Below are 57671 nucleotides of genomic sequence, written 5' to 3'. Positions count from 1 at the left end.
ACTGAAGTAAAGTATAAAAATAAGGATCAAGAAAATCACTGCTGAAGAGATTTTTACTCTTTACATTCCAGCCGGAAAATTCCTTTAGATCATCTTCTCTTCCATCCCAGTTTCCGAATTCTTCATACAATGGCTGAATATATTTTTTATAAAATTCAATCCTGTCAAAAGTTTCAAAATCCTGATGGTTTGAAAGATGGTTTATCCCTTCGTTAAGAATCTGATTGGCCTTTTGAACATTATAATTTTTAAAATAGGCATCGTCGTTGATGTATTTTTTAATTCCTGTAAAGGCGTGGCTGGCTTCTTCGGAAATATTCAGGGAACCGGGGGTATCAAAACCTGTCACTCCAAGGGTGTAAATTCTTATCAGCTCAATTCGTAAAGGCAATGTTTTGTTATTACCACGGCTCAAACCATTCTTTACCGCACTCAGGTAAAAACTTGAATAAGAATTGTACAGAAAGTCTGTAATGGTTTTTATTTTTTCTTTTTCGTCCGCAGCTTCATCTGAAAATATCAGTTCGTCTAGAACCTGAAGCCCTTCCGGTGGCAATGTATAGGCTGAAGTACCTGCAGCTTCGATATGAAACAAAGGAGCCGCATTAAGGTGTGTTTTTGTAAATTCAGGATAGTGATAAGCGATGTAAAATTCAATTTCTTTAAATGAATTCCTGGTACTGCTTAAGGATTTTCTGAGTTCTTCAATAGTAATCTGATCTTCTGAGAACTGATATACGTCTGATTTCAGCTGGTTAAGCCTGTTTTTAAAATCGGACAGTCCTTTATTGACAAAGGTATTTTCATTTTCTCTACCCTTGTCTACCGGGTTAAAAGACATGACAGCAAAACCTATCAATACAATCACAGCTAGCAGCGGAGATAATCTCATTAATTTTTAGCGGCAAAAGTACCGTTCTCATGTTATGTTAAGTTTAAGAACAGATTAAAAAATGTTTATATTTTACAGCAAACATGAAATATTCAAATTATTTTAAACTAAAATACATCAATATTAAAGTAAAATTTAATAAAACAACATCAACAAGAAAAAAAAAACGATGCCTGATGCTGCTTTTAACTTCTCTAAATTCCAGTCTCCATCTTCGAGCTTGTATCGATAAAAATTAGAAATATTTTTATTAATTTTAAACCCCGAAATTAAATTCATTATACTTTAGGACGGCTGACTTCTTCATGCCGGTTTAAAAAATGATGACGAAAGATATTGGGAGAGGATTTTTTTTAACATCAATTTCAACAGATTAAAACAAAATATTATGATGAAAACAAAAGTTTTATTTGCTTTTGCGGCAGGTTTTCTTTCCATCTTTACCTATTCACAGAAAAAAGAAATGGCTGTATATGCGGAAAAGAAGGGTAATGATTATTATCTTATCCGCCTTGAACAGGATAAACCGATCCCCAATGTTTACGTCTATTCCAATGGAGTTACAAAACCCTATAAAAAATATACGGATCTGAAAGACGTTGTGATGGACTTTCCGGGCATGATGGATTCCAACAATTCTACTAAAGAAGAAATGGTTTCGGTCCTTAAAAAAGGAGACAAGTTCTATGAAATTACCACCCAGAGGAAAGATCCTAAAAACTTTGAAAAGACCATTATCACAGTCTATGAAATATTTCAGGGACAAAAAAGAATTGTAGAGGAATACGATACCATCTATGAATTGGCCGGGTCGCCTTATAAGGACGCTATTTTTATTAATTAAACAACAAAAAATATAAGTTATGCTAAATAAGCTTGCTGCCTCAGAACTGGTTCTGAATGATGACGGAAGTGTCTACCACTTAAATCTTCTACCTGAAGATATTGCTGATAAGATCATCCTTGTGGGAGATCCGGACAGAGTGGCAAAAGTTTCACAATATTTTGATAAAGTAGAGATCAAAAAAAACAAAAGAGAATTCTATACCCATACCGGAACCTTGCGTGGAGAAAGAATTACCGTAATGTCTACAGGGATCGGAACCGAAAACATCGATATTGTGATGAACGAGCTTGATGCTTTGGTCAATATCGATCTTAAAAATAAAGAATTTAAAACAGAACATAAGGCACTTGAATTGTTCCGTATGGGAACCTGTGGAAGTGTTAACCCTGACGTTCAGGTTGATAATATGCTGGTCACCCAGAATGTTGTGGGTCTTGACGGACTGATGCATTTCTATCAGGACTATAGCTTTGAAAACGAATTTTCAAAAAACTTCATGGAGAAATTCCCTTACGCGAAGATCAAGCCGATGCTTTACTTCTCAGACTGGGCGGAAGAAATGGGAGAATACTATAAAGATGCCAAATACCACGGAAATACAGCTACTTTCCCTGGATTCTATGCTCCTCAGGGAAGAGAACTTCGTCTAAAAGCATTTGATGATAAGTTTCTGGAGACCCTGAACGATCTTGGAGTCACCAACTTTGAGATGGAAACCTCAGCCATTTACGCCCTTTCAAAACTATTAGGCCACAAAGCAATCACGGTAAACAATGTTATTGCCAACAGAAGACGAGGAGAATTCTCCGCAGACCATCACGCTTCTGAGAAAAACCTGATCGATTGGGTATTGGACAGAATCATTAAATAAAAAATATTTCAAAGACAAAACTTGAATTCTAAACCTTGTAGACTTCACTACCTACAAGGTTTAGTTTAAAAATACATTTTGCAAAAAAAGCAGGACCAATATCTTGGCCATCTACCGAGTCCATGAGAATTTATTATTTTAATGAAATGCTTTCGGATCCGGATATTTAAAGACAAAGTCTAATTCTGAAACTAATTTTGAGGGAAGTATTATTTTCCCCTCACCTACTGACTGATCCGGAGACGGCAGATTTTTCTGGGCGTTGATCACCTCGGCTTTTGACGGATGTTGTGGAGCGGTCACGTTATAAAGTTTTCCTTTTGATCCTATTTTGATCATTTTTTCAATGATGCCCGAAATATCTTCATAATGAATATGGTTCACCGGGGCCTGCAGATTTGAAACGTTGTAATTTTTAAGAAGCCTGTTATCTCCCATAAGTCCGGATAATCTCAAAATATTAACCTGCGGATATCTGTTTCTGACCATTCTCTCTCCCTGAACCTCATCAGAAGAAAGACTTTCTTCGCTATATTCTCCGGCAATATCCGGATATACACCGGTGGAACTCATCACAAACATTTGTCCATCAAAATCACCGATAAAAGACAGCAAATGCTGCACCCTATTGTACAACGAACTTGCGCAACACCTTTTCCCGGAAAGCGGAATAGTAATAATAAGAACATCTATATCCTTAATCTCGTTCCATTGTGCGATTTTTTCTTCCAGCTGAAAATCAGGAAAACTTGCCAGGGAGGCATGGAATCCTTTTAAAGAAAGATCCTCCACTTTATCTTTTGTAGTGGCAGTAGTATATATTTGATATGGTCCGGACATTGAAGCAGCGAGCCTGGATCCCAGCCAGCCGAAACCTATAATTCCTATTTTCTTCATAAATTTCAAGTATATGTTCTAATTTTATTTCTACTATTGATCTCGAGAACCAAAGTGAATTGTTAACAAAATTAAATCAATTTATACCGCCAGCAATGTTTTTGTTTTTCTGACATCGATTTTTTATTGAATGAAGCTCAGTGGAAATTAAGGGCTCAAAAGTTTTATGATAGTGTACAACTTCTTAAACCGGAAGTAAGCTTTACAAAAAACGCTACCATAGGATCGATAATCAGATCAGACTGTTTTTGTTATTCCAAAAACCTTTCTCCTCTTGCATACATGATCCCATCCCATCTGTTACTTCCATTAAAGTTTAAACTATAGTGGGATTTTCCTGTATCTGCAAAGAAGATGGAATACCCCATTCTTTTTGTCTCATTTTGAAACTAACAAGTGTTAGTAGTAGAAGTACGACAAAAAGTAAAATAGTCTTTCAATTTTTTTTGATTAGGATCGTACCTTCTTATATTTGTTTCACATCGATGTGATTTTAATATCTACAATACTACCCTGTAATTCAGAATATTAAATTCATCTAAACAAAATGTTAATGATATTATAAAATTTAAAAAAGAACGGGCTTTGCCTATGTATTACGTGAAAAAAGAACGGTAAATTCCTCACAAAAGAATGTCTTCTGCTGACATCGACCAGACAGTATTTCATCTGTAGTGAGTGATAAGAACAAGTATAATCGGGACCTGTAGATCAGGCCGGTGTTGACCCTACACTAATCAGAAAAAAAATATGTTATGTTTCAGGACAATCAATCATCAAAGAACCAGATTTCAAAATCCAAAAAAAATCTGGAAAGTATAGCCCAGACCAATGAGGCCAAAGAAACTGTAAAAAAAGCTGATTCCATAAAAAAAGCAGCACAGACTGCGGGACAGGCCATTTCCTATACTGATAATTTCATGAATAAAGTTGCCCAACCCAATACAGCACTGGTTTCGGAAAATAAAATCTGGGCGACACAGCCTACCTCCAAAATACACAATGCAAGCTCTATTCCCACCAGTGAACTTTTAGGCATTAACCGCGTCGTCAAAATTGAAATCATTATTGAAGGTAAAATTATCAAGCATTTCAAGCATTTTAAACTGACTCAAAGCGCTGTTAAACATCATGAATTCAATTTAACGCTTGCCCATGACACTTTAGGAGATGCAGAAAATCACAATCTGGAGCAGGCACAAAATTTTTTGGGAAAAAGAATTACGATAGTCTTTAAATATAAGGATGTAGAAGAAAGTCCGGAAAGGAACTTTGTAGGTGTCATTACAGAAGTAGGATTCAGTCAGGAAAAAGGCAGTCTGGGAAATATTGTCCTTACCGGAAACAGCCCTACCGTACTACTTGATGCAGCCCCTCATATCCAAAGTTTTGGAGGCACACAGGAAATCAGCCTGAACAGTATTGCAGACTGGGTTATCAAGGAAGGTCTTGGCTCCAATAAATTCGACTTCAGAGTAGATTCGCAGCATGGTAATGTTTCCTACAGCTCCCAGTATGAAGAAACTCATTACAATTATCTGGCAAGAATAGCAGAAGCCTATGGTGAACAGTTTTACTATGATGGAGAAGTTCTTCATTTCGGAAAACTGCCGCCACAGGAAAAACCAGTCCAGCTGGTTTATGGAAGCAGTGTCCACGACATCAAAATCAAAATGAAAGCCCAGCATGTAAATCCCAGTTTTTACGGCTACAACAGCAGCAAAAATGAAAAACTCACAACTGGAAGTTCAACAATCAACCACCAATCAGATATTGCGAAACGGGCTTACGAAATATCTCAAAAGACATTTACCACACCTTCTTTACGAATAGCCCCAATCAAAGCATCAACCTTTATGGATATCGATGCCTCTCAGAAAGGTACAGCAGGAAGTAAGGCTGTCAATGTTTTTATCACTTCAGGAACGACCAGTGTCCCGTTTTTATACCCTGGATGTACGGCAGATGTAGAAATGAGGAAATCAGAAACCAATCAGACGGCTTACTTCACTAAACTTATGATCACAGCGGTGAGCCACGAAGTAGATGGAAGAGGTTATTATACCGGAGATTTTGAGGCCATTGCCGCTGATACGGGATTTATGCCACGTCCCGAATTTGAGATGCCAAAGGCAGATCCTCAGTTCGCAAAAGTTATTTCAAATACCGATCCTTTAAATCAGGGTCGTGTACAGGTTCAGTTTGACTGGCAAAGCGGACAGGATAAGACAGAATTCATCCGTGTCATGACTCCTGATGCAGGAGGGAGTGATAAAGTAAGTAAAAACCGTGGTTTTATGGCTATTCCTGAAGTTGGAGACCAGGTGGTAGTCAATTTCGTACACCAGCATCCGGACCGTCCCTTTATAATGGGAGGAATGTTTCATGGTGGAGTTGGCGTTGGCGGCGGGCAAAACAATAACGTTAAAAGTTTAAGCAGTCGAAGCGGTAATAAACTGGAGTTAGATGACGGCGCAGGATCTGTATTCCTCACCGATCAGGGGGGAGCAAATATGAAGTTTGACGGAGCTGGAAATGCAACCACTAATGCCAATAATAATAAAACAGTAACAGTAGGCAATAATAATACAGTCAATGCAGGCAGTATGAGTGCTATTAATGTGGGTGGAAAAGAAGGCGGCGGAGCTAATTCCATGCTTACAATGGATAGTTCCGGAAAAATTACTCTGGAATGTGACACCACCATCACCATTAAAACAGGAAGCAGCTCTATTATCATGACTACAGGAGGAGATATTACTATAGAAGGACTCAATGTAAAAGTTATAGGGAAAACAACGACCGAACTTGGAAAAGCCTCTGCAAATCCTGGAATTAAGATCGATAGTGATATTAATGTCAATGCGGCCAAAATTAATACATCATCTTCCGGACCTACCAATATCAAAGGCGCAGATGTAGAAATCAATAAAGGATAATGATGCAGATTAATAACGAAAACAGAGGTGAACATCGAAAATATACTTTTCTCAGAGAAGAAAGGTATCAGTTTCAGGGCCTCAGAAATGAGAACTATATTGAAGCTGAGATCAGGGTTACCTTGACTTCTATTGAAAATGAAAAGCCCGTTTTTACGGTTGAAATGCCATTTTATAAACAATCCAATAAAGAGGGAATGTACAAATGGATCGGAGATCTGCATCAGCTGAGAGAAAAGATTGTCTGCACTCTCGACGAAAGCGGAAAACTGGGAAAAATTATCAACCTGGATGAGGTTCAGAACAAATGGAGAGAGATCAAGCCTAAAATAATTCTAAAACATAGAAATGAACAGTACCGTGAAGTTTTTATCAGAGGCGTAGAAGAACTTTTGGAAGATGGTGACCGTCTGGCACAAGCTCTGCGCTTCGCAATGCCCTATCAATTACTGTTTCCTGGCATTCATTTCAAAGAATTCAAAAAAAATCAGGTTATCAACGGATATCGCGAGCTGCCCAATTTTATTGCGGCTAAAAGTGTTCCGATCATTACGGAAGAGAGCATTTCTGAATTAGAAGACGGCAGATACCAGATCGACGTGAAAGGAAACATTGATGAAAGTAATTTCGCACAAGATAAAGTGACCGCTATGATCCGCATTTTAAAGAATCGTCCCAGGGTTCCGACACTTTTGCAGCTGAATTACATGGAACGTTATCTGCTGGAAGAATGGCCCTGGTCTGAACAGAGCATGTGTATGAGTCTGGCACAAATTCCAGGTACATTGTATCGGGAAGAAAAGAACATTTTAAAAGCGATAGCTCATGACCATCCCATTGCTTGATATTGTATTCCAGAACGACCGGTATTATCTTCTTTTTGATGATGAGAGGATTCTGGAGACTTCGGTTTCCAAAGAATGGTACCTGTATGCGGACGGAGACTACGTATGCTCTATCGAGAATTGTAAAGTTTCGGAACTATTGAAAGTTCCGGGTAAGATTTTTCTGGAAACCCGGGAAAACCTTAATCAACTGGAAAATAGTTTCAGAAGATTGAAAAATGTAATGCTAAGCTCAGATAAAATTAACCTCTAAACCATCGCATTATGGCAAAAAAATACGTACCCGAAGGTGCTTTTTTAGCTTGCGACAAAGGAACAAGCCCCTCTACCCTGCGGGTAAGCAACAATAAAAACACCACCATATACAGTGTTCCTATGGCATCGGAACTGGATTTCCTTCCTTTTTTCAATATTAAACCTATGGGACTTTGCACCAACCCTTTGAAATGGGCAACAGGCGCTTCCTGCTTACCCACCATTGTTACAGGATGGCAGGAACCAAAAGATGGGGTAAAGATCAATGGCAGCCGCATGCTGTTGGAAGATTCTTTTTGTAATTGTATATTTGGTGGAAAGATCAATATCTTTTTTGACAGAGCTGCTGCTGTATCCTATGGCGTTGGAGAAGGAAAAATGCCTTCCGACTATATCAAGGAAGGATTTGACTGGATTGCCGAGCAAAACAAAAAAGACCGCGACATGCGTGATCAGATGCTTCCGGACTGGATGAAACCGGTAACAGGTGTAGGAGATTGGTTCAATGACCTGGGGGCTGGGCTGGTAGAAGGAGCTGTAAACGGTGTCGTGGGGCTAGGCGAAACACTTTATCAGGTGGGTCAGGACCCCGTGGGTACTGCTGAAGCATTGGGTGGAATGGTAAGTGATGGATGGAATGCAGCTACCGAAGGTGTTGGAAATGCCTGGGACTGGGCCAGCAAGGGAGACAACTGGAGCAATGCGGCAGAAGGAGCCTGGAACTGGGCCAGTGACGGACAAAACTGGGCAGATGCCGGAAGCGCCGCCTGGGAAGGAACCAAAGATGCTGCAAGCTGGGTTGCTGAAAACCCCAGAACCATAGGTACTACTGTTGGGGAATTTATTCCTGATGCCGCTGCTGCTGTTTATACCGGGGGAACCTCATTGGCTGCTACAGCCGGAAAGACCGTTTTAAAAGAAGGAGCTGAGGCAGTGGTAGAAAAAACAGTTAAAGAAACTGTAGGGGAAGCTGTAGAACAAGGTGTGAAAAAAGGTGCAGATGATGTGGCAGAAGCAGGAGCCAAAAGAGGGATTGCAGAGACCATGGAACAGCTCGCCAAAAAAGAGGGGGGAAATATTGCTAAGGTTACAGATGGAAGTATAGATGAAATAGCTGAACAAGTAGTAAAAAAACCTACATATAGAATTGGAGAAAGTGATGGTGGTCCTGGAACGTGGGAAAATAGACACTCCCCTCAAAAGGGAGCAGACTATCAGAAAAAAACTACTGGAGCACCAGATAATACAGAATATGTAGTCAAAACCGACAAAATGAAAAGTGGAGAGAAAAAATTTGACGGATATGATCCTGAAACAAATACTCTTCAGGATTCTAAAGATTGGGATAAATGGCCACCTAAAGGAGATAGCGACTGGGCCAGAAGGAGAAGACAGCAAATGTTAGATTCTGCCAGAAAAGATGCTGAAATTGCTCAAGAAGCAGGCTCAAAACTTGAATGGCATGTTCCTACCCAAGCAAAAGCAGATGAACTAGCAGACTTATTTGACGATGCTAATATAGATATTGATGTTATTGTTGTACCAAAATAAATTAAATATGGAAAAAATCAAAGTAATTACCCGTTTGACCAATAGAGAAATGTCTGCCCATGACTTTATCAATTATTGCAAAAACATTGTTGTCAACCTAAAAAACATATTCAGTGATCTGAAAATGGTTTCAATATGGGATGACAGCACCAATTCCAAATTTTATTTTGAAAATAACCTCGCTAACTTCAGTGTCCAAAATCTTGATAAAATATTAATATATAACCCGGAAGAGGACGTTTTTCAGAATGATAATGAACAGGATAAAAATTTATATGAAAATTCAAAAAGTTGGATAGGATTTAACACGCTACTCTACCTGAGTAAAGATAAAAGTGAAGCCAGTGATCTTTCTATCAACATCACTCAAGGAGCATCTGAAAAAAATAAAACGGCATTAATTAATATTGAATTTTCTGATGAATTTCTTACAACGCTCACAAAAGATTTTTCTATAAAATTAATAGAATCTTTAGAAAAGTCTGGAGATTTAGTCTACGCGGTCGTTATTTCAAACGAACTCAGAAGAAAAGTTAAGACAAGCGGACAAAATTTATGGATTGGTTACCTGACCTATTTTCAACATAAAAATATAAAAATTAATCTTCCTGATAGCGTCAATAGTATTAATTATGATAAAGGAATATTAATAGATTTAGGGGAGAAAATTGAAATCTCAGACGAGGCCGTAAACAAAGCGGTGACCATAAGAAATATCCTGGGAGATGAAGCACTCAACTACTCTTCATAAAAAAATTTAAATAGGTCAGATTAAAAGCAGGTCCCATCTTTGACAAGATAGGACCTTAATTTTTTATACATTCATTGTTTTCACCTGTCAACTGTAGATATCACAACGTACCTTATTAATAAAATCTGTGGAAAAATTAAAACGCATCAATGAATCTCAAAAGAAAAATTCATCATGCACATTCACCCATTTCAATGGATTGTGTAAATCTCATATTTTTCTGCTAGAACTCATTAATCATCACATAAAAATGTCCCGAGTACAAGCTTTCGGTATTTCCAGAGATATTGGTAAGATTGATCGTCACACTTGAAGTAGATGTCATTCTTGGATTGGATATAGAAAACGAAGTATTCCCTGCAAAATCTCCTGCCGGAGAAACAACGATCGCAGCTCTTGCAGAACCTGGTTGCAGATTAGTAGGAATAGCAATCTCCAGGGTAACAGATTTTCCCGCAGCTAAGTTATTTACAGAAACCGACGGCCATGCTTCAAAGCTGATCTGGTTTTTTTGTACACTCCCCTTTTCACCCAGTTTATATTGTCCGTTGACATCTATTTTTGCTGAAGTATTGGGTGTTGCGGTTCCAATTCCCACGTTGGCATTATTATTCCCAATAACAATTGCATTAGCCTGTGAAGTGACTGCTCCATATCCTACTGCTGTCGAAAACTGGCCTAAAGCATTCGCTCCCGATCCTACTGCCGTTGAATTCTGGTTGTTTGTTACGGTATTATATCCTACGGCTGTTTCACTGTTTGTATTTGTCTTTGCATTATATCCTACAGCCGTGGACTGAAACCCTGACGCCGTAGAGTTTTTCCCTAAAGCTGTTGCATCATTAGTCGTTGTTTTGGCATTATACCCAAGCGCTATAGACTGAAATCCTGACGCATCAGCGTTATTTCCTACCGCAGTAGCTTCATTCACCGTTACTTTGGCATTATATCCTACGGCTGTAGACTGGTATCCTGAAATCTTGGAATTAGCACCCAATGCTACCGATTCATTAGCGGTAACGGAGGTATTCGTTCCAATAGCAATTCCCTGATAGGCACTGCTGGAATTTCCTAAAGCAATACCGTTTTGAGCTGCATTGGCAGCTGTTCCAAAGCTTATTGAGTTATTAACGCCTAGTCTTCCTACCGATGTAGAGTTGACTTTAAATACAAGGTCATCAGATGTATTGGTTCCCAAAGAGAGATTCGTATTCACTCCTCCGGAATTTCCACTATTGGTCGCAGAGCTATTCCAAACCGCCATTGGGCTTACCACTCCTCCATTTGTTCCGTTCCCACTGCTGGAAGCGGTTGTAGAAATCATATTCCATTGGGCTTTGCTCCAATAATACAATCCTTTTTCTGCTAAAGTACCTGTTCCGTTGTTCCATACAATAAGCCCGTCAGCCGGATTGGGAATGGTTGTCTGATCTGCAGAGGATGTCAAAGCAATACTTGGAAGAAGCATTCCTTTATTTTTTGAATTGATTTGTAACATCGCGGATGGATCAGGATTTGAAATACCAATCCCCACCTGTGCGTGAATTAAAATAGTAAATCCTAAAAGGAGAAGAATCAGTTGAACTTTAGTTTGTATTGGCCTCATGGTATTGTTAATAGTTTATTTTTCGAGAGTGCAAATATACGAATTTTCAATAAAATGCTATATTTTTTTATCATATTGACAAATAAACACACTTAACTGTGAGTAAACACCCCTTTAGTCACTATTAAATGAAACATTTTTCAAGATTAACTAAATGTTAAGTCCCTTTTGAAGCGGTATAGCGCGTATTTGAAATTCAAACTCCCCAGTTACAATTACACTATTTATAAAAAAAATCACTCAAAATTGAATAAAAAATAATCTATCACTACCTGATGAAATAGCTTTTTAGAAGACTTATTGACTATCATCCCGGGCTAAATAGTAACAGAAAATTCCTAAATCCGTAAAGTAGGTGCTATATTCTTTAAATCGTTTGGTAACATGTCACGAAGTGGATGTTCCACAGCGTTCAGGAAACAGAAATCAGAAGATCGTATCATGATATTATATCGATATTCCCCTGCTCTTTACTGGCCTTGGCTTCAGGCACATGAGATTCTTTTGAAGAATACTTTTAAAACAGGATTAATTCTTCTTTAGAAAATTATAACAAAATATTAAGAAAAATTTAACAATGACCTCTGATTTTAGGAATGGTTCTTGTTTATTTGATGATATACAACAATAAAATATTATTATTATGAACAATTCAGAATACAACAAAGCGGAAGATGCAGTAAACAACACAGAAAACTCTTTAAAAAATGCAGCAGACAATGCGAAATGGAAAATTGAGGATCTAGCTGGTAAAGCGAAAGATTATATCAATGAAAAGAGAGACAATGATCAGGAAGCTACTCAGGAAGACTGGTTTGAAAAAGTAAAAAATAATGCTTCTGATGCATGGGACGATATCAAAGATAAAGCCAATGATGCATGGGAAAAAACGAAAGATGCAGCAGAAGATGTAAAAGCAGAATGGAATAAGAAAACGAATTAAAATTTCAGTCAAATAAATATTTTCAAAAAAAAGGAGTCTTAAATCAATAAGGCTCCTTTTTTATTATGACGTAAACACAAATTATTGCTACATTTGTATTTAATAAACATTAAAAAATTATGTCATACGGTCTACTTAAAGGCAAAAAGGGAATTATTTTTGGAGCCCTTAATGAGCAATCTATCGCGTGGAAAGTTGCAGAAAGATGTCATGAAGAAGGTGCTGAATTTATCTTATCAAACGCTCCTATTGCATTGAGAATGGGAGAACTTAATGGTTTAGCAGAAAAAACAGGTTCTGAAGTGATAGGTGCAGATGCTACTTCTGTGGAAGATCTTGAAAAACTTTTTGATGCTGCTATTGCGAAATATGGTAAAATAGATTTTATCCTTCATTCAATAGGCATGTCCGTAAATGTAAGAAAAGGAAAGCATTATACAGAAATGAACTACGACTGGTTAGAAAAAGGTTGGGATATCTCCGCTGTTTCTTTCCATAAGGTAATGCGTGTGGCCTGGGAAAAGGACTGTATGAATGAGTGGGGAAGCATCCTTGCCCTTACTTATATTGCAGCGCAGAGAACGTTCCCGGATTACAATGATATGGCAGACAACAAAGCATATCTGGAGAGCATCACAAGATCTTTCGGAAATTATTGGGGAGCAAGAAAAGTAAGGGTCAACACCATCTCTCAATCTCCTACTCCTACTACAGCAGGAAGTGGCGTGAAAGGTTTCGGAGGTTTCTTAGGCTATGCAGACGATATGTCTCCGCTAGGAAATGCTACCGCTCTGGACTGTGCCAACTATTGCGTAAGCATGTTCTCTGATCTTACTCAAAAAGTAACGATGCAGAATCTTTTCCATGACGGAGGTTTCAGCAATACAGGGGTTTCTCAGAAAGTGGTAGACAAATATGACGCTGAAAGCAAATAATTAATCTGATTAATTGATATCAAAAATAAACCGGCGGCCTCTACGAGGCCGCCGGTTCTATAAAAAATAATCAATATGAAGCTATAAAATAACCGTCTGTATAGAATGGGCAGGTGCCGATAGCTTGGCAGACATTCCTTCAATCCACAGATTCGTTTCAATATCGTTTTCAGAATCATTCATAATGACCGTCACCAGCTGACCATTTTCATTCATGAAAGTAGTGGAGGTAAGAGCCGCTCTGTTGGAAGAACTTCCGATTCTCTGAGCATTGGGTTTAATATATTTTGAAACATGCCCTACATAATAATACTCATAGGTATAATGAACTTCTCCGGTTGAGGTATCGGCAATGATGGGGGCGAAACAGAAGTTTCCTACATGGTTAGGGCCTCCGGTTTGATCCAGAAGGACATTCCAGTCTGTCCATAAAGCAGTTCCTTTATTGAAATCATTAAGCATATTTCTTCCGTACAGTTCTCCCAGGCTTACGTCATAAATTTTTGACATATCAAACTGTTCTTTACATCCTTCTGTAAAAGCAAGAAATTTATCCGGGAAAGCCCTCTGGGTTTCTGCTAAATTATCGAAAAGCTGGGTTTTATTATTCCAGGTTTCATACCAGTGGTACCCGATTCCGTGGGCGTATTTCGAAGTTTCAGGATCGCTTAACGTAGTGGTTGCTCTTTGGTAAATTAAATCTCTGTTGTGATCCCATATCATTACTTTTTTGTCCTTGTATCCATTTTTCCAGAGAGTTGGCCCTAAATTGTTTTTCAGAAACTCTCCTTCTTCCTCCGCAGAATAAATACATGATTCCCAACTCTGTGTTGCCATAGGTTCATTTTGCACCGTTAGCCCCCAGATGTTGATGCCTCTTTTTTCGTATTCTTTGATGAATTTAATATAATAATCTGCCCAGGTCTGATAATACTGGTTCTCCAGTCTTCCTCCTTTATACAGACTTTTATTTGATTTCATCCATGCCGGTGGGCTCCACGGAGAGAAATAGAATGTAAAATCTTTTCCTATCGCTTTCTGCGCTTCTTTGATCATCGGGATCTTATACTTTTCATCATGGGCAATATTGAAAGTCTTTAAAGCCGTATCATCATCTTGCACATAGGTATAAGAATCGCTGGAAAAATCACAGGAGTTCATATTGGTACGAACCACCGTATATCCCAATCCGTTTTTCCCAAAGTAAGCATCCATAATTTCTTTCTGCTTGTTCTTTGGCATTTTATAAAAGGTTTCGGCAGATGCATCTGTGATGGCACCTCCTATTCCTATCAGTTTCTGATATTTGAAATCAGGATCTACAAAGATACAGGCATCGGTCTCTTTCGGCTGCCCGAATTTCTCAAACTTCACCGTTCCTTTATCCGCCATTTTTTCATTGGTCTTGGAACTCGTTAAAATGACTTTTGCCGTTTTACCTGTATTCTTCTTCCAGTAGTTCTGTGCATTCATATTCAATAATGCTCCCACTGTAAGACAGCTCACAATTAGTTTTTTCATAATCTTTTTCTTTCTGTTTTTGGACTCACCTGCCCTCGCTTCATTATTTATTTTGATAAACTCTTACATAATCTATATAATACTTCTGTGGAAAAATACGATCATCGATTCCTTCTTTTCCGCCCCAGAAACCACCTACCGCCAGATTTAAAATAAGAAAATACGGTTGATCGAAAGGCCATGCTTCATAGGTTTTTTCCTTATTTTCATAGGTAAAGAACTTCTGCCCGTCAATAAATACCTCTATTTTTTCCGGAGTCCAGTTTGCTTTATACACATGAAATTTTTCACTGGCATCCCTGATCATCAGAGTATCCGTTTTCTGTGTTCCCTGAATATGATTGTATTTTCTGGTATGCACCGAAGCATGAACATACCCTGGATGGAAACCCACATGTTCCATAATATCCAGTTCACCATCGTCCGGCCATTCTTTCATATTTTCGCTCATCATCCAGATGGCAGGCCATGTTCCGCGGCCTTTGGGAAGCTTTGCCCTCACTTCTACTGTTCCATATTGAAATGAGAATTTTCCTTTGGTTAAAAGCCTTGCGGAAGTATATGCATTCTTTCCCCAGTTTTCTTTTCTGGCTTCGATCACCAGGTTTCCGCCTTCCATTCTGGCATTCTCCGGCCTGTTTTTGGTATAAAACTGAACTTCATTGTTTCCATAGCCGTCTCCTCCTACATCATAGTTCCATTTTAATGAGTCGGGAAGCCCTTTTCCATTAAATTCATCGCTCCATATCAGTTTTCTCTGCGGATCTGTTTGGTTCGAAACACAACTGACAACAGAGACCGCGAATAGTCCTGTGGTACAAAGCTGAATGATATTTCTGAATTTGATTTTCATACATCAGGATTTGCTCACCTGTATTATTTTTAATGAATCTTACTAAAACTTTCCTATAGAATTTCTATTTCGTCCAGTTAATTCTTTTCGTTTGTCCATTTTGAGAACTGGTTCCTACCATAATATCAAATTCTCCACTTTCCCAGTCAAAATTCAGTTCGTCATCGAAAAATTTCAGATCTTCCGGAGTCAGCTTAAAATCTACTTTTCTGCTTTCTCCTTTTTTAATGAATATCTTCTGGAAACCTTTCAGTTCTTTCACGGGTCTTACTACTTTCCCAAAAAGATCTCTGATATACAGCTGTACCACTTCTTCCCCATCATATTTTCCGGTATTGGAAACCGTCACACTTACCGTCAATGTCTGATTTCCTTTAAGGCTTGCTGAACTTAAAACCATATCAGCATATTTAAAATCTGTATAACTTAATCCGTAACCGAAAGGAAACTTAGGGTCATTATCAAGATCGATATACGCTGAAACGTAATTTCTGTCAGTATTGTTTTTTGCAGGTCTTCCGGTATTGTAATGGTTGTAATAAACAGGAATCTGACCTTCTGCTCTCGGGAAGCTCATCGGAAGTTTTCCGCCCGGATTCACAGCTCCGAACAGAACATCAGCAATAGAATTCCCAGCTTCAGTTCCCAGCCACCAGTTATAAGTTATAGCAGGAATGTTATCTGCAGCCCAGTTGAAGATTAGTGGTCTTCCGGCATTGATCATTAAAACGATTGGTTTTCCGGTCTTCGCTATTTCTTTAAGCAAATCTTCCTGAACGCCAGTAAAACCAATGCTGCTTCTGCTTTTGGCTTCTCCGCTCATTGCATGTCCTTCTCCCAATGTCATGATCACTACCTCTGCCTTTTTTGCCGTTTCCACGGCTTCTGCAAACATAGATTTGTCCTGATCATCTACATTACAGCCTTTTGCATATAATAAGGTTGAGTTTTTATCAAGTTGGTTTTTAATACCGTCAAACTGCGAAACAATTCTTTGGTTGTCATCTTTAAATGCAACAGACCAAAAACCGTGATTCGCCACGGTTTCTTTTCCGAATGGCCCAATCAAGGCAACGGTTTTCACCGTTTTAGATAGCGGGAGAATATTCCCCTGATTTTTAAGAAGAACAATACTTTTGGAACCAAATTCTCTTCCAAATTTTCTATGTTCCTGATTATTGGTCTGCTCTTTCTGTCTCTTTTCATTGCTGAACCTGTACGGATCATCGAATAGCCCCATCTCGAATTTTTTAGCTAAAATTCTTCCTGCAGCATCATCTACAAATTTTATATCTACTTTTCCTTCTTTAACAAGTTTGGGAAGTTCCGTCATATAAACACGGCTTTCCATATCCATATCACTACCGCCAAGAATGGCTCTTTCAGCAGCTTCATGGGCATCTTTAGCATAACCGTGAGGAATCATTTCTCCGATGCTTCCCCAGTCTGAAACTACAAAACCTTTATAATTCCATTTCCCTTTTAACAGATCTCTCTGGATGTATGAGTTGGCTGTTGCCGGGATGCCGTTGATATCATTGAAAGAATTCATGAATGTTGCTACTCCGGCATTCGCTGCTGCTTTGAATGGTGGTAAATAGATTTCATGCAGTTGCCTTAAACTCATATCGACAGCGTTGTAATCTCTGCCGCCGACTGCCGCACCGTATGCCGCAAAATGTTTGGCACAAGCCATTACCGCATCAAGACTTCCTAAACCTCTACCCTGAAATCCTTTGATTCTTGCCAAACCAATCTGTGTTCCCAGATAAGTATCTTCCCCTGAACCTTCCATCACTCTTCCCCACCTAGGATCTCTGGCAATATCTACCATAGGCGCAAAAGTCCAGTGAATCCCATACGCCGCAGCTTCAGTCGCTGCAATTCTTTCTGATTTTTCTATCATCCCAAGATCCCAGCTTGCCGCCTGACCTAAATTGACAGGAAAAGTTGTACGATAACCGTGAATAACATCCTGTCCAAAAAGCAAAGGTATTTTTAACCTTGATTGCTGGGCTAATTTCTGAAAAGATCTTGTTTCATCTGCTCCTGCCACATTCAGCATTGAGCCTACCTTTCCTTTCTTTATTTCTTCCAAAACTACTGCGGAGTTAGACTGTTGAGGTCCGGTGGCATACTCAAATCCGCTGTACTGGACCATTTGCCCTACCTTTTCTTCCAGGGTCATTTTAGACAGCAGTTCCGCCACCTTCTGATCAACTGTTTTCTGCCCGTGAGCATTCATTCCCAACGCGGAAAATGCCAGTAAGAAATAAACTCTTTTCATGCTATTCAATTAAAAAACATAAGTGGCTGCCGAATTTCCTGAAAGGATAACCGGAGCCGTCTTTCCGTTATATTTGATATTAAAACTTTCATCGGTACTGTTTCCGTTCTGGATAATCAATACTGTTTTTCCGGCCGGAGTTTTAAATGCCGCCGTAGAAAGGGTTTCTGTCTGTGTGGAAGCAATACGCCTAGAACCTGCCGGAACAAACTTGGAAGCGTGTGCAATGATGTAATAGGAAACATTTCTGGTGAAATTTTCACTGTCAGAAACTGTTATGGCTCCTTTACATTCCGTACATCCACCGTCTGTGTGAGGTTGATACTGAGGATCATTCGCTACATTCCATTCCAAAGCGATACTGCTCCAGTTTCTCATTGAACCGATGACTACGTTTTTAACGTGCCAGTTCAGGTCTTCGGTAAAAGTCCCTTTCGATCCCGTCCACTGCTCGGTAAAATACAAATTTTTATCGGGAAACGCGTTGTGCACCGTGCTTAAAGCGGAAATATCACCTTCATATAAATGGAAGGCTGAACCGTCTATATACTGATAGGCTGCCGGATCTTTCAGAATATCAAGAGCATATTCCGGTTTATTGCAATTGTGATCGTAGACTACGATTTTTGTTTTGATATTCTTGGCTTTAAAAACAGGACCTAAATGACCTTTGATAAAATCTCTCTGCTGATCAGAGGGCATAAAAAGGCTGGGATTATTTCCAGGATGAAGCGGTTCGTTTTGAGGTGTTACAGCATCAATGGTAATGCCCTCTTTTTTCATTCCCAGAATATATTTTGCAAAATAGTCGGCATAAACTCTGTAAAAATCAGGTTTGAGGCTGCCTCCTTTTGATTTTCCGTTATCTTTCATCCAAACCGGAGGTGACCACGGTGCTGCAATGATTTTTATTTTGGGGTTAATGGCCAGAATCTCTTTCAGCATAGCGATCAGATCCTTGTCATTAGCCAGACTGAATTTTGAAAGTGAAGGATCTGTCTGTCCTTCCGGAAGATCGTCATAAGAGAAAACTCTTCCGTCCAGATCAGAAGCCCCGATACTTAATCGCAGATAACTGATAGAAATAGAGTTCTTATCATTTCCAAAAAGTTCGTGAAGCAAAGCTTTTCTTTTTGAAGGCGAAAGTCTGTTGATTACTTCTACACTTCCTCCCGTAAGGGTGTAACCAAAACCGTCAACATATTGAAACTTTTGAGTATCATCAATTTCAATATTCTGCCAGTTGTTGGCATTTTTCACAAATCTGACCGGAGTCTGCTGCTGTAATTTTATACTTTCATTGCCTCTGGTGAGCCATGACTGAACTTCACTTTCTTTACGTGATCCAACGGATGCACACGATAAAGGAAAAAGTACCACGCCGCAAAGCAGCGCGGTACCTTTAAAAAAGAAACTATATAAGTTGTGAAACTTCATATTTTAATAACCTGGATTTTGGGTTAAATTCTGATTGTTATCTCTCTGTCCTTGCGGAATAGGCCAAAGCAGCCTGTTTTGATTGATACTTGCAGCATACGGAAGTATATTTCCGTTTCCGTCTTTCTGCTGGGAAAGAATAGCAACCGCAGTTCCTGTTCTTTTCAGATCAAACCATCGCTGTCCTTCAAAAGCCAGCTCCAGTTTTCTTTCCGCCATTACTTTAGCAATCCCATCGGCTTCAGAGATTACCGCTACAGAAGACAAACCTGCTCTGGTTCTTACCTGATTAATGTATCCTGCTGCTCCTGTATAATCTGCCGTTCTTACAGCTGCTTCTGCCTTTAACAGAAGGATATCTGCATACCTCATAATGTAGAAATTCTGTGTCCCGTCCATCTTTCTCATTTTGTACATAAAAGGATAGCTGGTACTTGGCCAGTAATTATCTGACCATGCTACCGGTGAAAATTTCACTGAACTGTTGAGCCTCTGAGTATCTCCTGCATCGGAAAAAGTTTTGACAAGATCGTTGGAAGGAATATTGAATTTTTTCCAGTCGGTTCCCAGGAACATGGAAGATCCCCAGGCCCATACGCTTCCGGCATTACCATCTGCTTCAAAAATAGATTCTGCATTGCCTTCATGCAGTCCGTCAAAAAGCTGATCATATACCGGAAGTAAGTTTACTCCTGAAATATTGGATGCATACTGTTTTACTTTTGCCCAGTCTGGATTTGGCTTGGACGCATTAGCTTTTGCCAATAATCCATAAGCAAGATTTTTATTGGCTCTGTATTTCTGACTAACAGCCGGCGCATTTGCCACTGCTCCTTCCAGATCATTGATAATCAAATCATAAGCTTCCTGCGTAGTCTTCCTGGCTGGATAAACCTGACTGTATACCTCATCAAAGTTACCAGCATTAACCCCTATGACAGCCTTCGTCACAAGAGGAATATCTCCCCATAACTGTACGGCATGGAAGTAATATAATGCTCTTAAGATTGAGGCCTCAGATTTCATTTCTGCTTTTCTGGCTGTCGTTAATGATGGATCATTGATTTCATCTACATAATTAAGAATCATATTACAGTCGTTGATAAAACCGTACAGATATTTCCAATCCCTTTCCACATTGGAGTTGGTGGCAATGATCCGGTATTCATCCTGTTGAAAAGACTGAACGTTATCTGCTCCTGCATAAGAAATATCAGTTTGTGCATCACCATTCATCGCATAATCCAGCTGCCAGTACTCATTTCCAAAACCTGAATAAATAGTGTTCATCCTATTCTCTGCATCTGCAGCTGTTTTCAAAGGACTTTCAATAGAAATTGCCTGCTCTGTAATGGGTTCTGTGTCTAGAAAGTCATTACAGGAAACGGTCATCATAAGAGCTGATGCTCCCAATAGATAATATATTGCTTTATTGATTTTCATTGTAAATAATTTAGAAGTTAGCTTTTAGCCCAACGATGATTGTTCTTACCTGAGGGTATGTTCCATAATCTATCCCAAAAACGGCTCTTTCGGCACCTACAGTTCCGTTATTAGGACTGAATGCATTTACTTCAGGATCCATCCCTGAATAATCTGTGATGGTAAAGATATTTTGCCCTGTCACGTATAAATTAAGCTTATTGACACCTTTGAAAGGTTTCATAAAATTGTACCCTACTGTAACTGCTTTTAACTTCAGATAAGATCCGTTTTCTATAAACCGGTCTGAGATGATCTGTGCAGAAGCAGAATATGCTCTCGGCACATCAGTAACCTGGCCTGGCGTTGTCCAGCGGTCCAATACTGCTGTAGACTGATTTTTATAATCACTCATCATTTCGAGGTCAAACCTTGTAGCATTGAAAATGTCATTTCCTACCGATCCGGTGATCAGCGTATCCAGATACCAGTTTTTAAATTTAAAATTATTACTGAATCCAAAAGTAAAATCAGGATTAGGATTGCCAATATACCTTCTGTCTTCAGGTTTAAGATCGGTATAGGCTACAACATTTCCGCTGGCATTCACATACATCTGATCTCCATTTTCAGGATTGACTCCCGAAACTTTATACCCATAAAACATTCCGAGGGGCTGCCCTTCTTCAAATCTCACCAATCTTCCCATTCCTTCTACATTTGCAGCTTGAATTGTGTTCAGAAATGAACTGATATTGGTTATCTTATTTTTTGTAAATGAAATATTGAATGAAGTATTCCATGTGAAATTTTCATTCTTGATGTTCACTGTATTAAGGGCAAACTCTAATCCTTTATTTTCGAGAGAACCAATGTTTCTGTAGATCTGAAATTCATAGGTTCCCAATTTAATTGGAGATATTAAATTATCTGTTTTTCTCTGATAAGCGTCAACACTCAATCTGATCCTGTTATCAAGAATTCCAAGATCTAATCCTAAGTTGGTATCTGTTGTAGTTTCCCAGGTCAGATCTCCACTGTCAGATTGGGAATTAACAAAAACCGGAACTCCATTATTCCAGAACGGATTATAAAGATTGAAATGAGAATAGGCAGGAATCGCTGATGCATTAGCTGTTTTTCCCCATCCGGCTCTAAGCTTTAGTTCACTGATTAACTTACTGTCTGCAAGAAAGTTTTCCTTTGAAATTACCCACGAAGCCGAAACCCCTGGAAAGAATCCCCATTTATTTCCCGGAGCCAAAGCTGAATTTGCATTTTCTCTGAATACTCCCATCACTGTATACTTCCCGTTAAGTGTATAAAGTGCTCTTCCGAAAAACGAAACCTGTCTTAGGATCTCTTTACGGATATCATAGCTTTGATTTTTGGCAAGATCATAATTAAAGTTAAAGGTATCTGCCGGGAAATTATCTCCGCCAAAATAATTGCTTTGAAAATTTCTTTCATTGATTTGAACCCCTCCAAGTACAGATAAATCATGTACTCCTCTCTTGAAGGTATAGTTTAATGTATTTTCAAAGTTATATTCCTGGAACTGGCTGAATTCCTGAGAACCTATACCAAATTTAGACCGTCCGTAGCTTGTCTGAAATCCATCTACAAATTTAGTATTTCTTGAATCTATCATATCAAATGAGATCGATGGCTTCCATGTAAGATCTTTAAAAAGTCTTACCTCAAGTCCCAAATTGCTTAAAAACCGCTGGGAAAGAGTTTTATCTTTTCTGGATTGATAAGCAACAGGATTTTCCCATGATGACTGATAAGGGTTAGGTGCAAACTGCCCCGGTTTATACCCGTCCTTTATGGCTCCGGTTGCATCATATATTTCCCCATCTCCAGGACTCATATTGACCTGATTTCCATATACCGGCAGAAAAGTAGGTGTATTATAGGCACTTAAAACAACACCACCTCTTGCTGTACTGAGATTGTCGTTTGTATTGGTAAGGTTGGTTATAAAGTAATTCACCGATGAGTTTAGCTTCAGCCAGGGAAGAATCACCGCGTCCAAATTCAGCTTTGCTGAAGTCCTCTGAAACCTTGAAGGCTTTATTATTCCGTCAATATCCTGATATCCAAGTGCAGCATATGCTTTAATATTTTCATTGCCGAAAGAATAGTTTACATTGTAATTCTGATCAAAACCTGTCTGAAAAACCTCTTTTGTCCAATCGGTATTAATGCCTGCATACCGTGGGTTATTTGCAGTAGAAATATAATCTCCGCCTCCGTTCACCTTAATATCGCTTAATAACGATTTATATTGTTCCTGATTAAGGACGTCAATATTTTTCATTGCTTTAGAAAATCCCCAGTAGGCATTAAAATTCAGCTGAGGTTTCCCTATTTTTCCTCTTTTCGTTGTAATGATGACAACACCTGAAGAACCGCTGATCCCGTAGATGGCAGTAGATGATGCATCTTTTAGGATTGTCATATCTACAATATCATCTGTATTAATTCCGCTAACATCTGTGGTCTGGATACCGTCAACAACATACAGAGGACTCACCGATGACGCGAGGGAATTGTTTCCCCTGATTTTAATGTCAATATTCGCTCCCGGCTTTCCTGAAGCCTGTACAACACTTACCCCAGCAGCCTGGCCTTGCATTGCCTGGCCTACATTGTAAAGTGGTCTGTTTTCAAAAGCATCTGCCTTTACAACAGAAGCTGCACTTGTAAGGTTCTGTTTCTTTACTGATCCATACCCGACAAGAACAACTTCTTCTATTGCCTTCTCTTTCGGAACGGAATCTTTCACCTTGGTCTGTGCACTGAAATTGGCTGTAAAATACAGCACAGCAACCACCCCAAGGCTTCTTGATATTCTTAGATTCATATACAGTTAGTTTTTAATTCTCAAATTGAGACAATAAAAATATATTTTTTTTTAATTAATTAACATTGTATTCATAATTATTTTAATTTTTCGTTTATTTTTGGGAGTTCAAAGGCATACATCCGCTTCATAATTCATAAAATTATCCTAAAAAACGAATAAAAAAATCCCCAAAATGACAGCCAAGCTTTCCCGGATCTCTCTTCCTTTAAAACTGACCTTTCTTATTTTCTCTATGGTCCTGAACTGCATGGGCATTGTGATTCTTCAACTTTCGGAAGCAAAAATCACGTACGAAAAGTTAGGCTTTCTGGAATCATTCAAGGATCTTCCGATTGCATTTATTTCCCTTTTTGCAGTGAATTTTATTAGTAAAACCGGGACTAAAAGTGCCCTTATTTCGGCTCTTGTTATCGTTGGAATCTGCTCTTGTCTGCTTCCTTTTGTAGAAGATTTTTGGTTTTATAAGGTTTGGTTTGCGATTATCGGGACCTGTTTCGCCGTTGGAAAAATCTGTGTTTTCGGAATTATCCGGAATAATATCTCGGATGAAAAGTCTCTGGCTAAAATGATGAACAGTGTGGAAGCAACTTTTATGGCTGGAATTTTTGTAGTCAACACGGGTTTTGGCTGGCTGATTTCGAGTCGTTATTCTGAATTTTGGAAATTCGGATTCCTTTCTATAGCAGTGCTTTGTGCAGTGACGATATTTTTATTTTCAAAATTAACTATTTCAGAGGCTAAGAAAACAGAGAACAAGAGTCTTATTTCTGAACTTTCTGTATTTGCAAAACCTGCAACGATCGCATTTCTTGCCGTAATTTTCTTTATTGTGTTTGTAGAACAGGGGTTCAATTCATGGCTTCCCTCCTTTTATAAAAACCATCTGAAGGTGAATTCATTCTTTGCCTTGCAGGCCACTTCTTTCCTTGCTCTTTTTTCGTATGCAGGCAGAACAGTCACCGCTAATATTATTCAGAGATTTTCATTATCAAGATATTATGTTTTGTGTATTTCTTTCATTATGGCCGTGCTTCTGGCTATTTTAGGAATCCAGTATTTTGATTCTGTCAATTCAAGTATTATTTTGTTTTTGTTTCCTGTCATTGGTCTTTTTCTTTCCCCTCTTTACCCTGTGATCAATTCAAAAATGATTGCAAAAGTTGACAAGGAGAAAATCAACCTGTTTACTTCCCTGATTGTGATTTTTTCATCGCTGGGCAGCTCTGTCAGTTCTATTATTATGTCTGTCCTGTTCGGAAAACAGCTGCTAAACTATTATCCGCTGTATATATTACTTGCTGTCTCTGTGCTTTTTACGGTGAGTTTAATATATTTTAGGCTCGCAGGAAAGAAATTATAGAAAATAATTTTATTTTTACTCCCATGAAAATCAAAGACACAAAGAATAAAGAAACCCTTCAGGAACTTATTGATACAAAAGATTTTGTAGCACACGTATCTGTTGACTGCACGATATTTGGTTTTCACAATAATATTTTGAAGGTTTTGCTTTTAAAGTATCACGATCTGGATCTGTGGTCGCTTCCGGGAGGTTTTGTTTTCAATGATGAAGATCTTCGCGAAGCTGCTGCGAGAGTATTGTATGAAAGAACCCATCTTCAGGATCTTTTCTTAAAACAATTCCACACTTTTGGGAGAATAGACCGTACAGAGAATAACGTCCATCAGATTCTTCTCAATAATAAAGGAATTGAGGTTCCTAAAGACCATTGGATTTTCCAGCGATTCATTACGGTAGGCTACTGCAGCCTTATCGATTTCTCCATTGCCAATACTTTTCCGGATGCTTTTAACGAAAGTTGTGAATGGTTTGAGGTAGATAATCTCCCGAAAATGGCTTTTGATCATGACAGAGTCATAGAAACAGGGCTGGAATACCTTCGTATGAATATCAATACAGAGGTGGCAGCCAGCAATCTTCTTCCTGAGAAGTTTACTATGAAAGATCTTCAGTCTCTGTATGAAACTATTCTGGGGCAAAAATTCAGAAGAAATAATTTTCAGCGCAAGATATTAAGTTTAAATATACTGGACAGGTTAGAGAAATTGTACGATGGATCTGCCAACAAAGCTCCTTACCTCTATAAGTTCAAAAGCAAGGTACACAACGCTGCGAATCAGTATCCTATCTCCAATGATGAGGAATCTTAGGAAGCACTGTTTTCACTGAAATACTAATGATATCGTTTTATCTTATTGAAAATCAAAGACAATAAAGATTTTCAAAAAAATTTTTCAAACCACACGAAAAGTGTTACTTTTAGGCAAATCAAAAAATCATGTCATATTATCCTCTTACAAGCATTCCAGACTACTACGGAATTGATGCTTTACTTACTGAAGAACACAAACTGATCCGTCAATCGGTAAGAGATTGGGTGGAGAGTTTTGTAATGCCGCAAATAGACCAGGCCGCGCAAAATCATACTGATATTCCGGGCTTAATGAAAGAATTGGGGAAGATCGGGGCTTTAGGTCCATATATTCCTGTTGAGTATGGTGGTTCAGGGTTAGATCAGATTTCTTACGGTCTGATTATGCAGGAATTGGAAAGAGGTGATTCTGCAGTACGTTCTGCTGCTTCGGTACAAAGCTCACTGGTGATGTTCCCTATTAATGAATTTGGTTCTGAAGAGCAAAAGAAAAAATATCTTCCTCAGCTTGCTGCAGGAGAAATGATCGGTTCATTTGGATTAACGGAGCCTAACCACGGTTCTGATCCAAGTTCAATGGAAACGTATTTCAAAGATATGGGTGACCATTATCTTCTGAACGGTGCCAAAATGTGGATCACCAATTCTCCGGTATGCGACATCGCCGTAGTGTGGGCAAAAAATGAAGAAGGAAAAGTACAGGGACTGATCGTTGAAAGAGGAATGGAAGGTTTTACCACTCCTGAAACGCATAATAAATGGAGCTTAAGAGCATCGAAAACCGGAGAACTGGTATTCAATGATGTAAAAGTTCCTAAAGAAAACTTGCTTCCGGGAGTAACCGGATTGAAAGGACCTTTATCTTGTCTGAATTCAGCAAGATATGGAATCTCATGGGGCGTTATTGGTGCAGCGATTGACTGTTACTGTACAGCGGTTCAGTATTCTAAGGAAAGAAGACAGTTTGGAAAACCAATCGGTTCTTTCCAGCTTCAGCAGAAGAAACTGGCAGAATTCTTAACAGAGATCACAAAAGCACAGCTATTATGCCTTCAGTTAGGAAATCTTAAAAATGACCACAAAGCAAGTCCTGCACAAATTTCAATGGCTAAGCGTAACAACGTGAAAATGGCTATCGACATTGCAAGAGAGTCCAGACAAATCCTTGGCGGTATGGGAATCATGGGAGAATTCCCGATGATGAGACACGCAGCCAATCTTGAATCTGTGATCACTTACGAAGGAACACACGACGTACACTTATTGATTACCGGTTTAGATATTACAGGAATCAACGCTTTTTAATTAAAAGCTGACATATACAGAACAGGAGTCCGGCCGAATGGCCGGACTCCTTCTTTTACTCACTTTGCGGGGAACTTATATTCAATGAATAATTATTGATCCATTAATATTATTATAGTTTTATTAAAAACATCTACTTTAATATCACTAAAAAATATTGATATGAAAAAAATCTCGATGCTTTTACTTGGTTTAACAGCACCGTTCTTTTTAGCCCAACAGGCTGGAGATCTTGTTAACGTTGAACAAAAACTGGATTTGACCCCACAGGGCGTTGCTAATTTCATCGCTAACAGTCTCGGAGAACAGAACACTCCGGACTTCGTCAGCTATCTCAATGGTTTCAATGTAGGCCTTAAAGGGTACAAAATCACCTATTATACCAAGAATGAAAAAAATGTTTTGGTAAAAGCAACAGGACTCCTGATGTACCCGAACGTGAATTTTAAGCTCTCTACAGTCGTATCTGATCACGGAACTACAGACAGCAGAGATAATGTACCGTCTAACTTTAAAGGGGCTTTAACAGCCGGATTTGTTATTGAATTGTCTTATGTACTTAACGGATATATTTTAATGGCACCTGACTATGTAGGCATGGGAACCGGAGATGGAGTTCATCCGTATGTAGATTATGCTACAGAAGCGGGCGCAACAATAGATTTCGTTACAGCTGCCAATAAAGTTCTGGCTCAGCAAGGAATAAAACGTTATGATGAATACTTTCTGGCAGGGTATTCTCAGGGAGCGCACGCAGCAATGTCCACGTTAAAAATGCTGAACGTTTCCAATCCCGGGAATTTGAAATTCAAATATGCTTATATGGGAGACGGACCTTATGATTTTTCAGGGGTTACTTTAAACAAAGGCGTTTTGGAAAAAGATTTCTATCCGTTCACCTCTTTTCTTGCCAATGTACTCCATACCTGCAACAATACAGGATTTAAAACCTATAACACCAGTATTTCAGAGGTTATTTCGCCGGAATATCTGGATAAATATAATTACCATGTAGTTCAGGATAACGGAGGTCTGCTTTGGGGTCCGGTGATCTGGAGGAATCTTTTTACCCAGAGCTTCGTCAACGATGTCACCAATAATCCGAACAATAATCTCAGACGATGTATGAAACCTAAGGATGTCTATGACTGGTACAACAAAACCCCTATGACATTGGGACATTCTACAGTAGACTTAGCCATTCCACCTGAAAATACCTCTAAAACAATTGATGTACAGCGTGGATATTACGCCTGGTGGGATCTGAACAAATATAAACTGGATTCTTTCTACTGGGGACCTTTAGGCCATGTGGGAGGCATTATTCCCTTCACGCTGGCATCCAACGCAAAATTCAATACCCTCAGAAGCGGTGGCCTTTTGAATCAATGGGCTATACTGACTTCAAAACAACAGGGAACTCAACCAGCAGAAACAGTTTCACTCTATTCTTCCCAGCTAAAACCGGATCTTGGAAATGTGCAGCTCGTTGGCATTACAGATTTCAATCAGGAGAAAGCCGCTGGTCAATCAGGGACGGAAAGCAGTTTATCTTCATTAAAAGACGGTGTTTATCTTTTAAAAGTACAGGAAAACAATAATCAGAAATTAATTCCGTACGTTAAGGACACACCGATTGAAGTTCCTGAAAATGAGATCATACAGTCCGAAAATAATGGGATTTTAAAACTGAAAATCCCTCAGGATGAATTGCTTGCCATCAATATTTTTGATACCAATAAAAACTTATTAAAAACAGTTTCTCGGGAACAGTACGTTTCTGACGGAGGAATTAACACCAAAGACATTGACAGTCCAAACAATACCTTTGAAATCGTAACGCAATATTATAATCTGCAGTTCAAAAAAGTACAAGACGACCGAGCATTAGCCCATAAAAATGAGATATTCACTAAAAATCGGCAGATTGTAGCCAGAGCAGATCAAGGTATTAAAAACATCAGTATTTACAGTATTTCCGGAGCATTGATTCTTCAGCAGGAAGTCAATCAACCTGAATTTGAATCTAAAAGCCTGGAATCAGGAATGTATATCGTTCAGATGGTTGGTACTGATGGAAAAACAGTCAACAAAAAAGTAAAGCTATAATACAATAACACTAGTATATTCTTCATTTCAAATTGAGTGCATCCCAGCAATGGGGTGCATTTTTAATTGGAATAAGATTTAATATTCTCAATAAAGCTAAGATCAGGATTCAGAATTTCGAGGATAAGATTTTTTACAGACATCATTGCATCATCAATCGTTCCTTTATCAAACTGAAGCGAAACCACTCCCTTTTTAGCCTCTGCAAAACTCCAGATTCCTGTTTCAATGGGAAGTCCCCAGAACTCGGGAAGATTTTGTACTACATAATGATAAATACACAGCTGAAGCGCCTGCTTTCTTTCACTGTTATGAAAATAATCCGCTACGTTATTCTCATCAATTTTTACTGTAAGATTTTTAATTTTTGCCGTTTTATAATCTATAATTCTTAAAGTCCCGTTCAGGCGGTCTATCCTGTCAATAAACCCTAAGAACGAAATTTTGTCATTCGCATCGAGATAAAAGTCTACATTTTCAAATCTCTTTTCAATGTCTAAAATTTCAAGCGTATTGCCGTTTCTCACCAATTCAAGATCGTGACCCAATACGTTTTCAATTACTTTTTTAGCAATCGCTCTGTGGATGTAATTCATCCCTTTTTCATAGAACTCAGGCTGATGCTTTAGCTTTTCGATAGCCACATTGATATACTGATCTATATCTTTAATTGAATTCTGTAAATCCTTTTCTTTTAAAACTTTACCTTTAAGTATTTCATATACCTCTTGAAGTGAATAATGAACTAAATTTCCATAGTTTTTTACAGACAACTCTTCTTCAATTTCATCCGTTTCAGAGGTCTTTAATATTTTGGAAAGGTAAAAATCTATCGGATTATAAAGGTAGCTGGTAAGATGTGAAGCAGATACTTTCTCTTTCCATTTCTGAAGTCTTTCCATGACAATTTCTGTCTTCGGTATTTCTATCGGCATGGAAGCAATAGGCTCGGAAGAATTTTCAATAATGAGGTGTTCAATCGGATGAGAGCTCTCCATTTCGATCTGGGTAATGAAACGGCTCTTTTCTCCGGTATTCACTCCTGAGCTGAGTGCGTTGTACAGCAAATGAACATTCTGAGAATCCTGGATCAACCTGTAAAAGTGATAGGCATAAATACTGTCATTTTCCAGAAACGTATGAAGATCAAAATACCTTCTGATATCAAATGGAATATAGGTATTCTGTGAATTCCCCAAGGGCAGTTTCCCTTCATTCACAGACAGCATAATGACATTTTCAAAATTCAAAAGACGAGTTTCCAGAAGTCCCATGATCTGAAGTCCGCGGAGCGGCTCTCCCTGAAAATCGATGCTTTCAGAATTAACATGCTGATTGATCAGGATTTCCAGGGTTTCCATTTTAATTTCAAAGTGATAAGGACTCAGCTGGTTTTTAATAATCCTGAATGCATTCTCAAAGTGGGAAACATTTTCGTACTGGATATCGTCTATTGGAAGCCACTTGATATCCCGGCAGAAGTTAATCAGCATATCCAGATATACCCCGGTATGTTCAGCTTTTTTCAGAAGGTTATAATAGGAAAGCCCGCTCAAAAGTTCTTCTAAAAGCTTTCTTGAGATATAAACAATATTCCTCTCTTCTATTTTCGTCCTGAAATTACTGATAATCAATTCATCTTCAGCTGATTTCGGAAGCTCTTCAAGGATTGGGAAAATATCTCTGTAGTAATAAGAAGACTTGTTTTTCTCGAGCTGTTTCTGAAGATAGAAAAGCTGTTTTACGGCATTGGAAAAAGAAAGATTCTTCAGGGGAAAACCCATAGTAATATTCAGATTATCAACACCGTACATTACATCCAGACTGGCAGGAAGAAGATTCTCATCCAGTAAAACTACCGCTGTATTGGAATAGGTTTTATTTTCAATTTCCTTAAAAATTTCAGGCAGCACTTTAGTCTGCGTCACATTTCCGGAAACTTCGTATACTTTTATATTTTTTGGCTGATTAAAATCATCTTCGATCCAATGAAAAGCCCTTGTATCATCAAATTCCTTCCATGTTTTATGATTTCTGAGGAATTTTCCTGCTTCCTGTCTTTCGTCATCAAAATAATAGCGGTCGGCCTGAAAGAAGCACTGAGCCTTATTCCACTGAAGCAGGCTTCTAACCAGCTTTTCTTCCACAGGCGTAAAGGCATTGAAGCCACAAAAGACAAAATGTTCTGAAGTATTTTTGGCAAAATCTACAATCTTGGCTTTGGCCGTTTCATGAATCATTCCGGACGTTGCCCAGTTTTTCTCCTGCAATTTCTTCTTTAAAACGGGAAGAAAAATATTCATATTCTGCCAGAAGTTCAGGAATTTTTTCCGGGGAACATCATCATCTTCTCCCAGATCCTGAGCCCATTCCTTGATGCGTTCTTCATCAAACATATATTGCAGCACCGCTTCATCGCTATCGGAGAATTTCAGTATATCATCCCAGTCTTTCTGAAGGGTCGGAAACCACTTTAAAAATTCGGCAAAATCATCTTTAGGAATAAGACCAAGATTCCGGTAGACATCAAAGGCAAAAAGCCATAAAGAGATCCCCTGAACCGGCTGTTTATCTGCAATCCTGTCAACCAGTTCTTCTACGGTAAAAAAATTGGGAAGAAATCCTGAATAGTTATTTTCTTCAAGGATCTGCCTGATGAATACGATAGGACGCTTTCCGGGCAGAACAATATTAAAGTCCGAAAGGTCCGGATTTTGAGTGAGGAGCTCGTGGATGATCTTATTGAGGAATTTCAAGAGGTTTTGTAACTTTTTAAGTGATCTATTTCTTCAGTGATGAGGGCATTGTATTCTGCCTGTTTTTCTTTATTCATCCCATGCTCTGTAATTCTGTCATAGGACATCTGAAAATTTTTATAATCGTTTGTGATCGTACTGTAAATTGCTTTAAATTTTTTATCGTAATCACCGGAGGTTTTAATCTTCTCTTCTACTTCTTTCCTGAATTTTCTGGCAAATAACTCCGCAATATCAAAATGTTTCTGCTCATGAAGAAGAACATAATCGTTGATCCTTTTGGTATCTTTCCAGGATTGGTTTTCATTAAAAATAGTAGTGATTACAATTTTAACGGGAGATTTTGGATTACTGGATTTTACTACAGAATATTCCCAGCCGCAATGGGTATAGGCGACCACATCGGGATTGCTTTTCCGGTTGACCGGGCTTTTAAAATCATCCCAGACAAGCTTCCGGTCCTCCTGCCAGATGATCTTCTGTCCAAGTAAGACATTCACTGCAAGAAGACAGAAAAGTGAAATCAGTTTCATTATTAATTATTCAACTACAATTGTTTTGGTGATCCAGTTGTTGCCACCGTTCCAGAACTTAAAAGTATACGATCCTTTCTGGCGCGGGCTGAAATTGATCTGGCTTGTTCCCACATGGGCTTTCTGTACACATTGTCCTTCAATAGTGTATTTATAAGCGGTTACAGACCTTTCCAGACTACTGGTGGGAATATAATCATATCCGTAGAACCCTTCACATTGGGAGAGGTAGGTAGAATACGTTTTAATGCTCTGTATCGAATTGACGTCCATGGTATCCTGCATGATCTTCACACTGTCGATCCTGATTTTACCGATGGACTGTACGGTCTGGTAATCATCATCCTCACAGGAAACGAATACCAGTCCTGAAAACAATACAGACAATCCAATATTTAAAAGATTTTTCATAACCTCTAATTTACCGATTATTAACAAAAATTCAGTAAAAATTATCCTTAATTTACTTAAAATTAAGAATTAAAATTACCTTTTGATACATAAATCACTTTTTTAGTATCAAAAAATTCTTCATCAAAATAGTTTTTAAGGTTGAAAATTTCACATTTAATTCCGGCCAGTTCTTCAGCAAGATCACCGCCTTTTAAATATAAAACTCCGTTATGCTTGGCATTAATCTGTTCTTTTTCAAATTTTCCTTTCAGCCATCTGAGGAATTCCGGCATCTGCGTTACTGCACGGCTTACCACAAAATGGAACTTTTCTTTTACCTTTTCGGCTCTTCCATGGATCGCCGTTAAATTCGTCAGTCCTACTCCTTCTGCCACTGCATTGACTACGGTAATCTTCTTTCCAATAGAATCTACCAAAGTAAATTGCGTCTCCGGAAAAAGGATAGCCAGTGGAATTCCAGGGAAACCGCCGCCTGTTCCGATGTCCAGAACTTTTGTACCGGGTGCAAATTCCATTATTTTAGCGATTCCCAAAGAATGCAGAACGTGTTTTTCATACAGCGATTCCATATCTTTTCTGGAGATCACATTGATTTTTTCATTCCATTCATTGTACAGGTTCTCCAACTGGGTAAACTGCTCGATCTGCTTCTCTGTAAGATCCGGAAAGTATTTTAATAGTAACGATATTGCCATATGAATTATTATAATCTGCAAAAATAAGTTTTATTTCTATTGTATTCAAATCGAGTGTTCCGATAAGGCTTTATTTACCCCTTCACCAACTGCCGATCATTTGGCAATACCGGGAATAACGGCAACACTTAAATTCCCGCTCTTATCTACTGCCTGAACAGCAAAAATAGAGTTGTCCTTTGACAGCGGAATTTTAATAGAACGTTCTGTGGTAAATATCTTTTTCTGCCATACAGGACTATCGGTCTCCCGGGCGAGGATAAAATAGCCCATCGGTATTCCTGACTTGGATCTCTCCCATTGTAAAGTGGTGGAATTCGTAAGTTCTTTAACTTTCATTTCTACCCGTTCAGGTTTTGAGGGAGCTTTGGCAAGGCTGGCCAGTACGGCAATATTGGCGGCTACATTCTTTTTAAGATAGTTGTAATCTATAAACTCAGGAAGATCTCCGTACTGCTTATTATTTTCCTCTCTTATATCCTGATGCTGATGGTCATAATTTTCATAATATTCTGTAATTCTTACAGAAGGAAATCCCTGGTTGACAAAACTGGAATGATCTCCTCCACGAAGGAATCTGTCATTTCTGTAGATCATTTTTACGTCAAGTCCTTTCACATATTTCTCTGCAATTTCTTTAATATACCGCGCTAACTGTCTGGATTCACTGTCGTTTTCCAGGCCGAGATTTCTGATATTCATCGCTTTTTTATCTAGTTCGGCATAAGGCAGTCCTTCACTGAAAACGCGGAGCGTACGGGTATTGACTTCTCCTGTTTCTCCGGCTTTAGGATTTCCGATCATATCGTTGTTCAGAACGGCCTCTATCTGCCAGTTTTCTTTTTTAGCTTTATCGGCAAGAAGTTTAGACCCCAGCAGCGACTGTTCTTCACCTGAAAAAGCAACAAAAACGACCGATGCAGGAAAGGAAGACCTGCTTAAAATTCTTGCAGATTCCAGGACTGCGCTTACGCCACTGCCATCATCATTTGCACCCGGAGCGAATGAAATCCTGTTCATCACATCCGTTACCCGTGAATCCAAATGAGCAGAAATCAGGAAAATTCTTTGATCATTGGGATCTGTTCCCTTCAGAAATGCTACAGGATTTCCAAGGTTCACAGCTTTATCTATTCTTTTTCCATCCGGCAGAATATCTTCCTGCTGCATGAACACCTCCATTCTTCCTCCTGCATTTTTTGCATAGTCTTTAAATTTTCCGAGCACCCAATTTCTTGCTGCCCCTATTCCCTGATTTTTCCCATTAACAGAACTTAAAGTATGCCTGGTATGGAAGCCTACAAGTGTATTGATATAAGATTTTAAAGAATCTGAGCGTACTTCAGAAACGTATTTCTTTATTTCATCATCTTTCGAGCGGACTTGTGAAAATCCGACAAAAGGAATCAACAGGACAAGAAGAGTATATTTCATAGGATCAATCTAAGATGGATTAAAGATACAAAACATAGGCTTTTAAGAGTCTTTTTCCAATTCATATTTTACAAAGATGAAGTTTTTACAATACGATTCAAGTATACATAAAGACTTGTAAATAGATGGTGTGAGATAAAAAAAGACTGCTTTCGGCAGTCTCTGTTTCTCTGTTTATTCTTTTTTAATGGGATTGTCGGATAACCTAAGGTTTCCGGCGATCAGAGCATCCATATTGGCTCCGCTTTTTTTAAGCTCATTGTAATCCAGCTGGGCAAAATAGCCAAATCTAAGCTATATTTCCATTTTCCCTGCTTTGGAATCTACATTTATCCCTGCCTCATCTTTCTCCTGAAGAAAATACGGTTGAAGCATTCAGAAGCATACTATTTCCAAATCTATGATTAGATTAAAACCTGACAAAAATCTTTTTTCTGGTACCACTTTTATTTCCCGGCCAAACGTTTTTATTATATATTTGTTAAAATTGAAAATACCTTATGGATAAACTTTCAGACAGAGTAAAGAGATTAGGTTACTCACAGACTTTCGTAATGTCCAATAAAGCAAGAGAAATGAAGGCCGCCGGCATTGATGTGATCAGTCTTACTCTTGGCGAACCGGATTTTGACGTGCCGGATAATATCAAACAGTCCGCTTTTGATGCCATCAACCAAAATTACAGCCACTACTCTCCTGTTCCTGGATTTCTTGAACTTCGTGAAGCAGTAGCCCATAAATTAAAAAGAGATAACAATTTAGACTATAAACCATCACAGATCTGCGTTTCAAATGGTGCCAAACAAGCTATTTTAAATGTTCTTGCTTCTGTGGTTAATGACGGTGACGAAGTTCTCCTTCCTGCCCCTTATTGGGTGAGCTACGATGAAATGGTGAAAATGATGGGAGGAAACTCAGTCATGCTTCCTACCTCTTATGTCACTGATTTTAAAATAACGGCGGAACAACTGGAAGAAGCTATTACCGATAAAACAAAGGCAATTCTTTTCAGTTCTCCATGTAATCCGTCCGGTGGATATTACACCTACGACGAACTTAAGTCTATGGCAAAAGTGATTGCCAAATATCCTCATGTGACCGTTATTTCAGATGAAATCTACGAATACATCAACTATGAAACAAAAACGACTTCCATTGCCCAGTTTCCTGAAGTCTATGAGCAGACTGCCGTGATCAACGGAATGTCTAAGGCTTTTGCGATGACAGGATGGAGAATCGGATATTCTGCCTGTCCTGAGTGGCTGGCAAAGGCTTGTGAGAAGGTTCAGGGGCAAATGACGAGCGGAGCGAATACCGTGGCTCAGAGAGCTTCTATTACGGCTTTGAAAACAGATCCTTCTGAGTACAAATATATGATCGATGCTTTCCAGAAAAGAAGAGATCTTGTCTATGATCTGATGAAAGAGATTCCAGGGTTTAAAGTACTGCTGCCCAAAGCTGCCTTTTACTTCTTTCCTGATATTTCGCATTATATCGGAAAAAATCTGAATGGTACAGAAATCAAAGATTCTGATGATTTCGCTATGTTCCTTTTGGAAAATGCTCATGTAGGATGTGTAGGAGGCGTTTCTTTCGGAAGTCCTGAGTGCATCAGGTTTTCTTATGCAGCTTCTGAGGAGGAACTGAGAGAAGCTATGAAACGCATCAAAGATGTGCTGGCTCCTTTCAATTAAAAGATTAAATCAGACTTACTAAAAATTAGTATAAAGTAAACAAAAAGCTCTGATTTCAGGGCTTTTTTCTTATAGTTCCATTGAAAACAATTATAGATTTTATTTATCGATATTGATTTGTTCGATAGATGGAATATTGATATCTTTGCAATAGAAAATTTAATATAAAAACAGAAAATTATGTCTTTAGTAGGAAAAAAATTCCCCAATGTAACAATCGATGCGATGTCTGAAATGGGTGACGATCTTAGAATCAACATCCTTGAAGAAGCGACTTCAAACCAACAAAAAGTAATCTTATTCTGGTATCCGAAGGATTTCACTTTCGTATGTCCTACAGAGCTTCACGCTTTCCAGGATGCTTTAGGTGAATTTGCAAAAAGAAACACTAAAGTAATCGGTGCTTCTTGTGATACCAATGAGGTACACTTCGCATGGTTGAACGTTTCAAAAGATAACGGAGGGATCGAAGGAGTAACTTACCCACTTTTAGCTGACACTCACAGACAACTGGCTAACATCTTAGGAATTGTAGACCAGGATTTCGAATACAATGAAGATGGAGAGGAAACTTTCACAGGTTCTAATGTAACATACAGAGCCACTTACCTGATTGACGAAACTGGAAAAATTTTCCACGAGTCTGTCAACGATATGCCTCTTGGAAGAAACGTGAAAGAATATTTAAGATTAATTGACGCTTACACTCACGTTCAAAAACATGGTGAAGTATGTCCTGCTAACTGGGAAGAAGGAAAAGATGCTATGAAAGCTGACAGAACTTCTACCGCAGAATACTTAGCTAAGAACTAATCAAAACACTATAACAATGTAGCAATTGTTCTAATGTAACAATATAGCAGTGTAACAATGTACCAATATCTGAAATTTCAATATTTCATAATTGATACACTGATACATTACCCAATTGCTGCATTGTTAAATTTCATAAAATTTAACTTATGTACACAGAATTAACAGAAGATACTTTACAGAATATCGTGAATGACAACGAAAAAGTAGTTGTTCAGTATGGCGCAACATGGTGCGGAAACTGCAGAATCATGAAGCCTAAATTTAAAAAATTAGCAGCAGAAAATGAAGATATTCCATTCTTGTATGTAGATGCTGAAAAACTTCCTGAAAGCAGAAAATTAGCAACTGTTGACAACCTTCCTACTTTCGCAGTTTTCAAAAACGGTGAATTGGTCAACCAGGTACAGAGCAACCAGGCTGAAAGTTTAATTAACCTTTTTAACGAACTATAATAATGAAGTTACCCGTAATCAGACAGTTCTATCAGAATCAGACCCCTGAAAATCTTGAAAAAACATTAGAAGTACTGGAAAGCTTCTGCGAATTCAGAGGAACCAGCGAAGAGGATTTAAATGTTGCAGGAGAGCTGATCACCAATATCTGCGGTGCTTTGGAAGTACACGCCAGCGTTCAGAACGGAATGAGCGAGAAAGACGCTCTAAATTCTTTTGCTCAGAAGGTCTTAGGATCTATTGATAAATAGTTTTTTTCTTTATTGAATCATTAAAAGATTTAATAATTAAAAGATTCAGACACAATACTACTGAGGCTTTCCTCGACACTCTATTTTCTCCATTCTTTAATTTCATTGATAATACATGCTTCAAAGCTTCTGTAATATGCCATTGCTGATGCCGTTGCCGTTGTTTATACAAGTTAAAGAATCCTATTAAAAATCCCGGTGAATGTCATCAGGATTTTTTGGGTTTCTTTATTTAAAACACGAATAACACGAGTTTTTTGCACTAATGACACGAATGCTTTAGTCTGCAAATTGTGATATTTGTGGAATCATTTGTAGTATTTGTGGTTAAAAATTGAAAGATTGAAGCATTCAAAGATTTAAAAATTCAAATATTCAAGAATTTTAAAAATTTAATCGAGCACATGGTTTAAAATACTAATTGCACAAATATTTTACACAAATGACACGAATGTTTTAGCCTGTCAATTGTGATATTTGTGAAGCCATTTGTGATATTTGTGGTTAAAGATTGAAAGATTTAAAAATTAAAACAAAAAATCCTGATGAATGAATCACCAGGATTGTATATTGAAGTTAGAAGAATGTCTTAAAACTCATCATTCATAACTTAAAACTCATAACTAAATTTAGCTTCTTCTGCTCATCAAGATTCTAAGAATATACCAGAACAACAGCATAATAGAGGCGAAAAGCTGCAAAGAAGCTCCCACATACTGTCCTGTAGTGTAGGTATTTTTAAGTTTGCTGGTTTCATACAGAATACTTGCAGAAGCCAGAACCATCATTCCTACCGAGAACCAAAGCCCCAGATTGAACCCGAAAATAGCGCCCGCCACAATCAATCCTATCGAAAGAAAACCTCCGATAATAATGATATTTCTTAAGAATGAAAAATCTCTTTTAGAAGTAAATGCTATTAAAGAAAGACCTGCAAACATGGCAATCGTAAGCATGGCAGCCTGGAAAATAATATTCCCTCCACCCTGCATTCCCGCAGCAATATAAAGCATCGGCATAAAGATCACAGCCTCCAGAATGACATAAAATCCAAGTCCGAAATACTGGGTAGTCCTGCTCTGAGAAAGCGACCATTTAGACGCTAACATGGAAGCCAGCCAGAAAACACCAATGATCAGTAACCAGGTATATTTCTGCCCGAACATCATCGCAATGATTTCTACAGGAACCGTTTTTAATAAAATGGTTTCAACCCCAATAAACGCAAGGATTGAAAGGATTGATAAAGCAACGTGCATATACGTTTTTCTGTAAAAAGCTGCTTTTTCCACATCTGAGGAATGGGCAACCAAGACATCTGTCATCATAGTTAGTATTTTTTTGTTTCGAATATAAAATTATTTTTCTTTTTTCGCCGGCATTACTCCAAGGATCTTTCCATCCTCTTCAAATACAGCCATAATCACCTCTTTTGAATCTCCTGCATATTTGTAATGAATGCTTGGCAAATTGGACCCGTCCATTAGTTTATGATAGCCTGTTTTTAAAATCTCCAATTTTTTATTGACATCAAAGCCTTCCTTCACTTTTTTCAGGACGTCATCCGTCACGATTTCTTTTACCTTGTCTGAAAGAAGCAAATCAATAGCAGGTCGGTCTGAAGCTTTAAGTGCTGTGACAAACTTAAGAAAGTTGTCATTATACAAATTAATCTTCTCTTTGCTCAACTGTGCCGGAACTTCTTTCTGAGCTTTTTCTACCTTCACGCCGGTAACTTTCTGAGCAAACATCAGCTGTGCGGCAAGCATCGTAAGTCCTAACAATATTTTTTTCATAATCTATCTGTTATTGGGTAAATCGGTGAGTTAAGATACGAAAATCAGACCAATTCCAAAAATCTCATCGTATCTACATTATCAGCATAAGTATCCAAAGAAGGGTGCTGAGCCTCTCCAAAAGGAATAGAATCCAACCCGAGCTCTTCTTTTGCAACAATACACTGGATATCTTCCTTATTTTCAGCAATAAAACTTTTCACTTCATCAAGTGATGAATATCGGCTGAAATTAATCACGGAAAGCGGACTGAAAAGTTTATCATCTTCTTTCAGCATCACAAAATTATTATCCCAGAACAGATCACGGTTCAGAAGGTAAACCGCTCTGTTATAATCGTAATTGTTGGCGTATTTATGATGATTGATGATATCCTGAAATCCTGTAAAACTTTCAAACAGTCTGTCAATCACAAAATCCTCCGGAATAAAAATTCTAGTCACATTTCTGCATCCAAGCCCGAAATATCTGAAAATATCTTCGGCCAGCAACTGAAGCTCTTCAGGAGTCTCATCTCCCTTTAAAACCGCCGCAGAAGTTCTGTTTTTTCTGATGATGCTTAAATGATTTTTGAAATAATATTCAAGGTATCTTGCTGTATTATTACTTCCTGTTGCAATCACAGCATCAAAATTCTCCAATCTTTCAACCCATTCAAACTGAACGGCATCTCCGGAAAACTCATTCCATTTTTTAAGGAGGAACGGAACCATCAGTCTATCTTTAGAAGACAGTTTGATCAACGGAATATGCCCGCTCAAAACCACGGAGACCACATCGTGAAATCCTACCAGGGGAATATTCCCGGCAAGAATCAATCCTACTTTTTTAGAAATTTTAGAAACGGAATAGTTTCTTATCCAGTTATTGATATTTTCCCGGGTAAGCAGATTCGCCCACTCCTGAAGAGCAAATTTCTGATTATCAATAGTAAACCACGGGTTTTCTATTTCAGACCTTTTGAGCAATGATCTGAACTCATTATCAGCTCCGTTATCATCTTCCTGATCCTTTGATAAATACTCTTTTATATAGTCACTTAACTTAATAAGTCCTAAAACTTGATTTTCGATATTCATAATTACTTTTAAATTGGGGAATATTTTGTAATTTTGTGCAAATTTAAAAAAAATTAGCGATGGCTATTAAAATAACTGATGAATGCATTAATTGCGGTGCCTGTGAACCGGAATGCCCAAATAATGCAATATATGAAGGAGCCGTAGACTGGAAAGCTTCTGAAGGCACCGCTCTTGCCGGTACAGTGACTATGCCGTCAGGACTTACGGTAGATGCAGATTCGCCGCAGGAACCTGTGAGTGATGATGTGTATTTCATTGTTACAGACAAATGTACGGAATGTAAAGGATTCCACGAAGAACCTCAGTGTGCAGCGGTTTGCCCGGTAGACTGTTGTGTTCCTGACGAAGACCACGTAGAATCTGAAGAGGCGCTGCTTGAGAAAAAAGCGTTCTTACACGGTGAATAATAAAGGCTCCGTCTCACCACTATGAGACGGTTTTTTTACCTTTAAATCTCAAAGAATCTAGTAAATAACAATAATAAACCGCAAGCGCAACCACCTTGCACAACCTAAAAAGTAAAAATATGAGCAAAAAGCACAACTTCAGCGCAGGACCCTGTATCTTACCTCAGGAGGTATTCGAAAAATCAGCAGAAGCTATTTTAGATTTCAACGGGATTGGATTGTCTCTTCTTGAAATTTCGCACAGAAGCAAAGATTTTGTTGCGGTAATGGACGAAGCGCGTGCCATTGTGAAAAGACTGATGAACCTTGGTGATGATTATGAAGTACTTTATTTAGGAGGCGGTGCAAGCCTTCAGTTTGCGATGGTTCCTTACAACCTGTTAAAAGTAGGCGGTAAAGCAGCTTATCTTGACACGGGAACATGGGCAGCGGGTGCTATTAAAGAAGCCAAAAAATTAGGAACTGTGGAAGTAGTAGGTTCTTCCAAAGAAGACAATTATTCTTTCATTCCTAAAGATTATACCATAGGTTCAGAATACGATTATTTCCACTGCACCTCAAACAATACGATTTACGGAACTCAGATGAAATCTTTTCCTGAAGTAGATACTCTGATAGTTTGTGATATGAGTTCTGATATTTTCTCAAGACAGCTCGATTTCTCCAAATTTGATCTGATTTATGCCGGAGCTCAGAAAAACATGGGACCTGCCGGTGTAACCTTGGTGGTGATCAAAAAAGAAATTCTTGGAAAAACAGGGAGAGAAAATATGTTGTCTATACTGGATTATTCTCAGCATATTTCAAAAGAATCGATGTATAATACCCCTCCGGTTTTCCCTGTTTACGCTTCTCTTCTTACGCTACAGTATCTTGAAAAGAATGGAGGAATTGCAGCAGCAGAAGCAAGAAATGAAACGAAGGCAAAACTTTTATATGATGAAATTGATAATAACCCTCTTTTTGAAACGTTTTGTGTAGAAGAAGACCGTTCACTAATGAATGTTTCTTTCCAGTTGAAAGACGAAAGTAAAAAAGAAGAATTTGACAACGCATGGAAGGCTGCGGGGATCAGCGGACTGAACGGACACAGAAGCCTTGGAGGTTACAGAGCCAGCTTATACAACGCTTTACCGATTGAAAGCGTGCAGGTTCTGGTGGATGTTATGAAGTCAATAAAATAACTTATATTAGACGGCCAAAAAAATTAAAAAAATCTGAAGATTTCAGATGCAGAATATCAGACTTTAAAGTCTAATTTCTAACATCTTATATCCAACATCGATTAAGACCATAACACATGAAAGTTTTAGCAAACGACGGAATCTCGAAAACAGGAGAACTGGCCCTTACGGAAGCAGGATTTGAAGTTCTGCCCAACAGAGTGGCTCAGAATCACGTTATCAATTTTATCAATGAAAATAACGTAGATATTCTTTTGGTAAGAAGCACGACGAAAGTAAGACAGGACATCATTGATGCCTGCCCAAGCCTGAAAATCATCGGGCGCGGTGGTATAGGGATGGACAATATTGATGTAGATTATGCGAAAAGCAAAGGGATCAAAGTAATCAATACCCCTACAGCATCTTCAAAATCAGTAGCCGAACTTGTTTTCGGACACTTTTTTGCTCTGGCAAGATTTCTTCACGAATCGAACCGACTGATGCCGCTGGAGGGAGAAACTCACTTCGAGGCCATGAAAAAGTCATTCAGCAAAGCGTATGAACTTTCAGGAAAAACACTTGGAGTGATTGGCTTTGGAAGTATCGGGCAGGAAGTGGTGAAAATGGGAATAGCATTAGGAATGAAAATCAAAGTACTGACCAAAAATCCAAAGACAAGAGTTCTTACCCTGGACTTTTTCGACGGACAGAGTCTGAATTTTGAGATCACTTCTACCAATGATATGGATGCTTTTCTTAAAGACACGGATTTCATCAGCATCAATACGCCAAAAACAAATGAATATATTATAGACACGCCTCAGTTTGAAAAAATGAAAGACGGCGTCTACATCGTTAATACTGCAAGAGGAGGTGTAATCAATGAAGTAACGCTTATTGATTTTATCGAATCCGAAAAAGTGGCGGGAGCTGCACTGGACGTGTTTGAAAGCGAACCGACTCCGGAACTTCCTTTACTGATGAACCCTGCTTTATCCCTTTCCCCTCACGTAGGAGGAAATACAGTGGATGCCCAGGAAAAAATCGGCGCAGAACTTGCAGAACAAATTATTAAGCTACAAAAAGAAACCATAAGATAAATATGCCTGTTTTTAAACCTTTCCGTGGAATAAGACCTCATAAAGACTTTGAGAGCACTTTCCCTACCCATCCGCTGGACAACTTCACCCAGGAGGAAATCGCAGAGAAAGCTCAAGTTGAAAATACTTACATCAACATGATTAAACCCTATGTTGTAAGTAAATCTAAAGATATTGACCGGAATTTAAGAAAGATCCGCTCAACGTTTGAAGAGCTTCTGGATGAAAAAAAACTGGTCCAGGACAGTTCAGCTTATTATCTTTATGAGCAAATCTACCCCAACAAACAGATCTTCAGAGGATTGCTCGGATTAGCAAGTATTGAAGATTTCTGGAACGGAAAGATCAAAAGGCATGAAAGTACCATTCCTCAGAAAAAGGAAAAGCTGGCTCATTATCTTGAAAAAGTAAACCTACAGGCAGAACCTGTACTGCTTACTTATCCTTCCAATTCCAAGATTGAGCTTCTGATGAATCATGAAGAGAAGAATGTTCCTATTTTCAATCATGTAGATTCTATCGGGATCAGACACAAGATCTGGAGAATAGACAACCGTCTGAAACTTCAGCAGTTCAAAGAGGTCATCGACCAGATTGACTCTTTCTACATTGCGGACGGACACCACAGAATTGGTTCTACCGCATTGAATGCAAAGTACCACAAGGAGAAAAACAAAAAGCATAACGGTACTGAAGCGTATAATTTTGTATACAGCTTTATCGTATCCAACCAATCGATCAAAATCCACGATTACAATAGAATCCTGTCAGACCTGAACGGTCTTTCAAGTGAAGAATTTCTGAAAGAGCTGGATCAGTATTTCCTGATTCATGAAAAAGGTGAAACTTCTTACTTCCCTTCTCAGAAATTCCATATTTCCATGTATCTGGATGGCAAATTCTACTCCCTTCATGTAAAGCATGATCTGCGTTCAACAGAAATGTCTCTGGACAATCTTGACCATCATCTTTTAGATAAATATATTTTTAAGAATATTCTGAAAATTGAGAATTCTGACAGCTCGGAAAAGATTACGTACGCTAAAGGAACTTCTAATATTCAGGGAATTAATTCTTTAAAAGAAAAAATCGACAATGGAGAAGGAAAAGTAGGATTTGGAATCTATCCTGTGAGTTTCAACGATATGATCAAAATTTCAGACCTGAAACTGAGCATGCCTCCAAAATGTACATTCATAGAACCCAAATTGGTTACAGCACTGTTGATGTACGATATGAAACCTTAATAAATTCCTATTTTTTCCCTACTTTTAGCATCGGAAAAAGAAAGGTAAATAAAAAATGAAAAAAATCTTCATTATACTTCCACTCTTTTTGAGTGGATTTTTATTTTCTCAAAAAAAGCCAATTAAAAAACCTGCGAAAAAGGTGACTACGGCAAAGTTCAACTACCAGGATGAGTTCAGGAAAATCTCGGACGAGATCATGACCAACGGAACAGCGTACGAAAATCTTGGTGAACTTACCAAAGGGATAGGCCCACGTTTCAGTGCCACTCCCGGATATGCGAAAGCAACAGAATGGGCTGAAAAAAAGCTTAAAGAAGCAGGTGCGGAAAATATATGGAAACAAGATGTCAGAGTGCCGATATGGATCAGAGGAAAGGAATCTCTTCAGATCAAATCTGGTAGCGGCGACTGGAAGAATATCAGAATGCTCTCTTTTGGAAACTCAGAAGGAACGGGAGGTAAAGACCTTACTGCCGAGATTATACTGATTAATGATATAACAGAGCTTAATACCTTGACCTCTTTACAGTTAAAAGATAAAATTGTCTTTGTCAACACGCCTCTGGACCCAAAAGTGATCAATACTGTTGACTCCTATCTCGTTACCGCCAAATCCCGACTGCTTTCTGCTTCGGTCATCGGAAAAAGAGGAGCCAAAGGTCTTATTATCAGATCACTCACGACCGCTTCGGATGATACGCCCCACGCCAAGATGATCTATTATGAACCAGACGATAAAGCAAGAATCCCGGCCGTCACCATTGGGGTACGATCTGCTGACGAACTGGAAAAACTTCTGAAAAAACAGAAAGTAACGGCCAAACTGAATATGTCCGCCGAATCCAAAGGAGAAACCATCAATCAAAATATTATAGGAGAGATTCCCGGCAATAAAGATGCTAAAGTAATCGTTCTGGGAGCTCAGCTCGACTCCTGGGACTTTGCAGAAGGAGCTCACGATGACGGTTCCGGAGTAGTACAGTGCATTGAAGTGTTAAGAGCCTTAAAAGCCCTCGGATTTGCGAATAGCCATACCATAAGGGTTGTCCTGTATGCTAATAGTGAAAACGGTGGCCAGGGAAGAGAAATGTATGCTTCTTATGTAAAAAAGAAAGATGAAAAACATATTTTTGCTTTAGGAACAGATTCCGGAGGTTATTCGCCACGAGGATTTTCATTGGATATGCCGCCTCAAAGGAGAAGGCAGATCTTTGAATGGAAAAATTATTTCCTTCCTTATGGCATTTATGATTTTGATCAAACCTATGCGATACAGGATATTGCCCCTCTTAAAAAACTTGATATTCCGCTGGCAGAGCTTGTGGTAGACACCCAGCGTTATTTTGACTATCATCATTCTGTGGAAGATACCTTTGATAAAGTCAATAAAAGAGAGCTCCTCTTAGGGGCCACAGCAATGACTCAGCTGATTTTCATGATCGATAAAAACTGGTAAACTATGAAAAAGATAATTGGAACTTCATTATTATGCTTAGGAATGGCTGTTTTTGGCCAGTCTAAAGAAGATTCTATACAGTTCAGCAAAATTTCTACAGAAATCCTGAACAATGGAAAAGGCTATACAGAACTCAGGGATTTAAGCAAAAACATTGGTCACCGTCTCAGCGGTTCAGAAGCTTACGAAAAGGCTGTCAAATGGGCAGAACAGAAACTTCACGATGCGGGTGCCGATAAGGTATGGCTGCAGGAAGTGATGGTTCCCGTCTGGACAAGAGGAAAGGAATCTCTTCAAATCAAAACAGCAGATGGAAAATGGAAAAAACTGAAGATGCTTTCTCTTGGGAATTCTGAAGGAACAGGCGGAAAAGATGTATCTGGCGAGATTATTATCGTGAAGTCCATGGAAGAGTACGAGAAGCTTTCTTCAGATCAAGTAAAGGATAAGATCGTGTTCTTTAATTACCCTTTCAGTCAGTCTTTTGTAGAAACATTCAGAGGCTACAGCGATGCAGCAAAATACAGGGTCACTGCAGCTTCCTTAACGGCTAAAAAAGGTGGAAAGTTTGCGATTGTCCGATCACTGTCTTCTGCTTTTGATGATGTTCCTCACACAGGAGGAATGCGTTATGAAGACCAAGTTTTAAAGATTCCGGCGATAGCCATCGGCACTACAACAGCGGACGAACTGGAAGCCCTTTTAAAGAAACAGAAAGTAACGGCTAAACTTAATTCCAACTGTGGTATGAAAGGTGAGAAACTTTCCCACTCTGTTATCGGCGAAATCACAGGAAAAAAAGACCAGAGCGTGATCGTTGTCGGAGGACATCTTGATTCATGGGATGTAGGGGAAGGTGCCCATGATGACGGTGCCGGAATTGTTCAAAGCATTGAGGTTTTGAGAACGTTTAAAAAATTAGGGATTAAAAATAATCATACGATCAGGGTTGTTTGTTTTGCCAATGAAGAAAATGGGGTGAAAGGAGGTATTCAATATGGGAAAACAGCAAAAGAAAAGAACGAGAAACATCTTTTTGCGATAGAATCTGATGCGGGAGGTTTTGCGCCAAGAGGCATCGCACTGGAAATGGATGAGGAAAAAAGAAAGCAGATCAAAAGCTGGACAGGTTTATTTTTACCCTACGGCGTTTACAATTTTGAAGGAAAATATTCCGGGACGGATATTTATCCGCTTCATGATATGGGAGTTCCTACTGCTGAGCTGGTTCCGGATTCTCAGAGGTACTTTGACATCCATCATACGGAAGAAGATACTTTTGAAAAGGTAAACCGCAGAGAGCTTCTTTTAGGTGCTACAGCTATGACCCAGATTATTTATATGATTGATAAGAACTGGTAGTTCTTTAAAAAAATATTTTGTCAGCAAGTAGACTCTTATGAGTGTACTTGTTGATTTTTTTTAAAATTGAAATTTGTAAACCACCCCGTCAAAAATTCTTTGAATTTTTGCCACCCCTCCATGAGAGGGGAATGTGATCCCATCAATTGAATTTCTGTGGTTGAAATGGTATGGTGGTCTATTTCTTTTGTCTTTTTTAGGTTTCTTCTATACTTCCATTTATAAAGAAAATTTTTCCAATAATGCCTTAATCCTCCTCCGGATTCCCAGTTGACATCAAACTTCTCTCCTTCCAAAGAATACCCCGGCTGTGTAATCTTAGCGTGAAGCATCGGCGGATAATCTTTTATTTTATCATGATAATCAAGCTCCCTATTTGATTTTCTGTAATACTGAATTTCAATAATTGTTTCTTTCTGTAGTGCTTTAAAAATATAAAGATTGATATCATACAGGTCCTGATACTCTTTCTTTATGACTCCAATAACAGCATCTAATGGCTGCGGCACTTTATATTTATTAATCTTATTTCTCAGTTTTCTTTTTTTTCGAAAATTTTCTCCGAATTCGTTAAAATCGGAAACAATAAAAGTCAGATGATGAGAAATTTTATTCCAGCATCGGTCTTCTGCCAATTGTATAAGCTGGACCGCACTATTCCGTATATTTCCTTCTAAACTTTCCTGAGTCATGAGTGGTATTTATTTGACATTAAAGCAAATTAAATCTAAAAATACGTTAAAAAATTCACTTTGGCATGATATTCGCAAGCTAAATCATTGAAAAAAAAGTTATTCAAACACAAACGATGATTAAAAGTTGCCGCGGGATTTTCAGTTTCCGCTGGGCCGGATAAAGGCTATTTATCATATTTATATGATCCTTTTTCTTTAGATACCGTATACAACGGAAGAGATAATCCTCTTATCAATTCCATTTACGATGTACCGTGTACGGTGTCATAAAGCTCATGAATCCCTTTCCGGATTCAACACTGCTTTTAATTAAATTTTTCCGGGTAGCGTAAAGCATACCCTGATACTGAACAATCCAACGGCCATTTGATCATGACCTTAGCTAAGTTTTAGCCATGATCCATGTCCTGTTAATTAATAACGGAATAAGTAATTCCGGACCGTTCTATGAAAGGACGGAAAATAAATGTATAACCCTTAAAAAGTGATTATGATGAGAGACTTTTTTGAAATGATTTTTAAGAGAAATGAAGATGCCGCAAAAATGAATATCTGGAGCCTTATGCTCTTGCTAAGTTTTGCCGTTTTTTCCGTACTAGTATATGCCTCAAAACCTAGTTTTAACAGCTTAATAGTATACTTAACCGCATTTGCAGCCTATCTTGGTTTTGGACTTGTATTTATCAGCTCCCTGGCCGGAAAAATGAATTCTTCCCATATGAGGAAGAAATCAAGACACGCATAATTTTAATTTCTATTTTTACTAGAAAACCGTTCACTATTGTTGAACGGTTTTTTTGTTGGCTCATCTTTATAACTTATCCAAAACATCGATTTTTAAAATATTTTTTAACTACAAAAGTTTTTAAACGTTCTACTTGTTTTTAAGATAAATGTACAACGCTCAAGGAATCTACTTAAGCTCTAATGAAAGCCTTTTTATTTCTACTTAAGGATACTTAGTGTTTTCAAGCTTGTATAATTTTAAACTAAAGTACATTAAGGCATTCCATACCTTAAAAACATCGATCTGTTTTGTGATCAGATGAACATAAAAAAAAAAAAAAATCGGTTACATCAGCTTCAATTCCCGGGGAAATCTGAAATTCCCCTCCTGCGGAGGGGTGGCAAAAATTCTTTGAATTTTTGACGGGGTGGTTTAAATTTTCATATTCCACCTCATAAAATATAAGTAACCTGAGAAACGCCTGAACCCTCCCGCTCTCCAACTCCACCCTAAACTCCTAAAAACTCCCTCTTCTCCAGCTTCACCTCCATCTCTTTGCCTTTTCTCATGATCTTTACATTAATGGCGTTCTGCCCACTCTCTACCCTGTTAAGAAAATAATGACAGGCACCATCTTTGTCCAGATGATCAAGATTGACATTATTGATGCTGATGATGGCATCTCCGATTTTCAGTGGAAAACTCTCTTCCTGAAATACAAAAGCAACTGTGGGTTTGGCATCAACAAACCGGTATCCGAAGCCAAAAGACTCAAGCCTGGCAGGTTCGTTTTTGATGCGCTTCATATAGATCTTGTTTCCTGACCAATCGAGGATAAAAATAAAATTTTTAAAGAAATCGTTTCCGATCAGGCTTGTACTTCCGGTAGCGATGATTTCATTTGAAAAGCTCTTATTTCCCAATGACAGATCTGCAGTCCTGAAAATATATCCCGGAGCAGGCTTTCCAGCCCCATATGCCCCAACAGAACTCGTTCCATACACTTCTATGCTCTTCATTGCTTTTTGGGCATCATATGCCTTGTCTGTGACCTTGAGTCTTCCGGAAAATCCGGTATCAAAAGTAAGGTCGATCTTTTTGCCCTGCCAATCGGTTTCTACCACAGGCGTTTTCTGCACTCTCGGACTAAAAGGAATGACAATATCATAATCTTGGGGATTAAACTGAGCCAGGTCTTTTGAAGCTTCCAGTGAATTTTCTGAATAATTGATCTTCCAGAAGAGCTTTGCCATTTGATTAGCCCCCAAAATACCATCGATTTTGAAACAGCTCAGTTCCGAAACACTGAAATCCATCACAACTGCGCCTACGTCTTTGAAAACAGCCTGATCAACAGTCATTTCTGGTAGAATAGTGAAAATTTGTTCGTGTTTATTTTTTTGAGAATCCTTTACCGTACTTTTATGTTTTTTCTCTAATCCCAGTTCAGAATAGACTGCCGTAGAAATAACGGTCGGAGCTCCGGTATCAAAAAGAAAATTATAGGATTTCCCGTTGATGCTTACCTGAACAAAAGGGAGATCATTGGCATATCTAAGATTGATCTTTTCTACAGGATTTTGAAGCTGTACTTCTCCGCTTTTGAAGAATTTTTTCCCCTGAGCGGAAAAAGGGATTGTGGAGAGAATAAGAACGGTATAGAGGATTTTTTTCATGAAATAACTTTACACGAAAATAGGAAAATTTCATTATTGTATTAAAATTAAAACTATCCCATCAATAATTTTGTGCGATTTAGGTTTGGGTTATAAAAAAAGCCGTCCTCACGGACGGCTTTCAATATTTAAAATTTTCAATTACTGTACTTTCACAAGTTCAACATCGAAGATCAACCAGGCGTTTGGTGGGATAACTCCTCCTGCTCCTCTTTCTCCGTACGCCATTGCTGGTGGGATCAATAAAGTAGCTGTTTCACCTTCTTTAAGCAATAGGATTCCTTCATCCCATCCTTTGATTACTCTTCCCATTCCGATTGGAATTTCAATAGGCTCGTTTCTTTTGAATGAAGAATCGAATTCTGTCCCGTCGATTAATTTACCTGCATAGTGTACAGATACATTATCACCAGATTTAGGAGCTTTTGCCCCTTCTACTGTTTTCGTGATCTTGTAAAATAATCCGGATTCAGTTTTTTGCATTCCAGCCTTAAGGTCTTCTACCATTTTCTCCTGGTTCGCTTTGAATTCCTCTTCTTTTTTCTTTTTGTCAGCTTCTTCTTTAGCGATATATGCTTTATTGTTTTCTGCGATTTTAGCTTTTCCTTCTGTGAAAGTTTTTGCTGCATCATAGTTTTTGTAAGCATCTCCTTTACCGAAAACAGAAACTTTTTCTAAAACGATATCTGTTTTAGGCTTGTCCTGAGCTCCTTTTTCTACATTAGCGATTGCATCGATGACATCGTTACCTTTCACTACTTTTCCGAAGATCGTGTGTCTTCCGTCTAACCAAGGAGTAGCGACTTCAGTGATGAAGAACTGAGAACCGTTGGTGTTAGGTCCTGAATTCGCCATAGAAAGGATTCCTTTACCTGTATGCTTAAGATCGTTTTTCTCGTCCTCAAATTTATATCCGGGATCTCCCATTCCAGTTCCCTGAGGATCACCTCCCTGGATCATGAAATCTTTGATCACTCTGTGGAAAATAGTTCCATCATAAAAAGGAACTCCCTTCGCTTTAGCTTTGTTGTCTATTTTCCCTTCTGCAAGACCAATAAAATTGGCTACAGTGACTGGTGCTTTTTTGTCTTCGAACTGCACGATCAGGTTTCCTTTGGAAGTCTGAAGATTTGCATAAAGTCCGTCATTAAGACCTTCGTAAGTTTCTTTGTCTACGTTCATTTTTTTATAGATTGGGGTACAACTCATCAGCGAGATACTTGCCGCTGCCAGAATTATATTCTTGTTAAACAATTTCATTATTTATAGAGCTTTTAATTTTATGATCAATGGTATATCGTTGTCTATATTCTTTTCATCTCCAAAAGTCCCATAGGCCAGTGAAGAAGGGACCAAAAGCGTTACTTCCTCTCCATCATGCATAAAACGCAAAGCATTCTCTACCGCTTTCAGTTCATCAAAATGCCCGAATCTGGCATCTCTTCTTTCAAAAGGTTTATCGTAGATCTTGGTTTCGTCAAAATCATACAGATCGTAGGAATAAGAGATCGGCGTATCATCCGCTCTTCTTGTTCTCTGATCAAAACCTTCAGCAGTTACCCAGTAATTAAGCTGTGTCGGATAATACTTCACAGACTGCCCGGTGATCCAATCCTGAATCTGGCCTCGTTCTATGGTATTCAGATTCTTCATCCTTTCCTTCGAAACATCCAGATCTTTCTGGCTCAATACTCCCCCTACAGGAGGATGTGCCGTGGGTACATTCCGGTTGCAGCTTAACAAACTTACTGCTGATATGAAGAGTAATTTTTTCATAAACTTTTGCGAAAATACGCATTTCGGGGAAATATTGTTCAATAGGTTTTAAAAAAATTTGGAGAAAATGATGAAGTATTTCAGGAGGATGAGATTATGGGAGATTTAAAGATTAAAAAAATTTAACCACAAAAGTTACAAAAGCTTAGAAAACACTTTAGTAATTTTTAAAGTTGAATAGATTGCGCATAGTAAGTACACTTAAGTTCTTATGAAAATCTTTGATTTTCTGCTTTTGTGATCTTATTGTTTTCACGATGGTAAAACTCTTAAAACTGTTCTGAAGTGTTTAACATTAAAAAATTTTGTCTCTTTTGTGGTTGAATTAATGAATTATTTAAAACAAAAAATTTCAGGAGGATGAGATTATGGGAGATTTAAAGATTAAAAAAATTTAACCACAAAAGTCACAAAAGCTTAGAAAACACTTTAGTAATTTTTAAAGTTGAATAGATTGCGCATAGTAAGTACACTTAAGTTCTTATGAAAATCTTTGATTTTCTGCTTTTGTGATCTTATTGTTTTCACGATGGTAAAACTTTAAAACTGTTCTGAAGTGTTTAACATTAAAAAATTTTGTCTCTTTTGTGGTTGAATTAATGAATTATTTAAAACAAAAAATTTCAGAAGGATGAGATTATGGAAGATTTAAAGATTAAAAAAATTTAACCACAAAAGTCACAAAAGCTTAGGAAATACTTTAGTAATTTTTTAAAGTTGAATAGATTGCGCACAGTAAGTACACTTAAGTTCTTATGAAAATCTTTGATTTTCTGCTTTTGTGATCTTATTGTTTTCACGATGATAAAACTTTTAAAACTTTTGAAGTGTTTAACATTAAAAAATTTTGTCTCTTTTGTGGTTGAATTAATGAATTATTTAAAACAAAAAATCACCCCGCAAAGAGGTGATTATATGCTTTGATTGATCTATTACTGGATAGTCACTTTAATCATCTGCGGTACGGCAGGAAGAGTAGTAAACGGATTGGGATTGGCCAATTGCTGTACCGGCTGGCTTTCAGCCTGCGCCGGCTGCGATCCAATATGAGCGCCCGGAAAAGAGCTTTGTAATGTTCCACTATCAAAAAGCCCCATGATAGAAGAGATGTCCCCTCTTGTTGAGCCATCTACGCCGTTATTGACCGATGCAACGAACCAGTCATTAGATTGTCCGTACATCGTTGCCAATGCGATACGATCTCCTTTGCGGGCAGATAGGGATTGTGAAGCTTTGCCACCATTGTTCCCATTTATTTTTGGCTGTAATATGGTTGTTGCCGGATCTTTAAGAACATAAACTTCTTTGACGCCGGATTGGGTTTTCAGAAAAGTGGCCAGAATATCTGCATTTCCCTGTTGGGAAAGCTCCTTAAGCCCATGTCCGCGGTCATTTTCTCCAGTCTTAAAAATAGGATTATCATTACCACTGTATACGACAACCAATACCGGCGAAAATGGAGAATTAGGTCCTGTAATACCCGTAAGATACTGTTCAAGAGCAGTTGTTTTTCCGGTTTCAGCAAGATCTGTCAATCCGTTGGCTGATAATTTACCCGGTGTAAAAATTGGATCTTCTTTTACAATTGTAGTCCCTGAAATATGGGATACTGCCCATACTCCGGCACTGATAGGTGTTTCATTGGCTATCCCCCCTGAGGTATTAGTAATTTTCAAAGTGAACTTGGTTCCTCCGTCATTGGTTAACTCAGCTTTCAGCAATTGGGATGCAGGAACACTTAATGCAATTTCAGCCACATTCTTTATAGGATTTTCCGCTGCCCCCGGATGACCCACTGAGGGGCCTGGAGTTTCATTGACGCGGGTGCCGTTGTCCCAAAGTCTGATCTGTGAAGAAACATTTCCGGTTACCGGATCACCATTGTCCTGATACAATTTTATTCCCGGATTCGCAGGAGCGAAAAACAGATCATTGCTATTTCCGTACATCGCTGCAAAACTTATCGTCTGACCTTTTCCCGCATAAAAGCTAAAAGAAGTAGATTCTCCCGGATTAAGAACAGGTGATGAACCCGCATTCTGGAAAGTTCCGAATTGGGTCAGTGCTTTACTATCAATTATATTTTCTACGGTTATTGTGGCTGAGTCATTTACCGCCTGCTCCGTATCATCATCAGTGCTGCATGAGGAAAAAGCTAAAACGCCGATAACCGAAAGCAGACCAAGAGGTAATTTGAATTTCATCAATTGCATAGTATTCTAAATTTTCTGAAAAATTACCAATATTTAGTGAGAAAATAAAAAAACCGGCAGAATAAATTTCCGCCGGTCCTATTATTGAATCAAATCACGTTAAAATTAAACTGTTTCCAGAACGTCTTTTTCAACGACTACTCTCCATCCGAAAGAGTCTTCGCTCAGGTTGTTCTGAAGATCTGTAAGGTCCTTTTTAAGGATTGCCGCATAGCTTTCCTCATCTGATAATCTTGGAAGTTCAAGTTTTACACCCTCATATCCTAAAGCCTGGAATACGGTAGTTACAACAGCTGTCCCCACTCCCCAAACTTCTTTCAATGTTCCGTTTTTCTGAGCTTCTACAACCGTTTTCACTGCTACAGGCTCTATTTTCACTTCAATTCCTCTTTTCTTGGCCAGTTGGATGAAGCTGTCTCTTGTTACTCCGTCAAGGATTTTTTCAGAGGTTGGTGGCGTATAGATTGTATCGTTAATTCTTACGAATACGTTCATAGTACCACTCTCTTCAAAATATTCGTGAGTAGCATCATCCGTCCAGATAATCTGCTCATATCCTTCTTCTATTGCAAGCTGTGTAGGATAGAAAGAAGCGGCATAGTTACCTGCTGCTTTTGCTGAACCTACTCCTCCATTGGCTGCTCTTGAATAATGATCTGAAATTTTCACAGAAACCGGTTCTGAGTAATAACTTTTCGCTGGGGTAGCAACGATAGCAAACATATATTTATTGGCAACTCTTGCTTTTAAAGCTTCCTCTGTAGCAAAAATCAATGGTCTTATATATAATGACATTCCCTCTCCTTGTGGAATCCAGTTTCTGTCAACGTCCACCAATGCTTTTAATCCGTCTAAAAACATTTCCTCAGTTACTTCAGGCATAGCCAGACGAGTTGCTGATTTGTTGATACGCTCAAAATTCTTTTCTGGCCTGAAAAGGAAAACCTGCCCGTCTTTGTCTTTATAAGCTTTCATACCTTCAAAACAAGCTTGTCCGTAGTTTACCCCCATCATAGCTGGTGTAAATGGTATAGGACCATAAGGAACCAATTTTACATCACCCCATTTTCCATTTTCATACTCACATATCACCATATGGTCAATAAAAGTACTTCCAAATGAAAAATTGTTCGGATCGAATTCCGAAAATCTGGAGTTTTCAGTTTTTTGAATTATCATTTTTAAAAATTTTTACGATGTTCTACAAATTTAACATAATTTTCTAAATATAAAAATTTTGGAGTAAATTTGACAAAAAAATAGCTTGAAAAGAGAGATTAAAACCACAAACGACGGAAGTAAAACATTGTTTATCAATGATTTAAATGAAAACTACCATTCTCATCATGGAGCACTCCAGGAAGCAGAACATGTGTTTATCAAAAATGGATTAAATCAGGTAAATGATTACGAAATTAATATTTTAGAACTCGGTTTTGGAACAGGTTTGAATGTTTTGGTGACAATTAATGAATATTTAAAAACTGACAAAAATCATGTCATCAACTATTTTTCGCTGGAGAAATACCCCATAAATGAATCTGAAATTAATGATCTGGCCTATTTTGAGCATTTTGATAACCCGGAATTCAAAAATATTTATCAAAAAATTCATCAGGCAGACTGGGGAAAACCCGTTGAAATCATTACAGGCTTCAATCTGAAAAAGATCGAATGTGACTTCTTCTCCCTGAAAGACATCGACTTACCCAAAATCAACCTGGTTTATTATGACTGCTTTGGCGCAAGAGTACAACCTGACCTATGGGAAAAACCGTTATTTGAAATGGTTTCCGACAAAATGTCCGTTAACGGTTTATTAACAACCTACTCTTCTAAAGGGAGTGTAAGAAGAATTCTTCAGGATCTCAATTTTAAAGTAGAGAAAAAGCAAGGTCCTCCCGGGAAAAGAGAGATGATGAATGCCGTAAAGATGGAGAATCACAATAACAAGGTAAGCGAGAATAGCTAAGAACGAACAAAGCATAAATGGGCAAGTTTGTCTTTTGGGTTTCGTGTTTTCCACTTATTTCCTTATTTTAGCTATACAAAATAGTACATATGATTGATAAAGTCAACATTAGAGTATATGCATGCGCAGTAAAAGATAAAAAAGTACTGACTCTTTTTGAAGAATATGCAGGAGAACCGCTCATGAAGTTTCCGGGAGGCGGTCTGGAATTTGGGGAAGGACTTCTGGAATGTCTCCACAGAGAATTTGATGAAGAACTGAATGTAAAGATAGAAGTCGTGGAACACCTTTATACCCAGGAAGATTTCCTGGTTTCCCGTTTCAGAGAAAATGAACAGCTGCTTACCATATATTATATAGTCAACATTACGACTGAAGAAGATTTCCTTATTCTCGATCCATGTATTGAGAGAACAGAATGGATAGACATCGATACACCAGATAATCCATTTCCGCTTCCGGTAGATAAAATAGTATTCGATAAATTAAAAGAAAAATTCCTGTAAATAATTACAGGAATTTTATATTTATTTTCTGACTTTAAAATCTGTTGCCCCTGGGTAAGGCTGAAGATAGCCTGAATTCCAGTTGGACTGAAGCAGAGACTCAATAAACTCATCTGTTCTGTTCTTGTGG

The 57671-nt window shown here is 38.3% G+C and carries 50 protein-coding genes (2 of these 50 cut by a window edge); 26 read left to right on the top strand and 24 right to left on the bottom strand.

The genetic code is table 11. The features are described 5' to 3' along the window. Positions 1 to 892: the start of a cytochrome-c peroxidase gene (locus tag BW964_RS20355; RefSeq protein WP_076510101.1), read on the bottom strand. It extends 938 nt beyond the left edge of the window; 892 of the gene's 1830 nt are visible here — the first part of the coding sequence; it begins with the start codon at positions 890 to 892; the stop codon falls past the left edge of the window. Between the two features lie 388 nt (positions 893 to 1280). Here BW964_RS20355 and BW964_RS20350 point away from each other — a divergent pair, with 388 nt between their 5' ends. Further along, complete coding sequence (locus BW964_RS20350) at positions 1281 to 1736, top strand: hypothetical protein (RefSeq protein ID WP_228432045.1); 456 nt, start codon at positions 1281 to 1283, stop codon at positions 1734 to 1736. Between the two features lie 19 nt (positions 1737 to 1755). Next, on the top strand, positions 1756 to 2610 hold the full coding sequence (locus BW964_RS20345; protein ID WP_076510099.1) for a nucleoside phosphorylase: 855 nt from the start codon (positions 1756 to 1758) through the stop codon (positions 2608 to 2610). A 138-nt stretch (positions 2611 to 2748) separates the two neighbouring features. Here BW964_RS20345 and BW964_RS20340 read toward each other — a convergent pair whose 3' ends face one another. Continuing rightward, positions 2749 to 3507 (bottom strand): Rossmann-fold NAD(P)-binding domain-containing protein, encoded by a 759-nt coding sequence (locus BW964_RS20340; protein ID WP_076510097.1) that lies wholly within the window; start codon positions 3505 to 3507, stop codon positions 2749 to 2751. A 755-nt stretch (positions 3508 to 4262) separates the two neighbouring features. Here BW964_RS20340 and BW964_RS20335 point away from each other — a divergent pair. The 5 genes from BW964_RS20335 to BW964_RS20315 are packed head-to-tail and all read left to right on the top strand — an operon-like array spanning position 4263 to position 9848. Continuing rightward, positions 4263 to 6446: a type VI secretion system Vgr family protein gene (locus tag BW964_RS20335; RefSeq protein ID WP_076510095.1), complete on the top strand. Its 2184-nt coding sequence runs from the start codon at positions 4263 to 4265 to the stop codon at positions 6444 to 6446. Continuing rightward, positions 6446 to 7291: a hypothetical protein gene (locus tag BW964_RS20330; RefSeq protein ID WP_076510093.1), complete on the top strand. Its 846-nt coding sequence runs from the start codon at positions 6446 to 6448 to the stop codon at positions 7289 to 7291. Before BW964_RS20335 ends, BW964_RS20330 begins: the two co-directional genes overlap by 1 nt. After that, the gene (locus BW964_RS20325; RefSeq protein WP_076510091.1) at positions 7272 to 7544 is read left to right on the top strand and encodes a hypothetical protein; all 273 of its coding nucleotides are present in this window, start codon (positions 7272 to 7274) and stop codon (positions 7542 to 7544) included. The genes BW964_RS20330 and BW964_RS20325 overlap by 20 nt, the downstream gene beginning before the upstream one ends. Before the next feature lie 11 nt (positions 7545 to 7555). Next, positions 7556 to 9097, top strand: a complete 1542-nt coding sequence (locus BW964_RS20320; RefSeq protein WP_076510089.1) for a PAAR-like protein — start codon at positions 7556 to 7558, stop codon at positions 9095 to 9097. A 7-nt stretch (positions 9098 to 9104) separates the two neighbouring features. Beyond that, entirely contained in the window at positions 9105 to 9848 is a 744-nt protein-coding gene (locus BW964_RS20315) for a hypothetical protein (RefSeq protein ID WP_123911977.1), read from the top strand. 223 nt (positions 9849 to 10071) lie between these two features. Here BW964_RS20315 and BW964_RS20310 read toward each other — a convergent pair whose 3' ends face one another. Continuing rightward, positions 10072 to 11454 (bottom strand): hypothetical protein, encoded by a 1383-nt coding sequence (locus tag BW964_RS20310; RefSeq protein WP_076510085.1) that lies wholly within the window; start codon positions 11452 to 11454, stop codon positions 10072 to 10074. Between the two features lie 643 nt (positions 11455 to 12097). On the opposite strand from BW964_RS20310, the gene BW964_RS20305 reads away from it, so the two are divergent. Next, positions 12098 to 12397 (top strand): hypothetical protein, encoded by a 300-nt coding sequence (locus BW964_RS20305; RefSeq protein ID WP_076510083.1) that lies wholly within the window; start codon positions 12098 to 12100, stop codon positions 12395 to 12397. A 119-nt stretch (positions 12398 to 12516) separates the two neighbouring features. After that, positions 12517 to 13332, top strand: coding sequence for an enoyl-ACP reductase FabI (locus BW964_RS20300; RefSeq protein ID WP_034750924.1), 816 nt, complete (start codon positions 12517 to 12519; stop codon positions 13330 to 13332). Positions 13333 to 13413: 81 nt separating this feature from the next. On the opposite strand, the gene BW964_RS20295 is transcribed toward BW964_RS20300, so the two are convergent. The 6 genes from BW964_RS20295 to BW964_RS20270 form a co-directional block, all read right to left on the bottom strand. Then, positions 13414 to 14853: a glycoside hydrolase family 30 protein gene (locus tag BW964_RS20295; RefSeq protein WP_076510081.1), complete on the bottom strand. Its 1440-nt coding sequence runs from the start codon at positions 14851 to 14853 to the stop codon at positions 13414 to 13416. Between the two features lie 43 nt (positions 14854 to 14896). After that, positions 14897 to 15706 (bottom strand): glycoside hydrolase family 16 protein, encoded by an 810-nt coding sequence (locus BW964_RS20290; RefSeq protein WP_076510079.1) that lies wholly within the window; start codon positions 15704 to 15706, stop codon positions 14897 to 14899. A gap of 64 nt (positions 15707 to 15770) precedes the next feature. Further along, positions 15771 to 17993 (bottom strand): beta-glucosidase BglX, encoded by a 2223-nt coding sequence (gene bglX / locus BW964_RS20285; protein WP_076510077.1) that lies wholly within the window; start codon positions 17991 to 17993, stop codon positions 15771 to 15773. A 9-nt stretch (positions 17994 to 18002) separates the two neighbouring features. Beyond that, positions 18003 to 19430, bottom strand: a complete 1428-nt coding sequence (locus BW964_RS20280; RefSeq protein ID WP_076510075.1) for a glycoside hydrolase family 30 protein — start codon at positions 19428 to 19430, stop codon at positions 18003 to 18005. A gap of 3 nt (positions 19431 to 19433) precedes the next feature. Beyond that, positions 19434 to 20873, bottom strand: coding sequence for a RagB/SusD family nutrient uptake outer membrane protein (locus BW964_RS20275; protein ID WP_076510073.1), 1440 nt, complete (start codon positions 20871 to 20873; stop codon positions 19434 to 19436). A gap of 10 nt (positions 20874 to 20883) precedes the next feature. After that, positions 20884 to 23721, bottom strand: coding sequence for a SusC/RagA family TonB-linked outer membrane protein (locus BW964_RS20270; RefSeq protein WP_076510071.1), 2838 nt, complete (start codon positions 23719 to 23721; stop codon positions 20884 to 20886). A 175-nt stretch (positions 23722 to 23896) separates the two neighbouring features. Here BW964_RS20270 and BW964_RS20265 point away from each other — a divergent pair, with 175 nt between their 5' ends. The 4 genes from BW964_RS20265 (at position 23897) to BW964_RS20250 (ending at position 29312) form a co-directional block, all read left to right on the top strand. Next, positions 23897 to 25084, top strand: a complete 1188-nt coding sequence (locus BW964_RS20265) for an MFS transporter (RefSeq protein WP_076510069.1) — start codon at positions 23897 to 23899, stop codon at positions 25082 to 25084. Positions 25085 to 25107: 23 nt separating this feature from the next. After that, on the top strand, positions 25108 to 25896 hold the full coding sequence (locus BW964_RS20260) for an NUDIX hydrolase (protein ID WP_073331489.1): 789 nt from the start codon (positions 25108 to 25110) through the stop codon (positions 25894 to 25896). A gap of 128 nt (positions 25897 to 26024) precedes the next feature. Then, positions 26025 to 27203 (top strand): acyl-CoA dehydrogenase family protein, encoded by a 1179-nt coding sequence (locus BW964_RS20255; RefSeq protein ID WP_073331492.1) that lies wholly within the window; start codon positions 26025 to 26027, stop codon positions 27201 to 27203. A gap of 162 nt (positions 27204 to 27365) precedes the next feature. Next, positions 27366 to 29312 carry an alpha/beta hydrolase family protein gene (locus BW964_RS20250; RefSeq protein WP_076510067.1) on the top strand — a complete coding sequence of 649 codons (1947 nt, stop codon included), beginning with the start codon at positions 27366 to 27368 and terminating at the stop codon, positions 29310 to 29312. Positions 29313 to 29374: 62 nt separating this feature from the next. Here BW964_RS20250 and BW964_RS20245 read toward each other — a convergent pair whose 3' ends face one another. The 5 genes from BW964_RS20245 to BW964_RS20225 all read right to left on the bottom strand — a co-directional run bounded on the left by BW964_RS20245 (position 29375) and on the right by BW964_RS20225 (position 35144). After that, the gene (locus BW964_RS20245; RefSeq protein ID WP_076510065.1) at positions 29375 to 32068 is read right to left on the bottom strand and encodes a PD-(D/E)XK nuclease family protein; all 2694 of its coding nucleotides are present in this window, start codon (positions 32066 to 32068) and stop codon (positions 29375 to 29377) included. Then, positions 32065 to 32601, bottom strand: coding sequence for a DUF922 domain-containing protein (locus BW964_RS20240; protein WP_076510063.1), 537 nt, complete (start codon positions 32599 to 32601; stop codon positions 32065 to 32067). Before BW964_RS20240 ends, BW964_RS20245 begins: the two co-directional genes overlap by 4 nt. A 6-nt stretch (positions 32602 to 32607) precedes the next feature. Continuing rightward, positions 32608 to 33012 (bottom strand): hypothetical protein, encoded by a 405-nt coding sequence (locus BW964_RS20235; protein WP_076510061.1) that lies wholly within the window; start codon positions 33010 to 33012, stop codon positions 32608 to 32610. A 62-nt stretch (positions 33013 to 33074) separates the two neighbouring features. Then, a complete protein-coding gene (gene rsmG, locus BW964_RS20230) occupies positions 33075 to 33710 on the bottom strand; it encodes a 16S rRNA (guanine(527)-N(7))-methyltransferase RsmG (protein WP_076510059.1) in 636 nt (211 codons plus the stop codon). A gap of 96 nt (positions 33711 to 33806) precedes the next feature. Further along, complete coding sequence (locus BW964_RS20225; RefSeq protein ID WP_076510057.1) at positions 33807 to 35144, bottom strand: M20/M25/M40 family metallo-hydrolase; 1338 nt, start codon at positions 35142 to 35144, stop codon at positions 33807 to 33809. 500 nt (positions 35145 to 35644) lie between these two features. Here BW964_RS20225 and BW964_RS20220 point away from each other — a divergent pair, with 500 nt between their 5' ends. The 4 genes from BW964_RS20220 to BW964_RS20205 all read left to right on the top strand — a co-directional run bounded on the left by BW964_RS20220 (position 35645) and on the right by BW964_RS20205 (position 38357). Next, positions 35645 to 36838 carry a pyridoxal phosphate-dependent aminotransferase gene (locus BW964_RS20220; protein WP_076510055.1) on the top strand — a complete coding sequence of 398 codons (1194 nt, stop codon included), beginning with the start codon at positions 35645 to 35647 and terminating at the stop codon, positions 36836 to 36838. Positions 36839 to 37018: 180 nt separating this feature from the next. After that, a complete protein-coding gene (locus BW964_RS20215) occupies positions 37019 to 37651 on the top strand; it encodes a peroxiredoxin (RefSeq protein ID WP_073331520.1) in 633 nt (210 codons plus the stop codon). Between the two features lie 149 nt (positions 37652 to 37800). Further along, entirely contained in the window at positions 37801 to 38106 is a 306-nt protein-coding gene (locus tag BW964_RS20210; protein WP_076510053.1) for a thioredoxin family protein, read from the top strand. A gap of 2 nt (positions 38107 to 38108) precedes the next feature. Further along, positions 38109 to 38357 carry a DUF6952 family protein gene (locus BW964_RS20205; RefSeq protein WP_034727575.1) on the top strand — a complete coding sequence of 83 codons (249 nt, stop codon included), beginning with the start codon at positions 38109 to 38111 and terminating at the stop codon, positions 38355 to 38357. A gap of 629 nt (positions 38358 to 38986) precedes the next feature. Here the strand turns inward: BW964_RS20205 and BW964_RS20200 are convergent. The 3 genes from BW964_RS20200 to BW964_RS20190 are packed head-to-tail and all read right to left on the bottom strand — an operon-like array spanning position 38987 to position 41232. Then, the gene (locus BW964_RS20200; RefSeq protein ID WP_076510051.1) at positions 38987 to 39685 is read right to left on the bottom strand and encodes a Bax inhibitor-1/YccA family protein; all 699 of its coding nucleotides are present in this window, start codon (positions 39683 to 39685) and stop codon (positions 38987 to 38989) included. Between the two features lie 30 nt (positions 39686 to 39715). Then, positions 39716 to 40153 (bottom strand): peptidylprolyl isomerase, encoded by a 438-nt coding sequence (locus BW964_RS20195; protein ID WP_076510049.1) that lies wholly within the window; start codon positions 40151 to 40153, stop codon positions 39716 to 39718. 44 nt (positions 40154 to 40197) lie between these two features. Then, positions 40198 to 41232, bottom strand: coding sequence for an acyl-CoA reductase (locus tag BW964_RS20190; protein ID WP_076510047.1), 1035 nt, complete (start codon positions 41230 to 41232; stop codon positions 40198 to 40200). A 59-nt stretch (positions 41233 to 41291) separates the two neighbouring features. On the opposite strand from BW964_RS20190, the gene BW964_RS20185 reads away from it, so the two are divergent. The 6 genes from BW964_RS20185 (at position 41292) to BW964_RS20160 (ending at position 47976) form a co-directional block, all read left to right on the top strand. Further along, positions 41292 to 41642, top strand: coding sequence for a 4Fe-4S binding protein (locus BW964_RS20185; protein WP_034750982.1), 351 nt, complete (start codon positions 41292 to 41294; stop codon positions 41640 to 41642). 119 nt (positions 41643 to 41761) lie between these two features. Next, positions 41762 to 42826 carry a 3-phosphoserine/phosphohydroxythreonine transaminase gene (gene serC, locus BW964_RS20180; RefSeq protein WP_076510045.1) on the top strand — a complete coding sequence of 355 codons (1065 nt, stop codon included), beginning with the start codon at positions 41762 to 41764 and terminating at the stop codon, positions 42824 to 42826. 116 nt (positions 42827 to 42942) lie between these two features. Further along, positions 42943 to 43908, top strand: coding sequence for a D-2-hydroxyacid dehydrogenase (locus BW964_RS20175; protein ID WP_076510043.1), 966 nt, complete (start codon positions 42943 to 42945; stop codon positions 43906 to 43908). 2 nt (positions 43909 to 43910) lie between these two features. Continuing rightward, positions 43911 to 45155, top strand: a complete 1245-nt coding sequence (locus tag BW964_RS20170; RefSeq protein WP_076510041.1) for a DUF1015 domain-containing protein — start codon at positions 43911 to 43913, stop codon at positions 45153 to 45155. A gap of 55 nt (positions 45156 to 45210) precedes the next feature. Then, positions 45211 to 46614 carry a M28 family peptidase gene (locus BW964_RS20165; protein ID WP_084176062.1) on the top strand — a complete coding sequence of 468 codons (1404 nt, stop codon included), beginning with the start codon at positions 45211 to 45213 and terminating at the stop codon, positions 46612 to 46614. A gap of 3 nt (positions 46615 to 46617) precedes the next feature. After that, positions 46618 to 47976 carry a M20/M25/M40 family metallo-hydrolase gene (locus tag BW964_RS20160; protein WP_076510039.1) on the top strand — a complete coding sequence of 453 codons (1359 nt, stop codon included), beginning with the start codon at positions 46618 to 46620 and terminating at the stop codon, positions 47974 to 47976. Between the two features lie 35 nt (positions 47977 to 48011). Here the strand turns inward: BW964_RS20160 and BW964_RS20155 are convergent, their stop codons facing one another. Further along, positions 48012 to 48668, bottom strand: coding sequence for a hypothetical protein (locus tag BW964_RS20155; RefSeq protein WP_076510036.1), 657 nt, complete (start codon positions 48666 to 48668; stop codon positions 48012 to 48014). A gap of 493 nt (positions 48669 to 49161) precedes the next feature. Between BW964_RS20155 and BW964_RS20150 the strand changes: the two genes are divergently transcribed. Further along, positions 49162 to 49416, top strand: a complete 255-nt coding sequence (locus BW964_RS20150) for a hypothetical protein (RefSeq protein WP_123911976.1) — start codon at positions 49162 to 49164, stop codon at positions 49414 to 49416. 491 nt (positions 49417 to 49907) lie between these two features. On the opposite strand, the gene BW964_RS20145 is transcribed toward BW964_RS20150, so the two are convergent. From BW964_RS20145 to BW964_RS20125, 5 genes are all read right to left on the bottom strand, one after another. Then, entirely contained in the window at positions 49908 to 51074 is a 1167-nt protein-coding gene (locus BW964_RS20145; RefSeq protein ID WP_076510032.1) for a retropepsin-like aspartic protease, read from the bottom strand. Positions 51075 to 51215: 141 nt separating this feature from the next. Further along, a complete protein-coding gene (locus BW964_RS20140; protein ID WP_228432075.1) occupies positions 51216 to 52256 on the bottom strand; it encodes a peptidylprolyl isomerase in 1041 nt (346 codons plus the stop codon). Between the two features lie 81 nt (positions 52257 to 52337). Continuing rightward, positions 52338 to 52850 (bottom strand): FKBP-type peptidyl-prolyl cis-trans isomerase, encoded by a 513-nt coding sequence (locus BW964_RS20135; protein WP_076510029.1) that lies wholly within the window; start codon positions 52848 to 52850, stop codon positions 52338 to 52340. A gap of 932 nt (positions 52851 to 53782) precedes the next feature. Continuing rightward, positions 53783 to 55054, bottom strand: a complete 1272-nt coding sequence (locus BW964_RS20130; RefSeq protein ID WP_084176059.1) for a spondin domain-containing protein — start codon at positions 55052 to 55054, stop codon at positions 53783 to 53785. 114 nt (positions 55055 to 55168) lie between these two features. Beyond that, the gene (locus BW964_RS20125) at positions 55169 to 56242 is read right to left on the bottom strand and encodes a branched-chain amino acid aminotransferase (RefSeq protein WP_076510025.1); all 1074 of its coding nucleotides are present in this window, start codon (positions 56240 to 56242) and stop codon (positions 55169 to 55171) included. 85 nt (positions 56243 to 56327) lie between these two features. Between BW964_RS20125 and mnmD the strand changes: the two genes are divergently transcribed. Next, entirely contained in the window at positions 56328 to 57035 is a 708-nt protein-coding gene (mnmD, locus tag BW964_RS20120; RefSeq protein ID WP_076510023.1) for a tRNA (5-methylaminomethyl-2-thiouridine)(34)-methyltransferase MnmC2, read from the top strand. An 89-nt stretch (positions 57036 to 57124) separates the two neighbouring features. Then, positions 57125 to 57541 (top strand): NUDIX domain-containing protein, encoded by a 417-nt coding sequence (locus BW964_RS20115; RefSeq protein ID WP_076510021.1) that lies wholly within the window; start codon positions 57125 to 57127, stop codon positions 57539 to 57541. A 21-nt stretch (positions 57542 to 57562) separates the two neighbouring features. Here the strand turns inward: BW964_RS20115 and BW964_RS20110 are convergent, their stop codons facing one another. Then, on the bottom strand, positions 57563 to 57671 hold the 3' end of the coding sequence (locus tag BW964_RS20110; RefSeq protein WP_076510019.1) for a DUF4294 domain-containing protein. 596 nt of this gene lie beyond the right edge of the window; only the last 109 of its 705 coding nucleotides appear in the window; its start codon lies off the right edge, out of view — the gene reads right to left on this strand; it ends in the stop codon at positions 57563 to 57565.

Origin of the sequence: Chryseobacterium shigense (assembly GCF_900156575.1) — a bacterium.
GTDB lineage: Bacteria > Bacteroidota > Bacteroidia > Flavobacteriales > Weeksellaceae > Chryseobacterium > Chryseobacterium shigense.
Note: the sequence above shows the minus strand (reverse complement) of the source record. Positions and strands in the feature narration are given on the sequence as shown.

Bases quoted from the DNA above. Each gene is read 5' to 3' on its own strand.
- BW964_RS20350 (WP_228432045.1), top strand. From the start codon at position 1,281: ATGATGAAAACAAAAGTTTTATTTGCTTTTGCGGCAGGTTTTCTTTCC.
- BW964_RS20345 (WP_076510099.1), top strand. From the start codon at position 1,756: ATGCTAAATAAGCTTGCTGCCTCAGAACTGGTTCTGAATGATGACGGA.
- BW964_RS20340 (WP_076510097.1), bottom strand. From the start codon at position 3,507: ATGAAGAAAATAGGAATTATAGGTTTCGGCTGGCTGGGATCCAGGCTC.
- BW964_RS20335 (WP_076510095.1), top strand. From the start codon at position 4,263: ATGTTTCAGGACAATCAATCATCAAAGAACCAGATTTCAAAATCCAAA.
- BW964_RS20330 (WP_076510093.1), top strand. From the start codon at position 6,446: ATGATGCAGATTAATAACGAAAACAGAGGTGAACATCGAAAATATACT.
- BW964_RS20325 (WP_076510091.1), top strand. From the start codon at position 7,272: ATGACCATCCCATTGCTTGATATTGTATTCCAGAACGACCGGTATTAT.
- BW964_RS20320 (WP_076510089.1), top strand. From the start codon at position 7,556: ATGGCAAAAAAATACGTACCCGAAGGTGCTTTTTTAGCTTGCGACAAA.
- BW964_RS20315 (WP_123911977.1), top strand. From the start codon at position 9,105: ATGGAAAAAATCAAAGTAATTACCCGTTTGACCAATAGAGAAATGTCT.
- BW964_RS20310 (WP_076510085.1), bottom strand. From the start codon at position 11,454: ATGAGGCCAATACAAACTAAAGTTCAACTGATTCTTCTCCTTTTAGGA.
- BW964_RS20305 (WP_076510083.1), top strand. From the start codon at position 12,098: ATGAACAATTCAGAATACAACAAAGCGGAAGATGCAGTAAACAACACA.
- BW964_RS20300 (WP_034750924.1), top strand. From the start codon at position 12,517: ATGTCATACGGTCTACTTAAAGGCAAAAAGGGAATTATTTTTGGAGCC.
- BW964_RS20295 (WP_076510081.1), bottom strand. From the start codon at position 14,853: ATGAAAAAACTAATTGTGAGCTGTCTTACAGTGGGAGCATTATTGAAT.
- BW964_RS20290 (WP_076510079.1), bottom strand. From the start codon at position 15,706: ATGAAAATCAAATTCAGAAATATCATTCAGCTTTGTACCACAGGACTA.
- bglX (WP_076510077.1), bottom strand. From the start codon at position 17,993: ATGAAAAGAGTTTATTTCTTACTGGCATTTTCCGCGTTGGGAATGAAT.
- BW964_RS20280 (WP_076510075.1), bottom strand. From the start codon at position 19,430: ATGAAGTTTCACAACTTATATAGTTTCTTTTTTAAAGGTACCGCGCTG.
- BW964_RS20275 (WP_076510073.1), bottom strand. From the start codon at position 20,873: ATGAAAATCAATAAAGCAATATATTATCTATTGGGAGCATCAGCTCTT.
- BW964_RS20270 (WP_076510071.1), bottom strand. From the start codon at position 23,721: ATGAATCTAAGAATATCAAGAAGCCTTGGGGTGGTTGCTGTGCTGTAT.
- BW964_RS20265 (WP_076510069.1), top strand. From the start codon at position 23,897: ATGACAGCCAAGCTTTCCCGGATCTCTCTTCCTTTAAAACTGACCTTT.
- BW964_RS20260 (WP_073331489.1), top strand. From the start codon at position 25,108: ATGAAAATCAAAGACACAAAGAATAAAGAAACCCTTCAGGAACTTATT.
- BW964_RS20255 (WP_073331492.1), top strand. From the start codon at position 26,025: ATGTCATATTATCCTCTTACAAGCATTCCAGACTACTACGGAATTGAT.
- BW964_RS20250 (WP_076510067.1), top strand. From the start codon at position 27,366: ATGAAAAAAATCTCGATGCTTTTACTTGGTTTAACAGCACCGTTCTTT.
- BW964_RS20240 (WP_076510063.1), bottom strand. From the start codon at position 32,601: ATGAAACTGATTTCACTTTTCTGTCTTCTTGCAGTGAATGTCTTACTT.
- BW964_RS20235 (WP_076510061.1), bottom strand. From the start codon at position 33,012: ATGAAAAATCTTTTAAATATTGGATTGTCTGTATTGTTTTCAGGACTG.
- rsmG (WP_076510059.1), bottom strand. From the start codon at position 33,710: ATGGCAATATCGTTACTATTAAAATACTTTCCGGATCTTACAGAGAAG.
- BW964_RS20225 (WP_076510057.1), bottom strand. From the start codon at position 35,144: ATGAAATATACTCTTCTTGTCCTGTTGATTCCTTTTGTCGGATTTTCA.
- BW964_RS20220 (WP_076510055.1), top strand. From the start codon at position 35,645: ATGGATAAACTTTCAGACAGAGTAAAGAGATTAGGTTACTCACAGACT.
- BW964_RS20215 (WP_073331520.1), top strand. From the start codon at position 37,019: ATGTCTTTAGTAGGAAAAAAATTCCCCAATGTAACAATCGATGCGATG.
- BW964_RS20210 (WP_076510053.1), top strand. From the start codon at position 37,801: ATGTACACAGAATTAACAGAAGATACTTTACAGAATATCGTGAATGAC.
- BW964_RS20205 (WP_034727575.1), top strand. From the start codon at position 38,109: ATGAAGTTACCCGTAATCAGACAGTTCTATCAGAATCAGACCCCTGAA.
- BW964_RS20200 (WP_076510051.1), bottom strand. From the start codon at position 39,685: ATGATGACAGATGTCTTGGTTGCCCATTCCTCAGATGTGGAAAAAGCA.
- BW964_RS20195 (WP_076510049.1), bottom strand. From the start codon at position 40,153: ATGAAAAAAATATTGTTAGGACTTACGATGCTTGCCGCACAGCTGATG.
- BW964_RS20190 (WP_076510047.1), bottom strand. From the start codon at position 41,232: ATGAATATCGAAAATCAAGTTTTAGGACTTATTAAGTTAAGTGACTAT.
- BW964_RS20185 (WP_034750982.1), top strand. From the start codon at position 41,292: ATGGCTATTAAAATAACTGATGAATGCATTAATTGCGGTGCCTGTGAA.
- serC (WP_076510045.1), top strand. From the start codon at position 41,762: ATGAGCAAAAAGCACAACTTCAGCGCAGGACCCTGTATCTTACCTCAG.
- BW964_RS20175 (WP_076510043.1), top strand. From the start codon at position 42,943: ATGAAAGTTTTAGCAAACGACGGAATCTCGAAAACAGGAGAACTGGCC.
- BW964_RS20170 (WP_076510041.1), top strand. From the start codon at position 43,911: ATGCCTGTTTTTAAACCTTTCCGTGGAATAAGACCTCATAAAGACTTT.
- BW964_RS20165 (WP_084176062.1), top strand. From the start codon at position 45,211: ATGAAAAAAATCTTCATTATACTTCCACTCTTTTTGAGTGGATTTTTA.
- BW964_RS20160 (WP_076510039.1), top strand. From the start codon at position 46,618: ATGAAAAAGATAATTGGAACTTCATTATTATGCTTAGGAATGGCTGTT.
- BW964_RS20155 (WP_076510036.1), bottom strand. From the start codon at position 48,668: ATGACTCAGGAAAGTTTAGAAGGAAATATACGGAATAGTGCGGTCCAG.
- BW964_RS20150 (WP_123911976.1), top strand. From the start codon at position 49,162: ATGATGAGAGACTTTTTTGAAATGATTTTTAAGAGAAATGAAGATGCC.
- BW964_RS20145 (WP_076510032.1), bottom strand. From the start codon at position 51,074: ATGAAAAAAATCCTCTATACCGTTCTTATTCTCTCCACAATCCCTTTT.
- BW964_RS20140 (WP_228432075.1), bottom strand. From the start codon at position 52,256: ATGAACGTAGACAAAGAAACTTACGAAGGTCTTAATGACGGACTTTAT.
- BW964_RS20135 (WP_076510029.1), bottom strand. From the start codon at position 52,850: ATGAAAAAATTACTCTTCATATCAGCAGTAAGTTTGTTAAGCTGCAAC.
- BW964_RS20130 (WP_084176059.1), bottom strand. From the start codon at position 55,054: ATGAAATTCAAATTACCTCTTGGTCTGCTTTCGGTTATCGGCGTTTTA.
- BW964_RS20125 (WP_076510025.1), bottom strand. From the start codon at position 56,242: ATGATAATTCAAAAAACTGAAAACTCCAGATTTTCGGAATTCGATCCG.
- BW964_RS20115 (WP_076510021.1), top strand. From the start codon at position 57,125: ATGATTGATAAAGTCAACATTAGAGTATATGCATGCGCAGTAAAAGAT.